The following is a 57671-nucleotide window of genomic DNA, read 5'->3' as shown; positions in this document are numbered from 1 at the left end:
ACCGGCTCGCGCTGGCTGGTCGTGATCCTGGACGCTCGAGGCGACCGCCCACGGCAGGATGACGACTGTCGCGGCGAGGGCGGTGAACAACATCGTCGGCGGACGACGGCGGGACGGCACGAAACGATGTTACGTATGTGTCCAATGGTGCAAATGGTTCGACACGCTACTTAAGTGAACAATGTGTTTCCGCCGCGATCCGCCGAGGGTGCAGTTGGCGACGCATTTCGCGAGTGGCGATGCCAGTGGCTGCACTTTCGTCGCGCACAGCACGGCACCGCAGAGTTTGACTGAACCTGGTCAGACCAGGGGGGCCACTTCTGCGGTGCCGTTTCGGGGGAAATCCGAAGCCGGGCGTGCGATCAGGGGATCGGTGCCGGCACTGGCGGCGGCGGGACCGGGGCGGCCGCGCCGTGGGCGGCGTTCTGCAACTGCGGCAGGATCATGCCCTTGAGCAGGTCAATGGCTTGACCCGCGCCCAGCTGGTTGGCCGCGCTCATCATGTCGCTGACCAGCCCGCCGCTGGGCGCCGCCGGCGCTGCGCCGACGTTCGGGTCACCGAGGATCGGGTAGGTGCCCCCCGAGGGGTCCAACCCGACCGGGTCGCTGATCGGCAATTCACTCGGACTGGCCGCGGCTGCACCGGTGCCGTCCAAGCCGGGCGTGGTCAAACCCGGAGTGCTCAAGCCCGGAGTGGTGGCGCCGGGCGTCAGCCCCGGGGTGGTGAGCCCGGGCGTGGTGGCGGGGGTCAGGCCCGGAGTGGTGAGACCCGGCGCGGCGCCAGGCGTCAAGCCCGGCGTGGTCAAGCCCGGCGTGGTCAATCCGGGCGACGCCAGACCAGGTGTAGTCAGGCCGGGAGAGGCAAGACCCGGGCTGGCGAGGTCGGGCGTGGCCCCGGGGAGCGTGCCCAGCCCCGGAGAGCCGAGGCTGCTGGGGCTGGTGGCTCCGGTCAGGCTCGGGATCGGCGGGAGGCTGACCCCAAACTGCGACAACCCCTGCGTCAGCGCGCCCATCAGCTCGCCGGGAAGATCGGTCATGGACGCGGCCCGGACGAACTCCTGGTGTTGCGGTGCGGGCTTCGCGGTCAAGTCGCAAACTGCGATGTAAGCAAAAGGACTCGCGACCGCCAGAGCGGCGAACGCGCTCGTGGCTGTCGAGAGCCTGCGTCGACGTCGGTTCGGCACGGAAGTCTCCTCAATGTGGACTGCGGTCTGTCGTGCACGCCGGGGGCGCGCACGGTGTCTGACTACTGCTTATTCGGACACATGGCCGATGTTACTTACGTGAATGTTGTTACTAGAGTGACGAGATCTAATCGTGAAGCAATCGCGACATTCGTCACCAAATCTCGCCCAACCGTTACCCGCCACGCCGGTATCCGAGCTTGCGGTCGATGTAGTCGCGTTATGACCCCCGCGCCGAACGGGCGATGGTGCGTGAGTCCGATACCCTAGGCAACCGATGACTGCTCCCTCCGGTCGCTATGACCTCTTTGTCGTCGGTTCCGGCTTTTTCGGTCTGACGATCGCCGAGCGCGTGGCTACGCAGCTCGGGAAGCGGGTCCTTGTCGTCGAACGCCGCCCGCACATCGGCGGCAACGCCTACTCCGAGGCCGAGCCGCAGACCGGCATCGAGGTGCACAAGTACGGCGCGCACCTGTTCCACACCTCCAACAAGCGGGTGTGGGACTACGTGCGCCAGTTCACCGATTTCACCGGCTACCAACACCGCGTGTTCGCGATGCATGCCGGACAGGCATATCAGTTCCCGATGGGATTGGGACTGGTGTCTCAGTTCTTCGGTCGCTACTTCACCCCGGACGAAGCGCGCGCGCTGATCGCGGAGCAGGCGGCGGAATTCGATACCGCGACGGCGACCAACTTCGAAGAGAAGGCGATCAGCCTGATCGGCCGCCCGCTGTATGAGGCGTTCATGAAGCACTACACGGCCAAGCAGTGGGAGACCGATCCCAAGAACCTTCCAGCGAGCAACATCACCCGGCTGCCGGTGCGCTACACGTTCGACAACCGCTACTTCAACGACACCTACGAGGGACTGCCGGTGGACGGCTACACCGCGTGGCTGGAGAAGATGGCCGCCGACGACCGCATCGAGGTCCGGCTGGACACCGACTGGTTCGAGGTTCGCGACGAGCTCCGCGCTCAGAGTCCGGACGCACCGGTCGTATACACCGGTCCGCTGGACCGATATTTCGACTATTCCGAGGGTCGCCTTGGTTGGCGCACACTGGATTTCGAGCTCGAGGTGCTACCGACCGGAGACTTTCAGGGCACGCCGGTGATGAACTACAACGACGAAGACGTGCCCTACACCCGGATCCACGAGTTCCGGCACTTCCACCCGGAGCGGGATTACCCCACCGACAAGACGGTGATCATGCGCGAGTACGGCCGCTTCGCCAAGGACGACGACGAGCCCTACTACCCGATCAACACCCCCGACGACCGCGCGATGGTAGAGGCGTACCGAACCCGAGCTGCGAACGAAACCGCTTCGGCCAAAGTACTTTTCGGGGGCCGGCTGGGCACCTATCAGTATCTCGACATGCACATGGCCATTGCCAGCGCGCTCAACATGTACGACAACGTCCTGCTGCCGCACCTGCGGGACGGCGCATCGTTGCAAGAAAACAGCAGAGGAAGCACCCGGGGATGAGTAAGACCACGGTTGACGAAACAGCTCAGGCCACAAGCCAGCAATCGAGCAAGGCGGTGAGCCTGCTGGCGCGGGTGATCCTGCCGCGCCCGGGTGAGCCGCTCGACGTCCGCAAGCTCTACCTCGAAGAGTCCAAGACGAACGCCCGTCGGGCGCATGCCAGCAACCGCACCTCGCTTCAGATCGGCCCCGAGTCGCAGGTGTCGTTCGCTACCTACTTCAACGCGTTCCCGGCCAGCTACTGGCGCCGATGGACGACGTGCACGTCGGTGGTGCTGCGGGTCGAGGTCACCGGCAAGGGGCGAGTCGACCTCTACCGCACCAAGGCCACCGGCGCCCGAATCTTCGTGGAGGGGCAGGACTTCGCGACGAAGGGTGACCCGGAGGTCCTCGAAATCCAGGTCAGCCTGCAACCTTTCGAAGACGGCGGGTGGATCTGGTTCGACATCACGACCGATTCCGAGGTGACGCTACGCAGCGCCGGGTGGTACTCCGACCAGCCCGCTCCCGGGGTGGGCAACATCGCGATCGGCATCCCGACCTTCAACCGGCCAAACGACTGTGTCAACGCGCTGCGCGAACTCACCGCAGATCCGTTGGTGGACCAGGTGATCGGTGCGGTCATCGTCACCGACCAAGGCACCTCGAAGGTCCGCGACCACCCCGATTTCGCGGCCGTGGCAGCCCCGCTGGGTGATCGGCTGGCCATCCATGACCAGCCCAACCTCGGTGGCTCGGGCGGATACAGCCGGGTGATGTACGAAGCGCTGAAAAACACCGACTGCCAACAGATCCTGTTCATGGACGACGACATCGAGCTGCAGTCGGACACCGTGCTGCGCATCCTGGCGATGCACCGCTTCGCCAAGGCGCCGATGCTGGTCGGTGGCCAGATGCTCAACCTCCAGGAGCCGTCGCACCTGCACATCATGGGCGAGGTGGTCGACCGGGCGAACTTCATGTGGACCGCGGCGCCGTACACCGAATACGACCACGACTTCGCCGAATATCCGTTGAGCGACAACAACCCTCGCAGCCAGCTGCTGCACCGTCGCATCGATGTCGACTACAACGGATGGTGGACGTGCATGATCCCGCGGCAGGTCGCCGAAGAACTCGGCCAGCCGCTGCCGCTGTTCATCAAATGGGACGACGCCGACTACGGCCTGCGCGCCGCCGAACACGGTTACCCCACCGCGACCCTTCCCGGCGCCGCGATCTGGCACATGGCATGGAGCGACAAGGACGACGCCATCGACTGGCAGGCCTACTTCCACCTGCGCAACCGGCTGGTGGTGGCGGCCATCCACTGGGACGGCGACGTCAAGGGCCTGGTGCGCAGCCACTTCAAGGCGACGCTGAAACACCTTTCCTGCCTTGAGTATTCGACGGTCGCCATCCAGAACAAGGCGATTGACGACTTCCTGGCCGGTCCCGAGCACATCTTCTCGATCCTGGAATCCGGCCTGCCGGAAGTGCACCGGATTCGTAAAGAGTTCCCCGACGCGGTGGTATTGCCGTCGTCGGACGCACTGCCCGCGCCGTCGCAGCGCAACGTCGAGATGAAGCCGCCGGTACACCCGCTGTCGATCGGGTACCGCCTCGTCCGCGGAATTCTGCACCAATTGAAGAAGTCCGACCCGCAGCATCACCAGCGCCCGCAACTCAACGTGCCGACCCAAGACGCCCGCTGGTTCCGGCTCTGCACCCTGGACGGCGCGACCGTCACGACGGCGGACGGCCGCGGCGCGGTCTACCGCCAACGCGACCGGGACAAGATGTTCGCGTTGCTGGCGCAGTCGCTGCGCCGCCAGCGGCAACTGCTGCGTCGGTTCGACGAGATGCGTCGCGTCTACCGCGCCGCGCTCCCCGAGCTGACAAGCAAAGAAAAGTGGGAGACGGTGCTGCTGCCGACTCAGAGCAATGCGGCTGGCAATGGCCGACATCACGGCTGAATCGGCGTCGCCGCACGGCGAAGTCGCCGCGCTGGTCGCGGTGCAGTCGGCGCTGGCGCACCGCCCTGGCGCGTTGGCGATCGCGCGGGCGATGTCCCACTTCGGTGAACACAGCCTCGGCTGGCTGGCTGTGTCGGCCCTCGGCGCAATCCTGCAGCCGGCCAAGCGGCGCAGCTGGCTGGTGGCCGGGGTTGGGGCGTTCGCCGCGCACGCCGCCGCGGTGGTGATCAAACGGATCGTGCGCCGCCCGCGGCCCCATCACCCCGCGGTCGCCGTCAACGTCGGCACCCCGAGCAGCTTGAGCTTCCCGTCGGCGCACGCGACGTCGACCACCGCGGCGGCCGTATTGCTGGGCCGCACCACCGGTCTACCGCTGCCTGTCATGCTGGTCCCGCCGATGGCGCTCTCGCGGGTGCTGCTCGGCGTGCACTATCCCAGTGATGTGGCCACCGGCGTGGCCGTCGGGGCAGCCGTCGCCGCAGCCACCGAGTGGATCGCCAACTGGGCAGACGACAGGTGGAGCGTGAGATGACCGAGCAGCTTGACGACAAGAAAGTGGCAGGGCCGTCGGCCAACCTGTTCGTCGGCGTGATCAAAGCGATGCGCCCGCGGCAATGGGTGAAGAACATCTTGGTCGCGGCGGCTCCGCTGGCGGCCTGGGGCACCTATGCCCACTACAACTACCGCGACGTGATCGTCCAGATCGCGGTCGCCTTCGTCGCGTTCAGCCTGGGCGCATCGTCGATCTACCTGATCAACGATGTCCGCGACGTCGAAGCCGACCGCCAGCATCCGACCAAGCGATTCCGTCCGATCGCCGCGGGTGTGGTTCCGGAGTGGCTGGCCTATGCGTTGGCGGTGGTGCTCGGGGTGCTGTCGCTCGGTATCGCCTGGTCTCTCAACCAGAATCTGGCTCTGGTGATGGCGGTCTACATCGGGATGCAACTGGGCTACTGCTTCGGCCTCAAACACCAAGCGGTGATCGACATCAGCATCGTCTCGTCGGCATATCTCATCCGCGCCATCGCCGGCGGTGCCGCCACCAATACCCATCTGTCGCAATGGTTTCTGCTGGTGGTGGCATTCGGTTCGCTGTTCCAGGCGGCCGGCAAGCGTTACGCCGAACTGCAGTTGGCGGAGCGCACCGGGGCCAAGATCCGTAGGTCGTTGGAGAATTACACCAGTACGTATCTCCGCTTCGTCTGGACGTTGTCGGCCACCGCGGTCGTGGTCTGCTACGGGTTGTGGGCTTTCGAGCGCGACCACGGGAAGGCCGGCTGGTTCGTGGTCTCGATGGTGCCGTTCACGATCGCGATCCTGCGGTATGCGGTGGACGTCGACGGTGGTGTCGCCGGTGAGCCCGAAGAAATCGCGTTGCGCGACCGGGTGCTGCAGGTGCTCTTCCTGGCGTGGATCGGGACCATCGGTGTCGCAGTCTTCCTCGGCTGACGCGGTCCCGGCCGACGGACCGGCTTCGCGCTGGCCGACGCTGAGGTTGGTTCGACGCGCGTCGTTTCCTTACGACATCACGGTCCGGGCCAGCCTGTGGACCAGTGTGGTCGTGGTCGCGGCGCTGTTCGGCTGGGGTGCCTGGCAGCGCCGGTGGATCGCCGACGATGGCTTGATCGTCTTACGCACCGTGCGAAACCTGTTGGCGGGCAACGGGCCGGTGTTCAACGCGGGTGAGCGGGTCGAGGCCAACACCTCGGTGGTGTGGACCTACCTGGTGTACGGCGTCAGCGCGCTCACCCGGCCCCTGCAGCTGGAATATGTCGCGCTGGCGTTGGCGCTCGGGCTGAGCCTGCTCGGGCTGGCGATGTTGATGCTGGGCACCGGACGGTTGTTCGCGCCCAGCCTGGTCGGGCGGCGCGCGATCATGCTGCCGGCGGGGGCGCTGGCCTACATCGCCGTGCCGCCGGCTCGTGACTTCGCCACCTCTGGCCTCGAAAGTGGTTTGGTGACGGCCTATCTCGGGCTGTTGTGGTGGATGATGGTCTGCTGGTCACAGGCCAGACGTTCCGGTCCGCCGGGTCGGTGGTTCACCGGCGTGCTGGCCTTCGTCGCTGGCTGCAGTGTGCTGGTGCGCCCGGAATTGGCGCTGATCGGCGGCGGTGTGCTGATCATGATGCTGATCGCCGAGCGGACCGGACGCGGCCGGCTCGAGATCGTGGCAGCCGGCGGATTGTTGCCGGTCGGCTATCAGATTTTCCGGATGGGCTACTACGGCTTGCTGTTTCCCGGCACCGCGCTGGCCAAGGACGCCGGCGGCGACAAGTGGTCGCAGGGGCTGGTCTATCTGTCGAACTTCAACGGGCCGTACGCGATATGGGTGCCGCTGCTGCTGCTCACGGGACTGGGTCTGGTGCTGTGGGCCTCGGCGCGGCGTCGCAAAGAGCAGAAGGACCCGGCCGCGACCTCGTTCGGCGGCGGTCCACTGAACAGGACGGTGCAAAGCCCCGCCGCCGTCGTGATTTTCATCGTGGTCAGTGGGTTGCTGCAGGCGGTGTACTGGATCCGCCAGGGCGGTGACTTCATGCACGGCCGGGTGCTGCTGGCTCCACTGCTGTGCCTGCTCGCCCCGGTCGCCGTGGTGCCGGTGGTGTTCCCGGAGGGCACGCGGCTCACCCGCGAGGCGGGCTACTGGCTGGCCGGCACGGTCAGCGCGTTGTGGATGTGTGTCGCGGGATGGGCGCTGTGGGCGGCCAATTCGCCCGGCCTGGGGGACGACGCCACACGCGTCACCTACACCGGGATAGTCGACGAGCGCCGGTTCTACGCGCAGGCAACGGGTCACGCGCACCCACTGACCGCCGCCGACTACCTGGACTACCCGCGGATGCGTGCGGTCCTGGTGGCGCTCAACAACACTCCGGAAGGCGCCTTGCTGCTGCCCTCCGGCAACTACGACCAGTGGGATCTGGTCCCGCCGATCCCGCCGAAGGATGGCATCCCGCCCCGAAACGGCCCGCACACAGTGTTTTTCACCAACCTGGGCATGGTCGGCATGAACGTCGCGCTGGATGTGCGGGTGATCGACCAGATCGGTCTGGCCAACCCGCTGGCCGCGCATACCGCGCGACTGCAGCACGGCCGCATCGGCCACGACAAGAACCTCTTCCCCGACTGGGTGATTGCCGACGGGCCGTGGGTGAAGTGGTATCCGGGTGTGCCGGGTTATCTCGACCAGAAATTTGTCCAACAAGCCGAGGCGGCGCTGAAGTGTGAAGGCACCCAACAGGTGCTGAACTCGGTGCGCGCTCCCATGACGTTCCACCGGTTCTTCTCCAACCTGCTGCATTCGGTGCAGTTCACCCGTTACCGCATCGATCGCGTCCCGCGCTACGAGCTGATCCGGTGTGGCCTGGCCATTCCGGAGACCGGCGCGCCCGAATACACCGGTCTCCCGGCCACCGGGCCGTAGCTCGGAAGTTATCGGCAGAAGAATTTTTGTCACCCATTTGTTTAGTGCGGTGATGCCCGATTCGATTGGCGCCCAGCTATGTCGAATATGTACGCTTACCGGCGAACAACCGCTCGTCGGCACATTCACAGCGTGGTGATCCGCAGCCGAGTCGGGCGGGTCCGGCCGCAGCTGGGGTCCCGGTTTCGGGCCTACGTCGATGAGAGTCCAGACCGCGATATGTGGTTCACTACTCCAGGCACTGCTGCGCCGTCCAGCATGGACGCGGGTCCGAATGACTCGTTGAATGCCGGACATGAAGGCCGGCGCGTCCAGCATCGATGCGGGCCAAGAAAGCGGCCCGTGCAGAAGCTGGGCAATAGGGCGATGCAGTCCGACCCACACCGTTGGGCCCGACAATGAATGAGGAAGCAAGAATGAGGCTTGTTGACAGGTTTCGCGATGCGGCAAAGAGGGTGCCGCGTCGGCTCGCGCTAGGGGCTGCCGCTGCGGCTCTGCTGCCGGGCATGATCGGCGTCGTAGGCCAGACGGCGGACGCACACGCGTTCTCCAAGCCGGGTCTGCCCGTCGAGTACCTGCAGGTGCCTTCGGCGGCCATGGGTCGCGACATCAAGGTCCAGTTCCAGAGCGGTGGCGCGAACTCGCCCGCCGTGTACCTGCTCGACGGCCTCCGTGCGCAGGACGACTTCAACGGCTGGGACATCAACACCCCCGCCTTCGAGTGGTTCCTGCAGTCCGGGCTGTCCGCAGTCATGCCGGTGGGTGGGCAGTCCAGCTGGTACACCGACTGGTACAAGCCGGCGTGCGGCAAGGCCGGTTGCCAGACCTACAAGTGGGAAACCTTCCTCACCAGTGAGCTGCCCGCGTTCTTGGCCTCCAAGGGCGTCAAGCAGAACGGCGGCGCGGCTGTCGGTCTGTCGATGGCTGGTGCCTCGGCGCTGAACCTGGCCAACTACCACCCGGCGCAGTTCGTCGAGGTCGGTGCGTTCTCCGGCCTGATGGATCCGTCGCAGGGCATGGGCCCGTCGCTGATCGGCCTGGCCATGGGTGACGCCGGTGGCTACAAGCCCGCCGACATGTGGGGTCCGAAGGAGGATCCGGCCTGGGCCCGCAACGACCCGCTGCTCAACGTCAGCAAGACCGTCGCGAACAACACCCGCGTCTGGATGTACTGCGGTAACGGCAAGCCGTCCGAGCTCGGTGGCGACAACCTGCCGGCCAAGTTCCTCGAGGGCTTCGTGCGTACCAGCAACATCAAGTGGCAGGACGCCTACAAGGCGGCCGGCGGCAACAACGCGGTGTTCAACTTCGACGCCAACGGCACGCACGACTGGCCGTACTGGGGTGCGCAGTTGCACGCGATGATTCCGGACATGCAGGCCCACCTCGGTGCCACGCCGGGTGCGGGTCCCGCGGCGGGCGCTCCGGCGGCCGCAGCGACCGGTCAGCACACCTAAGAACTGCACGGCAAACGGCGGCGACCTTTCGAGGTCGTCGCCGTTCGCCGTTTCAGGCGTCCGTCACAACGCGGTGTGATTAGCTACCTTGCGGAACGGGGGCGCTGCGCGGTTCCCCTTTTTTGGCGGTCGAGCGATAAAGCGAGGTCAGGAATGAGAAGTCGGTCAGTGCTGTCCAGGCTGCTGTGTCTCCTAGGCGCCGCCGTGTTGACGACCGGTGGTTTCCTGATGACGGAGCTGAGCCCGGCCCGCGCCGCGGGCTACGAGACGCTGATGGTTCCCTCGGGCGCGATGGGCCGCGACATCCCGGTGCAGTTCATGGCCGGCGGCCCGCACGCGGTGTACCTGCTCGACGCCTTCAACGCCGCTCCCGACGTGAGCAACTGGGCGACCGCCGGCAACGCCTTCAATACGCTCGCCGGCAAGGGCATCTCGGTGGTCGCCCCCGCGGGCGGCGCCTTCAGCATGTACACCAACTGGGAGCGCGACGGCAGCAAGCAGTGGGACACCTTCCTGTCGCAGGAGCTGCCGGACTGGTTGGCCGCCAACAAGGGTCTGGCACCTGGCGGCCACGGCGCGGCCGGCGCATCCCAAGGCGGCTACGGCGCGATGGCACTCGCCTGCTTCCACCCCGAGCGCTTCGGCTTCGCCGGCTCGCTGTCAGGCTTCCTCTACCCCTCGAACACCACGAGCAACGGCGCGATCCTCGCGGGTCTGCAGCAGTTCGGCGGCGTCGACGGCAACGGCATGTGGGGTGCCCCGCAGCTGGGCCGGTGGAAGTGGCACGACCCTGAGGTGCACGCGATGCTGTTGGCGCAGAACAACTCGCGGATCTGGGTCTGGAGCCCGACCAACATGGGCGGCGACGCCGCCGCGATGATCGGCCAGGCCGGTGAGGCGATGGCCGGAGCCCGCTTCTTCTATCAGGAATACCGCAACGTGGGTGGCCACAACGGCCACTTCGACTTCCCCGGCGGCGGTAGCAACGACTGGGGCTCGTGGAGCGGACAGCTGGGCGCGATGTCCGGCGATATCGTCGGCGCGATCCGCTAGGCGGCTCGCTGCCCGGTTCGCGCGCCGCGCTCCGCTGTGAGCAGCATCACCATGATCTCTGGCGTGCTGCGCAGATAATCTATGCGTAAAGCGATAGATCTGTCGGGCGGTCAGCACTTCACGTCCGCTCGCGCAGCCGTGCCGGTGACGGGGTCACCTGGCGGAAGAAAGGGGGCTCTCCGGTCATGAGACACGTCAACCACTGCACTTGCCCGGCGAAGCCCCCGGCGACTGCGCCACGGGTAAGCGCCTCACCCTAGGCACACCAGGCGTCGCCACTGTCCACTCTGCCGACGCCCGCTGCCCACATTTCGCGCACGCGATCCGCCTCGCCCCGTTGTCTCGGTCAGCACTGCCGCGAGCGCGGCACCGGATCGCGTCGCTAGTCCCACATCTGCTATCGACGGAGAAACCGCTATGTCCAAGGTGGATTTTGCCGCCCTGCTCGCCTTGAGTTCCGCGCTGTGCGTGGCAGTCGGCGACGTCCTTCAACAGCGCGCCGCGCGCGCCATCACCGACCCGTCAGTCGATCACGTCGGCTTGCTCGCCAGGTTGCTGCGTGATACCGCCTGGCGCCGGGGAGCGGTGGTCCTGGTGGCGAGCATCGCGTTGCAAGTGGCGGCGCTTGATCTCGCCTCGGTACTTCTGGTCCAGCCGCTGCTGATGCTCTCGCTGCTGTTCGCGATGCCGATCAGCGCGAGAATGTCGCAGCGCGCCGTCACCGCCCGAGAGTGGACCTGGGCCGGGCTGCTGACCGTCGCGGTGATCGCGATCGTCACGATAGGCAACCCGCAGCCCGGTCATTCCACCGCATCGCTGGAGACGTGGTTCGCGGTCGGCGCCGTCATGGGCCCGGTGCTGTTGGGTTGCGTCGTCGCTGCCGAGGTTTGGGGTGGCGCGACCGCCGCGGTGCTACTGGCCTTTGTGTCCGGCTCGCTGTGGGGTGTTTTCGCTGCTCTCACCGAGCAGGTCGTCCGTCGCCTGACGTCAGCCGGATGGGCGATAGCCGCAGCGCCGGAACTCTGCGCCGCTGCACTGCTGGCGATAGCGGCAATCGTGGTCGGCCAAGCGGCTTTTCGGGCCGGCCCGCTGACGGCGTCCATGCCGACTTTGGAGGTGACGCAGCCGGTTGTCGCCGCCGGGCTGGGGGTAACCGTCCTCGGTGAAACCCTGAGCGCGAGTCCGCTGGGGACAACCGCCCTCGTCGTCGCAGCGGCGGTGGTCCCCGTAGCCATCTGGCAGCTGGCGCGCGCCGAGGACGCCGGAAACGACAGCCGCCCAGAAAGCGTTGCGGCCGCCGGGATCCCGAACATGATCACCGAAGCCGGCTTAGTCACTGTCGAATGATCGTCGGCCGATCGGCGCCATCGCGCCGGTTCGGCTGTCTCACAGGAGTTGGATAACCGATGACCTTTCCGAACGACGACGTCAACATTCGGTTCGCCACCGAGGACGACCTGCAAGCCGTCTACGAAAATCAGGCCGACGTCTACGGGATCACAGCCGACCAATCGGACGTCGAAGCATGGAAACAGCGCGTGGAGTTAGACGACATCCTGGTTGCCGAGGATGTCTCGGACCCGCGGCATCCGTTCGTGGTCGGCACCTCCCTCTACTACAAACAGCAGCTCACCGTCCCGGGCGGCGCCACGCTGGACGCGGCATGGCTGGCGATGATCGCTGTGGCACCCACCCATCAGGGACAGCGGATCTGGCAACAGCTCAGCGCCCGTGGATTCGAAATCCTGATGGAACGCCGGTGTCCCATCCTGTGCGGTGTCCCGACCCAACCCACCGTCTACGAGATTCTCGGGGCAGGGGTCGCCAGCTATTCCCGCACGTTCACCATTGAGCCGCGGTTCACCGCGCTGCGGGACAAGCCGAGCCGCAACCGGGCACGCAAGGTCGACGCGTCCGAGGCGCAAGTCGACGTGCCGGAGCTGTACGACCGCTGGCGCGCCGCCACACCGGGAGCGCTCAGCCGTACCGACGGCTGGTGGGCCGACTACCTCGAGGACCGCGTCACCCAGCGCGAGGACGGGTCGGCGCTGAACTTCATCGTCCATCCGGACGGGTTCCTCAGCTACCGCACGGTGGGCGCCAACCCGCACGCTTTTCGACGCCCGTTCGGAAACCTGCGCGTCCAGGACTTCTGCCCGATCACGCCGGAAGCGCACACCGATCTGCTGGGCGCGCTGGTGAGCATGAATATGTTCGACAACATCGTCATCGATGTCGCGGTTGACGATCCGCTCCCGCTCAAGCTCAAAGATCCGCTCGCCGCCCGGCAGACCGGTGGCTGCGATTTCTTGTGGCTGCGGATCATGGACGTGCCGACAGTGCTGTCCGCGCGGCAGTATTCGGCCGACGCCGACCTGGTGCTCGACATCACCGATCCGCTGACCGTCGCCGCGGGGCGATTCCGGCTGCAGATCCGCAACGGCACCGCTACGTGCACACCCCATGAGGGGCCCGCGGACGTGACAATGGCCCTGGGCGATCTCGGAACGCTGTTCATGGGTGCCCATCGGGCATGGGAACTGCACAGCGCGAACCGGATCACCGAACTGGAAAGCGGCGCGCTGAAGAGGCTGGACGCCGCCTTCACCACGACGAGGGCGCCGTTTTCCGGCACGCTGTACTGACGCGGACGCACTCCCGGTCACGGTCGCGCAACCGTCGGCGCGAGCACCGACGCGGCAAACGCGCCGGACGGTAGGCTGTCGTGGGCACATGGACAGGTGGTGCCGCGATATGTGGCCAGCAGCCAAGCCGCAGCGCCACCGCAAGCCGGCTGCGCCTTCGATCGACTCTTCAAGCGGGAGACCATGGCTGTGAACTCACGGCGGAAACGCCGTCGTCGAATTCTGGCGTTGACCGCCGCCGCCGCTGTGGCGTTGGTGGTGGGACTGGTCATCCTGGCCGTGGTCGGCGTGCTGCGTCAGCGCGAGGGCGTGCCGAGCGCGGTGCCGCCCAGCATCGTGCCGCCCACCAGCAGCGGTGTCCCATCGCGCCCACACAAACCGCGGCCAGCCTCACAGGACTCCAGCTGCCCCGACGTGCAGCTCCTCTCGATCCCCGGCACCTGGGAGTCGTCGCTGCAGGACGACCCGCTGAACCCGGTCCAGTTCCCGAAGGCGTTGTTGCTCAACGTCACTCGGCCCATCCGCGAACAGTTCAACACGAGCCGGGTGGAGACCTACACCGTTCCCTACACCGCGCAGTTCCATAACCCGCTGAGCGGCGACCCGCAGATCTCCTACAACGACAGCCGGGCCGAGGGCACCCGCGCGGCGGTCAAGGCGATGTCTGACATGAACGCCAAATGTCCGCTGACCAGCTACGTGCTGGTGGGCTTCTCGCAGGGCGCGGTGATCGCCGGAGATATTGCCAGCGACGTCGGGAACGGCCGCGGTCCTGTCGACGACGACCTGGTGCTCGGCGTGACCTTGATCGCCGACGGCCGTCGCCAACAAGGGGTCGGGCAGATGATCGGCCCCAATCCGCCGGGTGAGGGTGCCGAGATCATCCTGCACGAGGTGCCGGTGCTTTCCACTCTCGGTCTGACGATGACCGGCGCGCGACCAGGCGGCTTCGGCGCACTCAACAACAGAACCAACGAAATCTGCGGACCCGGGGACCTCATCTGCGCCGCCCCACCCGAAGCGTTCAGCCTGGCGAATCTGCCGCGGACGCTGGACATCCTCGCCGGCGGGGCCGGTGCGCCGGTGCACGCGCTGTACGCCACCACTCAGTTCTGGAGCTTGGACGGCCAGCCCTCGACCGAGTGGACGCTGAATTGGGCGCACACCACCATCGAGAACGCCCCCCATCCGAAACACAGCTAGCCGCGCATCGTTCGGCCCGGCGTCACAGGTCACAGTTCTGCTAAGCGGTACCGTCAGATTTGGTCGGCGGCGGACCGCCCACTAACATTAAGAGAAATTTAAGAGCAGCAATGGTCAACCAGGCGCGCGTTCAGTGCCTTGGGGAACGCTCAGCGTACTTCGGTAGCCTCTGGGAGGCTTGCCGCCCGCGACGGCCCGGTGAGGGCGAGAGCGCGGTGTTCCCGCAGGCCGGAGCGATTGCGAAGAGACTGTTGACGAGGCTTACCCAGACTTAGCCCGAGCAGCGTGGTGAAGGAGAGAAAGCGGCATGGCGTACCACAATCCGTTCGTGGTGAACGGCAGGATCACGTTCCCCGACAACACCAACCTGGTTCGTCACGTCGAGAAATGGGCGAAGGTTCGCGGCGACAAGTTGGCCTACCGCTTCCTCGACTACTCGACCGAGCGCGACGGCGTCACCCGCGACATCGGCTGGTCGGATTTCGCCGCCCGCAACCGGGCCGTCGCCGCCCGGCTTCAGCAGGTCACCAAGCCGGGTGATCGGGTTGCCATCCTGTGCCCGCAAAACCTCGACTACGTGGTGGGCTTCTTCGGCATCCTCTACGCCGGCCGGATCGGCGTCCCGCTGTTCGACCCGTCGGAGCCCGGTCACGTCGGCCGCCTGCACGCCGTGCTCGACGACTGCGAGCCGACCGCGATCCTGACCACCAGCGACTCCGCCGAGGGCGTCCGCAAGTTCTTCCGCAGTCGTCCGGCCAAGGAGCGGCCGCGTGTGATCGCCGTCGACGCGGTGCCCAAGGAGGTCGAATCCACCTGGGACGTCGACCAGGTCGACGCCAATGCGATCGCGTACCTGCAATACACCTCGGGTTCGACGCGCACCCCGACCGGGGTCGAGGTCACCCAAGCCAACCTGGCCACCAACTGCGTCCAGGTGCTCGAGGCGCTGCAAGGTAACGAAGGCGACCGCGGTGTCACCTGGCTGCCGTTCTTTCACGACATGGGCCTGATCACGATCATGCTCGGCCCGATGCTCGGCCAGCACAACACCTTCATGACGCCGGCCGCGTTCGTGCGGCGCCCCAGCCGCTGGCTGCGCGCGCTGGCAGGGGTCGCCGGCGACGACGGCCCCACCTATTCCCTGGCGCCGAACTTCGCGTTCGAGCATGCCGCGCTGCGCGGCATGCCTCGCGACGACGAGCCGCCCCTGGACCTGTCGAACGTCAAGGCCCTGCTGAACGGGAGCGAGCCGATCTCGGTCGCGTCGATGCGTAAGTTCACCGACGCGTTCGCGCCCTACGGGATGGACCGGAACGTCATCAAGCCCTGCTACGGCTTGGCCGAGGCGACGTTGTTCGTCTCGATCACCCCGATGGAGGAGGGCCCGACCGTCACCTACGTCGACCGGGACGCGCTGAACAACCATCGCTTCGTCGAGGTCGAGCCCGACGCGCCGAGCGCGGTTACCCAGGTGTCGGCCGGCAAGGTCGGTGTCGACGAGTGGGCGGTGATTGTGGACGCCGAGACGGCCACCGAACTGCCGGACGGTCAGATCGGCGAGATCTGGTTGCACGGCCCGAACATGGGCCAGGGCTACTGGCGCCGCGAGGCCGAGTCGACCGAGGTGTTCCGCAACATCCTCAAGTCGCGCATTCCTGAGTCGCACGCCGAGGGCGCCGCCGACGACGGCACCTGGGTCCAAACCGGTGACTACGGAACGTATTACAAGGGCAATCTGTACATCACCGGACGCGTCAAGGACCTGGTGATCATCGACGGGCGCAACCACTACCCGCAGGACCTGGAGTACTCCGCGCAAGAGGCCAGCCGCGCGCTGCGAACCGGGTTCGTGGCCGCCTTCTCGGTGCCGGCCAATCAGCTGCCGGCCAGCGTGTTCGACAACCCGCACGCCGGTCTCAAATACGACAAGGACGACACCTCCGAGCAACTGGTGATCGTCGCCGAGCGTGCCCCGGGCGCGCACAAGCTGGACTATCAGCCCATCGCCGACGACATCCGGGCGGCCATCGCTGTCCGGCACGGGGTGACCGTGCGAGACCTGCTGCTGGTCCAATCCGGTTCGGTGCCAAGGACTTCCAGCGGCAAGATCGGCCGCCGCGCGTGCCGGGCCGCCTACATCGACGGCAGCCTGCGTGGCGGCACCACCGGACCGAACGCCTATCCCGACCAAACCGACCCAGACCAAAACTAACCCAGACCACAACTAACTGAGTGCGAACATGACTGACCTAGACCTCGAACCGGTACCTGCAACCGAGGCCGCGAAGCCGGCCCGCACCGACATGTCCATCGCCGAGGTCCGGCAGTGGCTGCGCAACTGGGTTGCCAAGGCCACCGGCCAATCACCCGACGCGGTGGACGAGGCCACCCCCATGGTGGAGCTGGGCCTGTCCTCGCGTGACGCGGTGGCGATGGCCGCCGACATCGAGGACGCCACCGGCGTCACCGTCTCGATCGCGGCCGCCTTCGAGCACCCGACAATCGAGTCGCTGGCCACCTGGATCGTCGAGGGCGACCCCGCGCTCGACACCGACGACACCGACGAGGCCGATTGGACCCGCACCGGTCCGGTCGACCGGGTCGATATCGCCGTCGTGGGCTTGGCGACCCGCCTGCCCGGCGACATGAACTCACCCGACGAGACGTGGGCCGCGCTGTTGGAGGGACGCGACGCGATCACCGACCTGCCCGAGGACCGCTGGTCGGAGTTCAAGGAAGAGCCGCGGCTGGCCGAGATGATCGCGAAGGCCCGCACCCGCGGTGGATACGTCTCCGACATCAAGGGTTTCGACTCGGAGTTCTTCGCGCTGTCCAAGACCGAGGCCGACAACATCGACCCGCAGCAGCGGATGACGCTCGAGCTCACCTGGGAAGCTCTGGAGCACGCCCGCATCCCGGCATCCAGCCTGCGCGGCGAGTCCGTCGGCGTTTTCGTCGGCACCTCGGTGATGGACTACAGCTACCTGGCGATGTCGGACCCGACCGTCGCCCACCCCTACGCGATCACCGGTACGGCGAGCTCGATTGTGGCAAACCGGGTTTCGTACTTCTTCGATTTCCACGGCCCGTCGGTCGCGGTGGACACCGCGTGTTCGAGCTCGCTGGTCGCCACTCACCAGGCCGTGCAGGCGCTGCGCAGCGGCGAGTGCGACGTGGCGATGGCCGGCGGTGTCAACGCGCTGATCACCCCCGCGGTCACGCTCGGTTTCGACGAGATTGGTCAGGTGCTTTCGCCGGACGGCCGGATCAAGTCGTTCTCGGCCGACGCCGACGGTTACACCCGCTCCGAGGGCGGGGCGATGTTGGTGCTCAAGCGCGTCGACGACGCCCGCCGCGACGGTGATCAGATCCTCGCGGTGATCGCGGGCAGCGCGGTCAACCATGACGGCCGGTCCAACGGCCTCATCGCGCCCAATCCCGACGCCCAGGCCGACGTGCTGCGCCGGGCCTACAAGGACGCCGGCATCAACCCGCGCACGATCGACTACGTCGAGGCGCACGGCACCGGCACCGTGCTGGGTGACCCGATCGAAGCCCAGGCACTGGGCCGGGTGGTCGGCCGTGGCCGGCCCGCTGACAAGCCGTTGCTGCTCGGCGCGATCAAAACCAATGTCGGACACATGGAATCGGCCGCCGGTGCGGCGAGCCTGTCCAAGATGGTGCTGGCCTTGCAGCATGACAAGCTGCCGCCGTCGATCAACTACGCCGGGCCCAATCCGTACATCGACTTCGAGGCGTCGCGCCTGAAAGTGCTTGACACGGTGAGTGACTGGCCCCGCTACGGCGGTTACGCCGTCGCCGGTGTGTCCAGCTTCGGCTTCGGTGGCGCCAACGCGCACGTGGTGCTCCGGGAGGTGCTGCCGCGTGATGTGGTCGAGCGGGAATCCGAGGCGGAACCCGAAAAGCAGACGGACGCAGCGGCATCCGACGAGCACGTCGAACTCGTCGGAGGCATGCGGTTCGACGAGTACGGCGAGTTCATCGAGGACAGCCCGAAGGCGGCCGACGACGAGTACGAACTGCCCGGCATCACGGACGAAGCGCGGCGCCTCAAAGCAATCGCGCTCGAAGAGTTGGCTGCCGAGGAGACGCCGTTGCCGGTGGTGCCCCTGGCAGTGTCGGCCTTCCTGACGTCACGCAAGCGGGCCGCCGCGGCCGAACTGGCCGATTGGATGGAATCGCCGGAGGGGCAAGCGTCTTCGCTGGAATCGATCGGCCGCGCGCTGTCGCGCCGCAACCATGGCCGCTCCCGTGCGGTGGTGTTGGCGCACGATCACGAGGAAGCGATCAAGGGTCTGCGGGCCCTGGCCGAAGGCAAGCAGAAGCCCTACGTGTTCAGCACGGACGGCCCGGCCACCAACGGCCCGGTGTGGGCGATGGCGGGCTTCGGTGCGCAGCACCGCAAGATGGGCAAGAATCTTTACCTGCGCAACGAGATCTTTGCCGAGTGGATCGATAAGGTCGACTCGCTGATCCAGGACGAGCGCGGCTACTCGATTCTCGAGTTGATCCTCGACGACTCGGTCGACTACGGCATCGAGACCAGTAACGTCGTCATTTTCGCCATCCAGATCGGGCTGGGCGAGCTGCTCAAACATCACGGCGCGAAACCCGCTGCGGTGATTGGCCAATCGCTGGGCGAGCCGGCGTCGGCGTACTTCGCCGGTGGCCTGTCGCTGGCCGACGCTACCCGGGTGATCTGCTCGCGCTCGCACCTGATGGGTGAGGGCGAGGCGATGCTCTTCGGTGAGTACATCCGGTTCATGGCGCTGGTCGAGTACTCCGCCGACGAACTCAAGACGGTGTTCGGTGACTTCCCCGGCCTGGAGGTGTGCGTCTACGCCGCGCCCAGCCAGACCGTGATCGGTGGCCCGCCGGACCAGATCGACGCGATCGTCGCCCGCGCCGAGGCGGAAGGCCGCTTCGCGCGCAAACTCCAGACCAAGGGCGCCGGCCACACCTCGCAGATGGACCCGCTGCTCGGCGAGTTCTCCGCTGAGCTGCAAGGTATTTCGCCGCACACCCCGCAGGTCGGGATCTTCTCGACGGTGCACGAGGGCACCTTCATCCGGCCTGGCGGCGAGCCGATCCACGACGTGGCCTACTGGCTCAAGGGCATGCGGCACTCGGTGTACTTCACCCACGGCGTCCGCAATGCCGTCGACAACGGGTACACCACCTTCCTGGAGCTCGCACCTAACCCGGTTGCGTTGATGCAGATCGGCCTGACCACCGCGGCCGCGGGATTGCCTGATGCGCAGTTGATTCCGACGTTGGCGCGCAAGCAGGACGACGTCGAGTCGATGATCTCGGCGATGGCGCAGCTGTTCGTTCACGGCCACGATCTCGACATCCGCACGCTGTTCAGTCGCGCCTCTGGCCCGGGTGACTACGCGAACATCCCGCCGACACGGTTCAAGCGCAAGGAGCACTGGCTCAACGCGCACTTCTCCGGTGACGGCTCGGTGCTGATGCCGGGCACGCACGTCGCGCTGCCGGACGGCCGGCATGTGTGGGAGTACGCGCCACGCGGTGAGATCGACCTGGCCGCGCTGGTGAAAGCCGCTGCCACACAAGTGCTTCCCGACGCGGTGTTGACCGCATCCGAGCAACGCGCGGTGGCTGCCGAGAACGCCCGGCTGGTGACCACGCTGACCCGCCACCCCGGTGGCGCGTCGGTACAGGTCCACGCCCGCATCGACGAGTCTTTCACGCTGGTCTACGACGCCTTGGTGTCGCGGGCCGGGCAGTCCTCGGTCTTGCCGACGGCCGTTGGTGCGGGATCAGCGATCGCGGGGGCGGTCACTGCGGCGCCGGAACCGGTCGCCGACGAGCCCGAAGCCGAGATCGTGACCGACAGCCTGACCGCCCGTCAGGTGGGTGCGTTGGCGCGCTGGTCGCCGGATTCCGGTGAGTCCGTACGCGATCGGCTCGCCGCGATCGTGTCGATGGCGATGGGGTACGAGCCCGAGGACCTCCCCTGGGAGGTGCCGCTGGTCGAGCTGGGGCTGGACTCGATGATGGCCGTCCGGATCAAGAACCGCGTCGAATACGACTTCGACCTGCCGCCGATCCAGCTGCAGGCCGTCCGCGACGCCAACCTGTACAACATCGAGCAGCTGATTCAGTACGCGGTCGACCACCGCGACGAAGTGCAGGAGTTGCACGAGCACCAGAAGACCCAGACTCCCGAGGAGATCGCCGCGGAGCAGGCCGCTCTGCTGTCGGGTGCGACGGTGTCGTCGGTGGCCGCGCCGGCGGCGGACCCGCAAGCCGAGCCGGAGACGCAAGCCCAGCCCGAGCCGCAACCCGAGGCGGCCGCGCCGATTCCGCCTCCTCCGACTGACCCCTCGGGCCCGGGTGCGGCCGGTAACGGCGTGAGCAAGGCGACTGCCGCCGCGGCCGCCGCCAAGGTTCTGACCTCCGAAGCGGTGACCGAGGCGCTTGGCGCCGACGTCCCACCGCGAGACGCCGCTGAGCGGGTCACGTTCGCGACGTGGGCGATTGTCACCGGCAAATCGCCGGGCGGCATCTTCAATCCGTTGCCCAAGCTCGACGATTCGGCCGCTACCAAGCTGGCCGAGCGGCTCTCTGAGCGCGCCGAAGGCACCATCACCGTCGACGACGTGAAGTCGGCAACGACCATCGAAGGCCTCGCGAGCATCGTGCGCGACCAGCTCGAGGAAGGCGTGGTCGACGGTTTCGTCCGCACCCTGCGGGCGCCGCAGGACGGCAGCACGAAGGATCCGCTGTTCGTGTTCCATCCGGCCGGCGGGTCCACCGTCGTGTACGAGCCGCTGATGAAGCGACTGCCGGCCGACGTCCCGGTGTACGGCTTCGAGCGGGTGGAGGGCTCCATCGAGGAGCGCGCCGCCGAGTACGTGCCGAAGCTGTTGGAAATGCACGACGGCCCGTTCCAGCTGGCCGGCTGGTCGCTGGGCGGCGCGCTGGCCTACGCCTGCGCGATCGGACTCAAACGAGCTGGCGCGGACGTCCGTTTTGTCGGCCTGATCGACTTGGTCCTGCCCGGCGAGCCGATCGACCAGAGTCAAGCCGGCATGCGCGCGCGGTGGGACCGCTACGCCCGCTTCGCCGAACGCACGTTCAACGTCGAGATTCCGGAGATCCCCTACGAGGAGCTGGAAAAGCTCGACGACGAGGGCCAGGTGAAGTTCGTGCTGGACGTCGTCGCGCAGAGCGGCGTGCAGATCCCGGGCGGCATCATCGAACACCAGCGCACGTCGTACCTGGACAATCGGGCCCTGGACACTATCGAGATCCAGCCCTACGACGGCCATGTCGTGTTGTACATGGCCGACCGCTACCACGACGACGCCATCGTGTTCGAGCCCGCCTACGCCACCCGCAAGCCGGACGGTGGGTGGGGCGAGTATGTCTCCGACTTGGAGATCGTGCACATTGGTGGCGAGCACATCCAAGCCATCGACGAGCCGATCATCGCCAAGGTCGGTGCGCATATGACCCAGGCGCTCAACAAGCTTCACGCCGAGCAGAAAGAGGGCTAAGTGACCACCAAGACCACCGCCGAGCTGCTGACCGAACTACGCGAGAAGCTGGAGCTGGCGAAGGAGCCTGGTGATCCGAAAGCCATAGCGCGGCGCGACAAGAAGGGCATTCCGAGCGCCCGCGCCCGAATCCATGCCTTGCTCGACCCGGGCAGCTTCCTGGAGATCGGCGCGCTGGCTCGCACGCCGGGCGACCCGAACGCGCTTTACGGCGACGGCGTCGTTACCGGCCACGGCCGGATCAACGGCCGGCCGGTCGCGGTGTTCAGCCACGACCAGACCGTGTTCCAGGGCTCGGTCGGTGAGATGTTCGGCCGCAAGGTGGCCAAGCTGATGGATTGGGTGGCCATGGTCGGCTGCCCGATCATCGGCATCAACGACTCGGCCGGCGCGCGGATCCAGGACGCGGTGACCTCGCTAGCCTGGTACGCCGAGCTGGGCCGCCGCCACGAGATGCTGCGCGGCCTGGTCCCGGAGATCTCCATCATCCTCGGCAAATGTGCTGGGGGAGCGGTCTATTCGCCGATCCAGACCGACCTGCTGGTGGCGGTCCGCGACCAGGGCTACATGTTCATCACCGGCCCGGATGTCATCAAGGACGTCACCGGCGAGGACGTGACCTTCGACGAGTTGGGCGGCGCCGACGTGCAGGCCCAGCGCGGCAACATCCACAAGGTGGTCGAGGACGAGGCCGCGGCTTTCCAGTACGTGCGGGATTACCTGTCGTTCCTGCCGGACAACACGTTTGGCGACGGGCCGATCGTCAACCCGGGCCTCGAGCCGGAGATCACACCGACCGACCTCGAGCTCGACACGATCGTGCCCGACGCCGACAACACGGCGTACGACATGCACGAGATCCTGCTGCGGATCTTCGACGACGGCGACGTCTTCGAGATCGCCGACCAGCGCGGCCCGGCCATCATCACCGCGTTCGCCCGCGTCGACGGGCGATCGGTCGGCGTGATCGCCAACCAGCCGATGGTGATGTCCGGGGCGGTCGACAGCGAGGCATCGGACAAGGCATCCAGCTTCATCCGGTTCTGCGACTCCTACAACCTGCCGCTGGTTTTCGTGGTGGACACCCCGGGCGCGATGCCCGGTGTCGCGGAGGAGAAGAACGGGATCATCAAGCGCGGCGGCCGGTTCTTCAACGCGGTCGTGGAAGCCGACGTGCCGAAGGTGACGATCGTCGTCCGCAAGGCGTACGGCGGTGGGTACGCGGTGATGGGTTCCAAGCAGCTGTCCGCCGATTTGAACTTCGCCTGGCCCACCGCGCGGATCGCGGTGATCGGGGCTGATGGTGCCGCGCAGCTTTTGGTGAAGCGGTTCCCGGACCCCAACGCCCCTGAGGTGCAACAGATCAAGAAGGACTTCATCGAGGGCTACAACCTCAATATGGCGATCCCGTGGATCGCGGCTGAACGTGGCTACATCGACGGCGTCATCGAGCCGCACGAAACTCGGCTGCTGCTGCGCAAGTCGCTACATCTGTTGCGGGAGAAGCAGATTCACTGGCGTACCCAGCGCAAGCACGGCCTGACGCCGATTTAGACGCTCGCCGTCAGACCCCCGGATCTCGCCGGCGCTGACTGTGTAGCTAGTAAGGGTCGAAATCGCGAAATCACGGCTATAACCTGCACAGTCGGTGCACTGCGGACATATAGGGCCGTCAGACGCTCGCCTTGAAGTCGGAGGTGTAGAACTCCTGCGGGCTCTGCGAGTACGGATTCGCTTGCCGAATGAACAGCCACACGCCGGTCGTGCCCGAACGCAGGCCGTCGCTGACCGTGGTGTTGGCGATGCCGGCACCGTCGGTGTTCAGCGAGCCGACGGCGACCCCGGGGCCGGGACCGTCGCATGGCGCATTTGAAGCCCGAGGCGCCTGGATGAGAGCGACGTCGTAGTGCGTGTTCGGCGCGCCAGGCTCGGCGAAGTGCACGTCGGCCGATACTGAGCCGCCGTTGTTGTGGATGACTGCGGTTGCCGACGCGCGGTCGGTCGACGCCCGATCGGGGATCGGGGTGAAGTCGCAGGCGCGCAGGATGCTGCGCATCGGGACCACCGTGCCGCCGTCCGCCCAGGACGGCCCGGTTGGGCCAGGAACCACTGTCCCGGCCAGCGCGACCGCGACGGGCGCCGCGCAGCGGGCCAGGATGTTAAAAGACATGTGTCAAGTATCGCGGTCGTCGGCTCCAGGACACCATGGCGGCCAGCGGAGATATGCGTTACACACAGCGCGCTAATGTGACACGCGTCTCACTCGTCCTGCTTTTGAACCTTCTCGCCGGACTCGGTCGACTCCCGGAGTTCCTTTTTTGCCTTCGCGGCTTCGTCCGCGTAGTCCTTGACGGATTCGTCGCCTTCTTCAGCTCGCATCATCGCCTCCTCCTGTGCGTCAGCAACGCCTACCCGCGATCCTCGGCGCCGAATCATCGGCCCGTGGTGGTTCGCGCTGCACCCAGACGTGCAAAAGGGCGGCAGGGCCGAAGCCCTTGCCGCCCAATCGCTTAGGTTACTGTGCAGACTTCTCGCGAGCCTCAGCCGCCTTCTCTGCGCCTCGCGCGGACGCGGCTTCTGCTTCCTTCTTCGCGACGTCGCGAGCGGCGCGCGCCTTGTCCTGCTGGGCGCGACCCTCCTCGCGGAGGCCATCACGGTTCAAGACGATTCCGAGGATTTCTTTAGCCTTGCCGAGGACGTCTTCGACGATGCCTCGGACGAGTTCTTCAGGTCCACTTGCCACGTTCGTTCCTCTCTTCTCAGGGGCGGGATGTGTAGCTCATACCCGCCACCGCCGGAGAACCCACGCGTTGTGACCTGTCCCGAGTGTGATGCCGCTCACCGCTACGGCTTGATACGGATCTTTCCGGGTGACCACCAGCCAAAATGCGTTGCCGTACCGAGGTCCAGCCGCGCCGGGGGCGCGTCGACCAAGGTGTCGAATTTTCGCAGTGAGCCCCAGTCGCGGGCCCAGTCGTGGGACAGATACGTGGCCATCACGTGGGCGCGCAGCAGCAGGTCGGTGATGCCCAGCAGGCCACCGTTGACGCCGTCTTCCCAGGTGTCGGTGTCCATCTTCTTAGCGGTGTAGTCGGGCGTGATGCGGAACTTCGGAATGTCGGTGACGCCGTTGGCGTGCAGCATCGGTTGCTGGCACGGGAACGCCAATCCGACCGCCCAGTCCAGCAGCACCGGCTGCGTCGACCCGACGTACTCCTGCACCGAGCGCAGTTCGGGCACCCGCGGCGGCGTCACGGCTATCCAGTCTTCTGGCGTCAGTGACAGGTCTTCGGCGATCACCCGGACCGCGACGGCGTCCGAAGGGATCCAGGATCGGGGGTAGCGCAGGTTGCGCCACGCCTTCGGCTGCTCGCCGTAGAGGTCGTCGGGCACCAGCCGGCCTGCCGGCACCACGTCGCCGTTCGGTCCGGGCTTGCCGTACTCGAGGACCACGGTCTGGCCGTCGGTGTGGTGATGCAGCACGCTGTTGCCCGCGATCTTGCCAGCGGCGGTCACCACCACCAGGGGATGAGCGCTGTCGGCGGGCGGCAGCTGATACCACGCCGAGGCCAGTTTGCTCTGCTGCTGCGCGTCGGTGGTGTAACTGCCCAGCACCGGAACCCGTTGCGGGTCAAGGCCATACGGCAGCGGCACCGTCGAGCCATTGATACCCGCCGCCGGCGTTTTCACCGGAGCGTCCCAGTCGTAGTCGGTGCCCGGCTGGTTCGGATGCATCACCACGGCCTCGGCGACGGTGTGGTCCGGCACGCCGTTCGGTGTGAAGCCGACCGGGTTGGTCCCGCCCAACGGGCCCAGTTCCCCGTAATTGCCGGGTCCCGGCGTCATGAAGCCGACGTTCGGGTCGGGTTCCACGAGGACGTCGTCGGCCAGCCCGCATCCGCCGGCGAATGCCCGGATGTTCGACGATCCGTTGGAGAACGTCGGGTACTGCCGGACGATGCCGATCGTCATCGAGGCGACGAACACCAGCGCCATGAAACCGGCGGCGAGCGGGATGGGCGCGGCGGTCAGCGCCCGGGCGACCGTGCCTTCGCCGCGATCACGAGGCGCGAAGTGCAACCAGGCCGCGTAGAGCGCCACCACCACGAACAGCGCGAAAAACATTGTGCTGATGCTGATTCCGGCGATCTTCGGCATCGCCGCGTTGAACGGGACGCCGTAACTCGACACGTACCACCAGCCGTTGGTGGTGGCGAAGCACAGCGCCAGCAGGAACAGCAGCGCGGCCAGGAATGCCATTCGGTTACGCGACCAGCGCAGCACGGCCGGCGACACCAGCGTCGTGGTCAATGCGGCCATCGCCGCGCCCACCGCGGCGAACAGCCCGAAGTGGTGCACCCACTTGGTCGGGGTGAACATCAGGAAGAACATGGTGCCGAAGATGACGCCCATCAGCCGCCAGGCCGGGCCGCGCGCCACGCCGCGAACCCGCTTGCGCCGCAACATGATGAACACCGCAGTAAACAGGCACAGTGCGGTGATCAGGAAACCGAACCGGCGCGACAGCGAACCGTCGACGGTGGGCAGAATCAGATAGTAGTAGCGCAGGTTCTCGGTGTACCAGGCCTGGCTGGGCCCAATCGCGGTGCGAATTCTGGTGGCTTCCAACACCGTCGACAGCGTCTGGTCGGCGAACACCACCGTGAGGATCACCGTGCCGGCCGCCAGCATCGGGGCGACCAGCGGCCAGGTGCCGACCACCCGATGGCGGCGGACCAGGATTCGCAGGATCGGACGACCACCGGCGACCAACGCGGCCACCGCGATCAGACCGGTCGGCTGCACGCCGAGGGTGAACGCCGCGGTGATCACCGCCAGCGCCGCCGGCGTCAGTCGGCTGTACCGCATGGACCGCTCGATCAGCACATAGGTGATCAGCGAGCCGACGGCGATGATCGGCTCGGGTCGCAAGCCGTTGTCGAACGGCATCCACGCGGTCAGCAGGACCAGGCCGGCCGCCCAGTTCGCGGCTTTGCTGTGCGTGACGGCGGGTCCCAACCGGGGCAGCACCTCACGGGACAGCAGCAGCCAACAGACCAGACCAGCGACCAAGTCGGGCAACCGCATCCACAGGCTCGAGTCGCTGACATGGGTCATGTAGGCCAGCAGGTTGTAGTACCAACCGAACGGGTCCTCCGGGCTGCCGAACCAGCGGAAGTAGTTGGACATGTAGCCGGCCCGGTCGGCGACCCGGGCCATGCCCAAGATGTATCCGTCGTCGGAGGAGTTCGCCCCGATCACCCACCACAACAGGAACCCGAAGATGATCGTGGCGTCGGCGAGGGTGAACGTCCGCCAATTCGCCGGTATCCACCGGCGCATGCGGTGACCGTCCAACTGGTCCAGGCGCCACAGCGCGATCAGCGCGACGATCGTTGCCAGGACTGCCCCGATCATCGCGACGAGCTTCAGCGTGGTCGGCGTGGTGGAGAACCGGGTGTCGATGGTCGCCGACATCGTCAGCCCCGGCGGCGCGGGCCCAACCAGATCGGTGAACACCCCGACGATCTGCGGACGCAGATTGGGGTCGGGGTAGCCGCTGCGCAACTCCTTGCCGCTGGCGTCTTTCAGCCCGACGAAGGTGGCGTAGGTGCCGGCCGTCGTCGAGGTGACGTCGATGTGCTGGCATTGCGCGGATTCCACCTGGTCGCGCGGCACCGACAGGATCACCACGTTGCGGTCGGTGACGTCGACCCGCTGTTTGTTGACGACGATGAACAGCGCTTGAAGGTTGGCGTCCTTGCCTTTTCGCGGCGCGGTACCGAGCACCACCCCGCCGTCGGCCGGCAGGCGGCGGACGATCTCACACGGCGCCGTGGCGTGGAAGTCGACGGGCGTCAGCGAAATCAGCGGCGCCGTCACGCTTTTCAGCTGACCATCCTGCGGCCAGTTCAAGTCAGCGGTGGTCTGCACGACCGGCAGCAACGGGGTGGCCACCGACAGCAGGAAGCCGATCAGGCCGGCGATGGTGGCGACCCAACGCGTCGCCTTGACGTTGTCTGTCTGTGCGGTCACGGAAGTGCTCGAATCGGTCCTTGTCGGCTCCAGCCGTACACGGTGCTGACGCCCTGTTCGACGGCGGCCAGCGGGGCAACGTCATTCGGCAGCCAGCGGTGGTACTGCTCGACCTGACCCCAGTCGCGGTACCAATCGCCGTTCAAATAGGTGGGCACGGTCGACGTCCACATCAGTGCCTGGGTGAACAGGAACGGGCCGCCCGACTTGGACGCCTGCCACAGGTTCGACGACGCCGAGGTCTGCTTGTGGTCGGGCTGGATGCGGTACTCGGGCAACTCGGCGATGCCGAGGTGCTCCGAAAAAGGGCGCTGGCACGGGAAATTCGCGGCCGTCGCGATGTCCATCAGCACCGGCTTCTGCGGCCCGATCAGCTGCTGCAGGGTCTTCATCACCGGCACCCGCGGCGGGGTGAACGCGAACCACTGGTCCTCGCTGAGGTTCGGGTCGTAGGCGACGATCCGGGCGACGTTGGCCTCCGGCGGCGCCCAGCTCGTCGGGAAGCGCAGGTTGCGCCAGGCCGGCTGCGGGCCGATGTCGATGGGGAACATCAGGCCGAGCGGTTGGACACTACCGTCGGGTTTGGTTGCGCCCCACTGCAATCGGAGCGACTGGCCGTACATGAAGTCGCCGTCCTCTTTGTACGACCAGATGGCCCCCGAGGCGGCGACGACGACCAGCGGCCGGTCCGGTGTGCGGGGCGGCAGCTGGTACCACGCCGAGGTGGCGGTGGCGGCGCGGGCGTTCTCGCCGTAGCTGCCCATCACCGGCGTGCGGGCCGGGTCGAGGCCGAACGGCAGCGCGGCCTGCGAGCCGTTGACGCCCTTGGGTCCCTTGCCGCCGGCGGTGCCGGCCGAGTCGGTGATCGAGGCGTTCGGCTTGTTGGGCGACGCGTCGGAGTTCACCACGCCGGGTTTGGTCACTACCGGGTCGGACTGCAGGTTGTCGCCGACGCCCTGCGGCGTGAAACCGACCGGGTTGTCGCCGCCCAGCGGCCCGTCCGGGCCGAACTTCTGACCCGGAACCGGTTGCAGCATGCCCTCATTCGGGTCGGGCTCGGCCAGCAGGTCGTCGGCCATCGCGCAACTGGACGATGAGAGCCCAGAGGCGATGGCGGCAAAGTTGGCCTTACCGGTGGTGTACATCGGGTAGCGCAGCACAGCACCTTTGCCCAGCGACGCGACCTCGCCGAAGACCATGATCGCCGCGACCACCAGCAGCGGCGTCGAGGCCAGCACGCGGTTGCGGCGGGTGTCGGCCACTTCGGTGTGCCCGGCGTAGTCCATCCGGAAGTGCTGCCAGGCGGCGAGCAGCCCAGTGGCGATCGACAGCGCCAGGAACATCGACGTCACCGGGTGGCTCGCGATCACCGGCTGAATGTCGTACCAGGGGACGCCGTAGTTGTTGACGTAGAACCAGCCGTTGATGCCCGACGTCGCCCACGCCAGCATGAACAGCAGCGCGGTCACATACAGCGTCAGGTTCCGTCGGTTGTGCAGGCCGATCCGGGCCAGCGCGTACGCCGTGACGGCGCCGAGGGCGCCGGCAAGCCCGGCGAATGCGCCGAACTGAATCGCCCACTTGGTGGGTGTGAAGTGCAGCAGCAGCAGGCCGATCGCGGTTGTGCCGATCAGCCGCCAGGCCGGCCCGCCGGCCACGCCTGGCACCTTGCCGCGGCGAAGCAGAATGACCAGCACACCGAACAGGCAGAGCAGCATGATCAGCACCGCGAAGCGGCGCGTCATCGAGCCTTCTGCATTGCTCTCCACCGTGAGGAAGTAGTAGCGCAGGAATTCCTGATACCAGGCAATGGTCGGGCCGACCTTGTACTTGATCCGCGCCGCCTCGGCGACGGTGGCCAGCGTCTGCGACCGGAAAACGACGACGATGATCAGCGACAACGAAGCGGCCAGCACCGCCAAGGGGGCGAGTAAGCCGTCAGTGGCTTTGCGCCGCATGATGATTCGTGCGATCGGTCGGGCAGCGGCCAACAACGCCGCGACGGCAATCAGGCCCTGCGGCGCCAGCGTCGCGGACAACATCGCCACGATGATCGCCAGTGCGGCCGGCACCAGCCGACGGGTGGCGATCGCAGTCTCGGCCAGCACCCAGGTGGCGACCACGCCTAGCGCGATCAGCGGTTCGGGCCGTAGTCCGTTGTTGAACGGCAGCCACGCCGCCAGGAACACCGCGGCCGCCGTCCACACCGCAATACGGTTGCTGCCCAGACTGCCTCGGCCAGGCCCCAGCCGCCGCAGCATGTACCGGCTGATGATCAGCCAGGTGCCGATCGCAGCCAGCGTCGCGGGCAGTCGCATCCACACGCCGGCCGTGCTTACCGCCGCCAGCCGGGCGAGCACCGACTGATACCAGTCGAACGGCGCCTCGGCGGCGCCGAAGTAGCGGTAGTAATTGGCCACATAGCCGGCCTGCCCGGAGACCCGGGCCATGGTCAGGTTGTAACCGTCGTCCGACGACGTCGCGCCGATCACGTGCCAGAGCAGCAGCGTGCCGATCACTCCGGCGTCCGCCAGCCATGTGGTGAGGCCGCCAGAAAAGAGGTGCCGCCAGTTACGCGGCGTCCGGTGTCCCGACCGCCGATCGAGGACGCCGAGCGCGACGATCGACGCCAGCACCGCGAGCACGCCCAGCGCCATCACCGCCGTCTTCAGCAGCGTGGGAGCCACGATGAAGCGGGTGTCGACGTCGATGCGCGCCGACAACCCGGGTTGAGCGGGCACCGTCAGATCGGTGAAGATCCCGCCGACCGCAGGCTTCTTCTCCGGGGTCAACGTGCCGGCCGCGCCGGGAATCCCGGCGAAGTCCGCGTGGGCGCCGGCCGCGTCTGCCCAGATGTGCAAGGCGCTGCACGCGCCCGCGGCGATCGCGGACCTGGGCGCGGCAGCGGCGACCGAATCGCGGAACGCGACGGTGACGGAGTCCTTGTTGGCCCGGACGAACAGGCCGTTCTTCCCGGTCTCGAATCCGGCCACCGGGAGCGTCGACACCACCAGGCCGCCGTCGGCGGGCAGCGTGGCGATCGCGGAGCACGGAATCGAGATGTCCAGTGCGCGGGGGGCGCCGGACACCAACGGCGCGGTGATGTCGGTGATGTGCCCGTCTTTGAGGCCCTGCGGCCACAGCACGGTCGCCGTCGTCTGCTTGACGGGAAGTAGTGGAACCAGCGCGCAGAGCAGCGCGCCGGCGATTCCCGCGACGATGGCGACCAGTCGGGCGAGCCGAATCGAGGATCGCTGACTGTCGTCATGGGGCACGAGGGACGATGGTAGGCGACTCTCCTGGGGTAGCTGCGGAGGTAACCGGATTGCGCGGCGCTCCCGTCAGGAACGAATGACCGCGGCCCTGCGCTTCGCTCGGTCGGGCAACAATCCGTTAACGCGAGCCGCGGCGTCTCGCCGTCGAGTCGGATCCAGCGTTATCTCCCGGTTTGCAACCCGGCGGACCGGGGCATCAAAATGTGTCCAAAGATCCATATCGAATTCATAACAAGCGGGCCCGGCGATTGCGCACCTCAGCGCGCCAAACGGCCGGCTTTCTGCCGGTTCCCACGCTGCGCGCGGCGTCGGTGGGCGTTCGACTACCCGCACGAAAGATGGTTTAGTGAGTCAGCGGTGGTGAATTTAACGCAGGAGAAACAATCCACCACCGGCCATTGGCGTGAGTTGTGGAGCTCCCCCTATTCACGAACTACCGCTGTGGTCGCCGGGGGCGTGGTGCTGTATTCCACCAACGAGTTCCTGACGATCAGCATGCTGCCGAGCACGATCGACGAAATCGGCGGCGAGCGCATGTACGTGTGGGTGACAACGCTGTACCTCGTCGGGTCGGTGGTCGCCGCAGCATCGGTCAATGCGCTGCTGCACCGCATCGGTGCGTGCATCTCGTACTTGCTGGGCTTCGCGGTGCTGGCCGCCGGCAGCTTCGTCTGCGCGGCCGCCCCCAACATGGAAGTTTTGCTGGTCGGCCGGTTCTTCCAGGGGCTCTCGGGAGGCCTGCTCTGCGGCCTGAGTTTCGCGGTGATCAACGCGGTCCTGCCGCGAAGATTGTGGAGCCGGGGTAGCGCCCTGGCCGCCTCGACCTGGGGCATCGGTGCGCTACTGGGCCCGGCGCTGGGTGGATTGTTCGCCCAAATCGGGGCGTGGCGCTGGGCATTCGGCCTGCTGGCGATGCTGAGCGTGGCGATGTGCCTGTTGGCACCCGGCCTGCTCAGCGTGGACGGCTCCGAACAGCCCGACCGCGACTCGGCGCGCATCCCCGTCCCGTCCGTCGTACTGCTTGGCGCTGCCGCGCTGACGGTCAGCGTGGCGTCGGTGCCGCACAACAGACTGGCTACCGCGGGGCTGCTGATCGTCAGCGCGCTGCTGCTCGGCGCGTTCCTGGTGGTCGATCGCCGGATGGACACCGCGGTCCTGCCCGCCAGCGTCTATGGCTTCGGCCCGCTGAAATGGGTCTACCTGACGCTGGGTCTGCTGGTCGCCGCGACGAAAGTCGACTTGTACGTGCCGTTGTTCGGTCAGCGGCTGGCACACCTCGGACCGATCCTGGCCGGGCTGCTGGGCGCGGCGCTGTCGCTGGGCTGGACGATCAGCGGGCTGATCAGCGGATCGCTTAACAGGACCCGCACGATCGTCGCTGTCGTTGTCGGAGCACCGCTCCTGATGGGCGGTGGCTTGGCGGTGGCCGGCGTCACCCACGTGCAGAATGCGACCGCGGGCATCGTCATCCTGTGCGCGGTGGCGCTGCTCGCCGTCGGGGTCGGCATCGGCGCCGCGTGGCCGCATCTGTCCGCGTGGGCGATGAGTGACGTCGACGATCCCGCGGAAGGCGGCGCCGCCGCTACCGCGATCAACTCGGTCCAGCTGATCTTCGGCGCGTTCGGCGCCGGACTGGCTGGCGTCGTGGTCAATCTGGTCGACGGTGGTGGGGCCTCAGCGGCCCGTTGGGCCTTCGCCGTGTTCGCGCTTCTCGCGCTGACGGCGACCCTCACGGCGGTCCGCGCAGGTCGCCATCAGGTCGCATACTAGGCCGCTCAGCGACCCGGCGAGCGGGTGGCGTACGGAGGCAAACGCGCTTCAAACCGTTCACAGGCCACACACTCGGCACGGCCTTTGCGACGAACGGTTGGCTTGGTCCCTAACCTCGCAGCGGGGCCGGGCTCCACAGGCCGCTGCGGGTCGCCGACCCGAGGTCGAGGTGAGCGGGTCCGGCGTGCGGGTAGTAGGGCGTGAGTTGTTGCAGCGCCCCCCAGTCCCGAGACCAGTCATCCTTCAGGTACGTCGACACCGTCGCCGCGCGCACCAGCAATTCCGTCACGCCGAGCGGGCCGCCACCGTTCTTGTCCATCACCGGTGAGTTGGCTTCGGCACCGAACCGGTCCGGCAGGATGCGCCACTTGGGCACCTCGTCGACACCGTTCTGGTGGCCGAACGGCCGCTGGCACGGGAACGCCAGGCCGACAAGCCAGTCCAGCAGCACTGGGTCCGACGAGCCGACCACCTGTTGCAGAGTGCGCAGATGCGGGATCCGCGGCGGGGTGACGGCGATCCAGTGCATGGGGGCGAGGTCCTCGTCGGTGACGACGACGCGCACCTGGGTGGCGTCGGGCGGCAACTCGGAGAGCGGCGCGCGCAGGTTACGCCAGGCCGGCGCCGCGCCGACGTCGGCAAGACCGGCCGAGCCGCCGGGCTTGTTCTCGGCGGCCTGCTGGTCGTTGGCCCACTGGATCCGGACTTCGCCGTAGTTGAACCGGCCGGCGGCCGAGACCACCAACAGCGGACCGGACTGGTCGCGCGGTGGCAGCTTGTACCAGGCCGACCGCAGTCGCGCGGGCATCTGCACGCCGGCCCGCCAGCTGCCCATCACCGGGGTGTGGGCCGGGTCGAGGCCGTAGGGCAGCCGGGCGCGCGAGCCGTTGATCCCGCCCGCCGGCGTGGTGCCGCCCTCGTTGCCGGCCTCGCCGCTGGTGGTTTCGCCGTCGTCGCTGACGAAGCTGCGATCGCCAGGGCGCTCCATCACCGGGTCGGCGGACACCGAGGACGGAATGCCGTTGGCGTCGAAGCCCTCGGCGTAACCGTCCGCCAAAGCGCCCTTCTCGTCCCCGGAGACCGGCTTGAGCATGCCGGCGTTCGGGTCCTGCTCGACGAGCACGTCGGTCGCCAGGCCACACGTCTTACCGAGCAGCGCCTGCAGGTTGGACCGACCGACCGACCAGGCCGGGTACTGATCGGTCATTCCCAGCGTCAGCGAGAGCACTTGGAAGAACACCAGCGCCCAGGCGGCAATCCCCAACGGCGAGCGCATGATTGATCCCAGCCGTGACTCGGCGGGCGGATTGGCGTCGCTGTCGCTTTTGACGAAGTGCAACCAAGCGGCCAGCAGTGCAACCAGAATCGTCAATCCCAGGAAGCCGGTGGTGAACCCGAAGTGCCACTGCGGGAACGCATTTGACCACGGCACACCGAAGTTCGAGACATACCACCAACCGTTGACGCTGGCGAACGACAGCGCCACGACGAACAACACCACCGAGGCGAACAACGTCCGGTTGCGTCGCGAGCGCATCGCCGTCGCGGTCACCGCCACCGCGGCCAGTGCGCCCAGTGAACCGGCCAGCCCGGCGAAGACGCCGAAGTGGTGTGTCCACTTGGTGGGGGTGAACATCATCGCGATGAACGAGATCACCGTGATGCCGATGATGCGACGGCTGGGACCGGCCGCGGTGCCCGGGATTCGGCCCTTGCGCAACGTCATTGCGATCGCCACGCCAAGAGCGACCAGCAACACGAGCAGCGCGAAGCGCCGGGCGATCGACCCGTCGGGGCTGGCCATGAACAGCCGCTCGTAGCGGATGTGTTCGTCGAACCAGCTCAGGCTCGGACCCAGCGCCCGCTTGAGCGAGGTTGCCTGCATTTCGCCGGCGAGAGTCTGGTCGCGGAAAATCAAAATCGCGTTCACACTGACCGCGGCGAGGATCGGCGCCAGCAGCGGCAGCACACCGAACCGCCGCGAGCGGCGGTGGATGATCGTGCGCAGCGGGCCGACCGCCACCAGCAGCGCGCCGATCGAGGCGATGCCCGTCGGTCCGGAGAACAACGTCAGCGCGCCGATGATGCACGCCGCCGCCACCGGCAGCAGCCGGCTGGTGGCCACTGCACGCTCGACCGAGCACCAGGTCAACAAGATGCCCACCGCGATGATCGGCTCTGGTCGCAGGCCGTTGTCCAGCGGCAGCCATACCGCCAGGAACGTCCCGGCCGCCGTCCACGCCGCCGCGCGTGAGGTCTTGACCGCGTGACCCAGTCGCGGGATCACTTCCCGGCTGATCACCCACCAACAGGCCAGCGCCATGAGCAAGGTGGGCAGCCGCATCCAGATGCTCGCGGTGGTGACGTGCGCCCACAGCGCGAGCAGGTCGTAGTACCAGCCGAACGGCGCCTCCGGAGTGCCCAGCCAGCGGTAGTAATTGGCCATGTAGCCTGCGTGCTCGGAGACCCGGGCCATGGTCAGGATGTAGCCGTCGTCGGCGGTGTTGGCCCCGACAAAATGCCACCACACCAGGGTCAGGGTGACCAGCCCGTCCAGTCCGCTCAGCGACCACCAGCGCGGCGGCAGGAAGCGCCGGTGCCGGGTGCCGTCGGAGGTGTCCAGGATGTGCAGCGCCACCAGAGCCGCCAGGGTCAGCACGACGCCCAGCACCATCGCCGCCATCTTCAGCGGCGTCGGCGAACTGCTGTAGCGGGTGTCGATGGTGGCCGAGAACGTCAGCCCCGGCGGAGCCGGCCCAGTCAGGTCGGTGAAGACGCCGACGATCTGCGGCCGAAAGTCGTAGCCGCTGCGCTCACCGCGCAGTGGCGCGCCCGGGTGCTCGGCGTTGGGGCCCTGGGTGAGCCCGACGAACTCGCCGATCACCCGGTCGGCGTGGGCGGTGAACACCAGCCTCTGGCAGGCGGGGCTCAACACCTGGCTCAGCGGCGCGACCACCAGCGGCACATTGCGGACGACCAGCACCAGGTCGTCGTTGGCCCGCTCGATCAGCAGGCCGCGGTCAACCGCCTTGGGCGCCTGCTTGGGCACGGTCGACAGCAGCACGGTTTTGTTGGGGCCACCGAGGTCGGCGGCGGCCTGGCACGGGATGCTGATGTTGAGGTCGGTGGCGACGTAGCCGATCAGCGGGGCCTCGACGCTGCCGAGTACGCCGTTTTGGGGCCAGTTCAGTTGCGCGGTGGTCTGTTTGACCGGCAGCAGCGGCGTTGCGATGGCCAGCAGCGTGCCCAGTAGACCGGCGATGACGGCGACGTATCGGGCAGCCCGATAGCTCTTGTCCGGCGTGTCGTGGCTCGAGCGCGGCCCCTTCTGACCCTCCCGGATCGCACTGCTCTGCTTATCGTCGACGGCGCGGTCCACGGTGCGCCGCTCCTCCTCATCGCTTCGCTCTGCGTCGTCGACGGCGGGCACATGGCGCCGCTCCTCCTCATCGCTTCGCTCTGCGTCGTCGACGGCGGGCACATGGCGCCGCTCCTCCTCATCGCTTCGCTCTGCATCGTCGACGGCGGGCACATGGCGCCGCTCCTCCTCATCGCTTCGCTCTGCATCGTCGACGGCGCGGTCCACGGTGCTAGATGCTAGTTGCCCGGCATCGGTCCCCTCGGTAGCCATCAGGGTTTGCGAACGGCCAGAACGAAGGGCCCGACCTTGGTCACGCTGAACCGCGGATCGTCGAAAATCGCGGCGTTCAGCTCGACGGTGTAACGGCGCACGTTGGGCTGGTTCGGGTAGACGTCCTCGGCCAGTCGCAGGGTGTAGGTGCTGGCCGCGCCGGCCGCGCCGCCGTGGCGCATCAGGAACACGGTGGGCGGTGCCCACGGCAGGGTGTCCAGCGCGTGGACGAACGGATCGGCCGACTTGAGCTTCGCCCACTCCTTGATTGCGGCAGCCCGCTTGTCGAACTGCGCCAGCGGGTTGGCGTAGTGCGACGTCAGACTCTGGAAGCCGTAGTAGGGGTAGTAGGACAGGAAGCTGTAGTCGGCGGTCAACACCACCGTCTGGTCGCGGGGCCGACCGGTCGCCTGTGTGATCGCGGCGTCGATCTGCGAGTAGAACTTCTCCGAGCTGGGCGGGCGGCGGTCACCGCGCTGACCGTGGCCGTCGGTGTCGGTGTAGGCGATGGTCAGGTCGGGCCGCAGCACGTCGGGGATGTCCTGGCTGAACGCGATCGCTGCGGCCAGCCCGGTTGCCGCCGCGACCGGCAACCAAGCCCGATTCCGCTCGGCAAGCGCTCGAGTGACTTCGACAAAGCCGAAGACGCCAGCCGTGGCGAGCAACACCGTGAGGGTCGGCTGCAGCCGGAACGACAGCAACGTGGTGCGGGCCAGGGTGGCCAGCATCGACAGCAGCGACCACAGGTAGACGGCCAGCACGGCGATGGTCAGCCCGCCCGCGCGCACCGAGTCGTGCGCGCGGACTACTAGCCACAACGTCCCGAGCAGGCACAGCGCCCCCACCAATGTGAACGTCAGCATCGGAAAGGTCAGCGCTGCGCCGTCGGCCGGCAGGTAGTGAAAGGCGCTGCCGCTGTTGCTCACCGGGTCGTGGGCGGCGCGCAGCAGGAACGGCAACCAGGTGATGGACGCGCCCGCCGCCGCGATGGCGCCGATGAGGGCGAGCCGGACGAGTGGATCCAGCGCCGCTTTGAGGCCGTCGCGCCGGCGGGCCGCCGACAACGTCAGCGCCATCAACAGCACGGTGAATGCGCAGTAGGCCGGCAGCAGCGTGTAGCAGGTGGCGGCGGCGCCCAGGAACAGCCCGACGCCGACCACCGCGGCCCACCCGCCCGAGCGGACGCCGCCTCGCAGGCCCGACCACGCCAGGACCATCACTGGGGGTAGCAGCACGGTGATCATCGCCGAGTACGGCTCGGGGGAGCTGTAGGCCAGCGTCATCGCCGCTGTCGCGGCCGTGACGATCAGCGCGTACTCGAAGCGGATCATTCGTGACCACAGCACCATCGCGACCGCGATCGCGATGGTGATCGACGTGATCGCCCACGGCTTGAACGTCTCCCAGCCAGACGTGCCGGTCAGCGCGGCGACCCGGCCTCCGACCCAGAACCAGCCGGGCGGGTAAAAGGCCGGCAGGCCGAAATACGTCATGTCGTGCAGCGCGGGGCTGTCGGTGAGCCGCGTCAGGTATTCGGTGCGAAATTGCTGGTCGACCGAGATGCCGAACAGGTACAGCTTGGTCGCGCCCAGCGGCATGCCGAGCGTCACCACCGAAAACGCGGAGACGAACACCAGTGCCAAAGGCTGGGCCAGCCACCGCCATGTGCCGCGCCGCCACCACCAACCCACGCACAACAATCCGGCGATGCAGCCGACCTGGCCCACTGTGGTGAGCGCATGCAGCTGGTTCGACGACGGGAAGGCCGGCCACTGCACCCGGGCGATCGCGGTCAGCGACACCACCGAGACCGCCGCTGCGATCGCGACCGCGATCACCATGTGGCCGACGGTGGCCAGCGCATTGCGCATCTAGAGGGGCAACTTGCGGAAGATCGGCCGCGGAATGTGACGCAGCACGGTCATCAGGTAGCGAACCGGGCCCGGCGCCCAGACGAGTTCCTTGCCCTTTGCGGCCGAGGTCACCGCGAGCTCCGCGACGAATTCCTTGTCGACGGTGAACGGCGCCTCCTTGGCTCCGGTCGACTTCCAGTGCTCGAGGGTGGTGGAGGTGCGGACCTGACCCGGCCGGATGACCAGGACACGAACCCCGTAGTCGCGCAACGCTTCTCCGAGCCCGAGGTAGAAGCCGTCGAGCCCGGCCTTGGTGGAGCCGTAGACGAAGTTCGACCGGCGGACCCGCTCGCCGGCGACCGAGCTCATCGCGATGATGCGACCGAAGCCCTGCGCGCGCATCTTCTCGCCCAGCAGTACGCCGACGGAAACCGCTGCGGTGTAATTGACTTGGGCAATCTGGACCGCCTTGCGCTGGTCTTGCCAGAGCTCCTCGGCGTTGCCGAGCAATCCGAACGCGACGATCGCCACGTCGATATCCCCGCCGGCGAAGGCGGCGTCGATCACACTCGGGTGGGTCGCGGTGTCCACGCCGTCGAACTCGATCCACTCGACCGACTTGGCACCCGCGGCCTTCATCTGTGCGACGGCTTTGTCCTTGCCCGGATGGTTGGGCAGGTCGGCCAGCACGATTCGCGCGTGCGCGTTACGGAGGTAGCGCTCACAGATCGCCAGGCCGATCTCGGATGTGCCGCCCAGCAGCAGAATGGCCTGGGGGTTCCCCACGGCGTCAAGCACCATCTAAAGCAGCTCCAAACGTCGGGCCATGTCGGAGACGAACACTCCGGTCGGATCGACCTTGCGGCGCACCGCAATCCACTCGTCGATTCGGGGATACATGGCATGGAAATTGTCCGCGGTGGTCCGGGAATCCTTGGCCGTGTAGACCCGGCCGCCGAATTCCATGACACGGCTGTCGAGTTCGTTGAGGAATTCGTTGACACCCGGCTTGTTGGGGAAGTCCATCGCGACGTTCCAGCCCGCCATCGGGAAGCTCAGCGGAGCGCGGTTGCCCGGGCCGAAGAGCTTGAAGACGTTGAGGGCCGAGTAGTGGCCGCGAGTCTGGATCCAGCGGATGATCGCTTTGAACTCCTCGAGCGCATCCGGGGGCACGAGGAACTGGTGCTGCGCGAAACCCGTTGGCCCATAAGCATAATTCCAGCCGCTGACGAGATCCAGCATGTGGTAGAACTGCGACAAGTTCTGGACCTTGCCGGTGTAGGTGCCGCCGAGCCGGTAGTAGACCTCGCCGATCGCCGTGAACGACAATTTGTTCATTGCGCTGACCGGGAAGATATTTGGAACCGAAAGTAGTTGCGGCGCATCAAATTTCAACGGGTTTTTGGCCAGCTTCGGCGGTAGCTGATCCAGCTTGGCCAGGCTGCCGCGGCTGATCGCGGCGCGGCCGAGCTTGGGCGGCGGGCTGATCAGGTCGAACCAGGCGCTGGAGTACGTGTAGTTGTCCTCGGTGCCGTCGAGGTGGACCGCGACCGTCTCGTCGAGGTCATGTGTCGCGATGCCGTCGGCGATGAAGTAGGCGGTCTCGGTCGGTGTCATCTCGATCACCGCTCGCAGCACAATGCCGGTCAGCCCGTTGCCTCCGACGGTGGCCCAGAACAGCTCGGCGTCTTCCCCGTCCGGCGTGAGGTGGCGGATCTGGCCGTCGGCCGTGAGCAACTCCATCGAGACCACGTGGTTGCCGAAGCTGCCCGCGCTGTGGTGGTTCTTGCCGTGGATGTCGCAGGCGATCGCGCCGCCGACGGTGACTTGCCGGGTGCCGGGCAGCACCGGAACCCACAGCCCGAACGGCAGCGCCGCCTTCATCAACTGATCCAGGCTGACGCCGGCGTCGACGTCGGCCAGCCGGGTGTCGGATGCGATCGAGTGGATCCTGTTCAGCGGCGTCATGTCGATCACCAGACCACCGCCGTTTTGGGCGTTGTCACCGTAGGAGCGGCCCAGCCCGCGCGCGATCACACCCCGGCCTCCCGCGTCGGCGACCTGGCCGACCGCCTTGGCGATCAGCTCGGTGTCCCGCGTCGACAGCACCTCCGCGACCGACGGCGCGGTTCGGCCGAAGCCCGTCAGCCTGGTTCGTGTGGTGGGAATGTCGCTGCTCAACATCGTCAAAGAGGGTACCCGCCCGTGGGGTGCGGACCTTGCAGTCGTGGCGGTAGACAGTGCTTTCGTGACCTGACCGGCACCTACACTCGGGCGATGCGCTGCCGGGCCGTTAGCGCAGCCGGAAGATCACCGATCGCTGCACGACGAAGTTGATGACCGTCGCGGTGCCCTGCGCGATCACGAATGCGGCCGGCACCGCCCACGCGCTGTAGTGAAATAGCGCCAGGAAGCCGTGGTTCATGCCGACCTGTACGCAATAGGTGAGCCCGTACAGGGCCCAGACCGCGATCAGCCGCGAACGACTCGGCGGCGCTTGAAATGTCCAGCGCCGGTTGATCAGGTATGCCGTCGTCGTGCCCGCGATGAAACTGAGGGATTTAGCCAGGTCGACTTGCACGCCGAAGGCCTTGTACAGCAAGACGTACAGGCCGAAGTCGACGATCGCCGAAAACCCGCCGGTGACGATGAATCGCCACGCCTGTGTCTTCAGCGGCAATGGGGTGCTCGCCGCGATCTCAGCCATCGGCGCAGAGTCTACGGCGGCCTCGGTCCGCGAAACAGCAGCCATGGTCGTGGTTTTGCGCAGATCACAGCCCCGGTTTTCGTCTCGCGGCCAGAAGCACGGCCAGAAGCTGGCCAGCTACACCCAGTAAGCGACCCGGGCCCGGTACTGGCGCATCGCGAAGGCCGCCACCAGCCAACCCAGCACCGTCAGCCCGATCACGACGACCCAGTGCCGCAATTCCTGGTGAGCGCCCAGCAGCGGTGCCCGCACCAGATCCAGGTAATGCAGCAGCGGGTTGAGCTCGACGATCTTCGACCATTGCCCGGCCCCCTGCGCGCGCAGGGTGTCGTCGTTCCAAATGATCGGGGTCATGAAGAACAGCAGCTGCACGATCGAGAACAGCAGCGGCCCAATGTCGCGGAAACGCGTGGCCAGGATGCCGAAGCAGAGCGACACCCAGACACAGTTCAATACGATCAGCCCCAACGCCGGGATCACCGCGAGATCGGCCCACGACCACGGCTTGGGATAGATGATCGCGATGACCACGTAGATGACGATGTTGTGCGCGAACAGGATCATCTGTCGCCACACCAACCGGTAGACGTGCACGCTCAGCGGCGTCGGCAGCTGCTTGATCAGCCCCTCGTTGGCGACGAACACCTCCGCGCCCTCAAGGATCGAGGCGTTGATCAGATTCCAGATGATCAGCCCGAGCGTGACGTAGGGCAGATGCACCGACAGCTGTAGATGAAACAGCTTGGAATACAGGCCGCCCATCGCCACCGCGGTGGTGCCGGTCGCGATCGTGATCCAGAACGGCCCCAGCACCGACCGGCGGTAGCGCTGCTTGATGTCCTGCCAGCCCAGATGCAGCCACAGCTCGCGGCGGCGGTAGCCGTCGACCAGGTCACCCCAGGCCCGGGTCATCGTCTTCGACTGGGCCGCGACATCAGCGATGGTCATGGCGCCACTCCTCCTGGCCTATCCGGATCGCACTGCCCTGTTTACCGTCGTCGGCGCGGGTCATTGAGAGGGCCTTTCGAACTGTTCCCGGCGGCCCAGCCGGCGCAGCCGCAGCCATTCCAGCAGACCTTTGGGGTCACGACGGGAGATCAGGAAGAACCAGCCGAACCGGATCCACTCCTGGAGGAGCAATTTACGCAGACCCGGCTGCGCCATCAGGTAGCCGCGGTTGCGATAGGTGAAGTAGCGCTTGGTCTCGTCGTCGGGATATTGCGTGTGCATCCGGCCGCCCAGGATCGGCTTGAATTCCGCCGAGCCGCACGGGTGCAGATACGCTGTGTCCAGACAGGTCCCGAACGCCAGTCCGGAGCGGACCAGTCGACGATGCATCTCGACTTCGTCGCCGCGGACGAACAGCCGCAGGTCCGGAACCCCGACGGCCTCGAACGCCGACGCCCGGAACAGCGCGCCGTTGAACAACGACGCGATGCCCGGCAGCAGATCCTGGCCGGGCTCACTGCGCAGTTCGCTGACCCGTCGACGCCAGACCAAGCCGCGCCGCAACGGAAATGCCAGCTTCTCCGGCTCGTCAGCGTTGCACACCATCGGTGACACCTCGGCCAGCCGATGTTTGTCGGCACAGGCCAGCAGCGTGGCCAGCACCTCGCCGTCCTGCGGGTGGCCGTCGTCGTCGGCCAACCACACCCAGTCGGCGCCTAACGCCAGCGCGTGCAGGATGCCGAGCGCGAAACCGCCGGCGCCGCCGAGGTTTCGGCGCGAGGGCAGGTAGGTCGTCGGGACGGGTTGTCCGGCAACCAGATCGCGCACGCGTTCCTCGGCGGCGTTGTCGACCACGATCAGCTGGTCCAGCGGGCGACTCTGGCTGCTCAGCACGTCCAGCGACTTCGCGAGCAGGTCGGCGCGCCGGTGAGTCACCACGACGGCAACCACCATCGGGCTTATGCGCCGCTCCTCAGCATTGGCGTCGCTCATGCGGCGCGCCGGTTCGTGTCGCCGGCGGAACTCATACGCTGTCGCGTTCCGTTTCGGCCAGCACCTCGCGGACGTGACGGGCCGCGTCCTCACCCTCGTAGGCCCGCACGACGTCTTCGATGCTGCCGGTCTGCCGGATCACGCCGTGGTCGATCCACATTGCGGTCTTGCACAGCCGGGCCAGGAACTCGTTCGAATGGCTTGCGAACACCAGGATTCCGGAGCGCTCGACCAGGCTCTGCAATCGCGTCTGCGCCTTCTTCAAGAAGTCGGCGTCGACGGCGCCGATCCCCTCATCGAGCAGCAGGATCTCGGGGTCGATGCTGGTGACGACGCCCATCGCCAACCGCACCCGCATGCCGGTGGAGTATGTGCGCAGCGGCATCGACAGGTAGTCACCGAGCTCGGTGAAGTCCGCGATCTCGTCGACCTTCGCCAGCATCTGTTTGCGGGTTTGCCCCAGGAACAGGCCCCGGATGATGATGTTCTCGTAGCCCGAGATCTCGGGGTCCATCCCGACGCCGAGGTCGAATACCGGTGCCACCCGGCCCCGGACGATCGCCGAACCACGGGTGGGCTCGTAAATGCCCGAAAGCAGCCGCAGCAGCGTCGATTTTCCGGCCCCGTTGTGGCCGACCAGTCCGACCCGATCACCGAGTTCCAGCGACATCGTGATGTCCCGCAGCGCCTCGATGACCACCACGTTGGACGCGTTGCGGCCGATCGAGCCGCCTAAGAAGGTCTTCTTCAGCGAGCGCGACTTGGCGTCGAAGATCGGAAACTCGACCCACGCGTCGTGGGTTTCGATGTGCGGACCCGTCGATGTCACCGGTTGCCTACAGATATTGCCCGGTGCCGGAGCCGGGTCGCGCGTGACCGCCGCTGCCGGGTGGCAGGCCACGTTGCTCGCGCATCTGCTCGAGCTGCGCGCGGGCTGCCATCTGCTGGGCGAACAGCGCCGTCTGGATGCCGTGGAACAGCCCCTCCAACCAGCCGACCAGCTGGGCCTGGGCAATACGCAGCTCGGCATCCGAGGGGACGCTGCCCTCGGTGAACGGCAGGGTGAGCCGTTCGAGCTCCTCGCGCAGTTCCGGGGCCAGCCCGTCTTCAAGTTCACGGATGCTGGTGGCGTGGATCTCGCGCAGCCGGTTACGGCTGGCGTCGTCCAGCGGTGCCGCGCGCACCTCCTCGAGCAACTGCTTGATCATGGTGCCGATCCGCATCACCTTGGCGGGCTGCTCGACCAGGTCTGTGATCGAGCGGTCATTGTCGTCGTCCTGCGCTGCTGCCATGAGACGGGGGTCGACGCCGCCGATGACCTCGATGTCGTCGTTGTTACTCAATGCTTCTCACCTTTGGGAGTAGTAGGAGCGCGCTGAGGCCCGCGCCATTCGTAGATCCAGGCCGCACCGTTGTCGTAGATCTTGGTCCACCACTTCGATCGGTCTATTGACACTAGTCCGTCGGGGACCTTGAACCCCCGAACCGTGGGCGCGCTGGTCAGGATGTAGCGGATGTTGAGTGCCCCGACTGCTTCAGGCACCAGCGCCCGCTTGTCGGGGGGTACCCCTGGCAGCGCGTCTGCATCGGCATAGGCCCAGAAGATGTAGCGGTAGTAGCCCGGGCCGGTTTGCTGTGGGAAGTCGTAGTGCGTCCACAGCGGATGCAGGTCGGCGACCGCGTACATCCATGCGGTGCCGTCGACATTCGAGTTGCCGATCAGCGTGTCCCTGGCGCCTGGCAGCGAGGCCAGGTGGGCCATCGCGTCGAGGTCTTGCTGGTTGATCATCACCTGGTCGTATTTGTCGCCGAACAACACCAGGTGCCGGTAGAGGTAGTGTCTGCCGCTCAGCACTGTGGTCAATACCAGTAGCCCGACAGTCGTCGACACCCATACGGCCTCGGGAGCAGTGACGACCTTGCGGGCCAGCGCAACCGCCCCGACCACCAATGCGAACACCGCGATCGCTGCCATCGGCGTCACCAGCATCGTCACCACGGCCGAGAGGCGGCGCGGATCGTTGTAGAAGAACTGACTGAACTGCTCGATCGCGGTGCCCAGTGGATTGTGGAACGGCGCGCCCGAGTAGATCGTCGCGACGGTCAGCATCAGCCAGACCACCGGTGGCCACCACACCTTCTTGTACAGCAGGATCAGCATGCCGAGACCGCTCAGCGCGACCAGCGCGTACTGCGTCGGGAAATCGTTGAGGTGGCGGGTGTGCAGCAACAGCGCATCGATCACGCCCTGCTTGACGGTCTTGAAGCTGGGAAACGCGTGACCGGCGATGATGTCGGCCTGTTTGGCCACGCCGTAGAACTGCGGCGCCAGGATCAGCAATGCCGGCGCCGCCGACGCCGACAGCGTCAGCAGGTCCGCGAGCCGGCCGCGTACCGGATGCCACCACGCATCCATCAGCCACCACGCCGCCGCGAACAGGATCACCACGAAGCCGCCGGTGAGATGTACCGAGAAGACGCCGACGAGGGCCAGCACCGCCGCCGGGATACGGTCGCGGTGTCCCAACGTCGAGACCACCAGGACGAACGTCGGGATCGCAACGCCATACGCCGCCAGGTTCGGCATCGCCGCCGTCCCGAACTCGACATAGGGCACCGATGTAAACGACGCCGACAGCGCCGCCGCGGTCGCGGCCACACCGGCGGCGTAGGGCGTCCGGGCGCGAAGCAGATGCCAGGTGAGCATCGCGGCGCTGGTCGGGAACAGCCAGACCGCCGCGGCGACCGAGCTGAGGGTGTAACCGGTCGTCGGTGCCGCGCCGGTGAGTTGGCAGTAGACCGCTGTCAACGCATGGAACACCGAGGGGTAGTACAGCGGCTGGTGTGTCTCGACATTGCGCAGCTCTCCCATCTGCGTCGACGAGGCCTGGCCGGTGTCGAGGATGAAGCGGACCGTGTTGGCGTGCCAGACCGCGTCCCAGGTGCTGGGAATCGACTGCCAGTGCACCAGGCCGCGATAGGCCGCCCACATGATCAGCAGCGCGCCCAGCAACACCCCGGCCGCGACGGTCAACGCCTGGCGGCGGTCGATACCCAAGGCCTCCGCGGCGGCGTCACGGTAGCGGGACAGCAACGGCTGCAGACCGATCATCACGACGCACACTGCGGCGAGGGCGGCCAGGGCTGTCCAACCGTTCCACGGGATTCCGAGCGCCCCGAACGGGATGATCGCCAGCGCCACAACGCCATACGTCAGCGCCGGGCCTACCGCGATGGCGATCGGCCACGTGAGCTGGGTGATTCTTCCGACGATGGCCCCGGGGACGATGAGCAAAAACAATGCGATCAGCGTTCCGAAGCACAGCCCCACGCGACTAGTATGGCTGCCCGGGTGACCTGGCTATGGACGGCGGGGACGCAATCGGGCGCCCGCTACCGTCACGGTTTCTCTTATTGTGCAGGGCTCTAAGGTGGCTGGTATGGCATACGACGTCGCCCGAGTGCGTGGGTTACACCCGTCACTCGGGGACGGTTGGGTGCACTTCGACGCCCCGTCCGGGATGCTGATCCCCGACTCGGTGGCTACCACTGTGTCGACGGCCTTCCGCGGATCGTTCCCCAGCACCGCCGGCCCCCATCCGTCGGCCAAGCGCAGCGCGGCCGTGCTCGAAGCGGCCCGTCAGGCGGCCGCGGACCTGGTCAACGCGGATCCGCGGGGCGTGGTGCTGGGCTCCGATCGCGCGGTGTTGCTGGCATCGCTGGCCGACGCTTCGTCGACTCGCGCCGGGCTCGGTTATGAAATGGTCGTCACCCGGCTCGACGACGAGGCCAACATCGCGCCCTGGCTGCGCGCCGCCAATCGGTTCGGCGCCAAGGTCAAATGGGCCGAGGTCGACATCGAAACCGGCGACCTGCCGTCCTGGCAGTGGGAAGGGCTGATCAGTCAGGCGACGCGTCTGGTCGCGGTGAGTTCGGCGTCAGGGACGCTGGGCACCGTCACCGATCTGCGGCCCGTGACAAAGCTGGTCCACGACGTCGGCGGGTTCGTGGTCGTCGACCACTCCGCTGCCGCGCCGTACCGGTTGATCGACATCGACGAGATTGACGCCGACGTGGTGGCGATCAACGCGGTCAGCTGGGGCGGTCCGCCAGTCGGCGCGCTGGTGTTCCGCGATGCAGCGATGATCAACACCTTCACTTCGGTGTCGACCAACCCGTATGCCACCGGACCTGCACGCCTCGAGGTCGGCGTGCATCAGTACGGGTTACTCGGCGGGTTCGTCGCCAGCATCGAGTACCTCGCCTCGCTCGACGAGTCGGCTCGCGGGACTCGGCGCGAACGCCTGTCCACCTCGATTCAGTCCGCGACGACGTACATGGACGGGATCTTCGAGTACCTGATGGGCTCGCTGCGGTCGTTGTCTCGGGTGGTCGTGATTGCGCGGCCCGAGTCGCCGATCCCGGTGGTCAGTTTTGCCGTGCACGACGTGCCGGCCGAGCGGGTGGTGCAGCGGCTGGCCGACAACGGGATTCTGGCCATCGCCAATGCGAATTCTCGGGTGCTGGACGTGATCGGCGTGAACGACGTCGGTGGCGCGGTGACCGTTGGCCTCGCGCATTATTCGACGATGGCCGAGGTCGACCAGTTGGTGCGTGCGCTCGCCTCGCTCGGCTGAGACGTTCGCCGAACGCCCGGCTGGCCGGGCGTTTGCAACCCCACGCCCGGCAGGCCGGGCGGTCAGACCGTCAGCACGATCTTTCCGGTCACCTCGCCTGCGGACAGCATGCGATGCGCCTCGCCGGCGTCCTGGATCGGTACGCGCGCACCGATGATCGGGCGGACACGGCCGTCGGCGATCATCGGCCATACCGACTCGGTCACCGCTGCGACGATCTCGCTCTTGCTGTTCGGGCCGGTGGTCGGCCGCGCCCGCAGGGTGGTGCCGATGACGTGCGCCCGCTTGCCCAGCAGCTTGCCGATGTTCAGTTCGCCCTTGACGCCGCCCTGCATGCCGATGATGACCAGCCGCCCTTCGGTGGCCAGCGCGTCGATGTTCCGGTCGAGGTAGGACGCGCCCATGATGTCGAAGATGACGTCGGCGCCGTGGCCGTCGGTGGCCTCTTTCAACGCTGCGACGAAATCCTCGTCGCGGTAGTTGATCAGGATTTCGGCGCCGAGTTCGCGGCACGCCTCGAGCTTGGCCGCCGAGCCTGCGGTGACGGCTACCCGTGCGCCCAGCGCGTGAGCGACCTGAATGGCGTGGCTGCCCACTCCGCTCGCGCCGCCGTGCATGAGCAGCAGCTGGCCCTCGTCGAGGTGGGCCGTCATCACCAGGTTCGACCAAACCGTGCACGCCACTTCCGGCACACCGGCGGAATCGACCAGGTCGAGGCCGGCGGGATGAGGCAGCAACTGCCCGGCCGGGACCGCTACGTATTCGGCGTAGCCGCCGCCGGAGAGCAAAGCGCAGACCTCTTGGCCGGGCGACCAGTCGGCCACCTCGTCGCCGACGCTCTCAACGACGCCGGAGACCTCCATGCCGAGCAGCTCGCTGGCGCCGGGCGGCGGTGGGTACAGCCCGGCCGCTTGCAGCAGGTCGGCCCGGTTGACTCCCGCGGCGGTGACCTTGACCAGCACCTCGTCGGGGCCTGCGGTGACGTCGGGGACTTCCTGCCAGCGAAGTGTGTCGGCGGATTCGGCGACGATGGCGTGCATGCCCGTCACGCTACTAGCCCCTATTCCAAAGGCGATGTCTCGCATAGCATGACGTGATGGCCGCCCTCATTGCCGGCCGGACAGCCAGCGAGATGCCCGGGCTGGATATCGCTGAGCAGAAGTCGTGGCAGAACTTCCTGGATTCGACGCTGCGGTTGTACGCGGTGCTCAACCGTCGGCTCACGGAGGTCCATCAGCTGTCGCTGTTCGACGTAAGGGTGCTCGACATGCTCGTTCATTCGCCGACGGGATGCGCGCGGATGGGCGACCTCGCCGAGGCGCTGGCATCGCTGCCCAGTCGGCTCACCCGCCAGGTTCGCCGTCTCGAGGCGCAGGGGTTGGTACGCCGCGAGACCACCCCTGACGACCGGCGTGGGGTCGTCGCGGCGATCACCGACAAGGGTCGTGCGGTAGCTCGCGAGGCGATGACGACGTACGCCGAAAGCATCCGGATGCACTTCCTTGATCCGCTGTCACGGTCGCAGGTCGTCGCGCTCGGCGAGAATTGTCGGCGGATCAGTGCCGCGCTGAAGAGTGCCGACTAGGTCCGGCCCGAAGCCCTGGGCGGACTCATCAAGCCAGCCGCTACCCTTGTCCGCGGTGGCGTGGCAGAGCGGCCTAATGCACTCGCCTTGAAAGCGAGAGACGGCTAAAACCGTCCGGGGGTTCAAATCCCTCCGCCACCGCCATGTGATGAGTCGAGTCATAGGTGACAGATGAGTCGCGTCATGGGTTACAGATTCCCCGGCCATCGGCCGGGGTTTTTGTTTTGGTTGCGCCAGTAGTTTGTGTCGGCGTTGATGTGGTGGCTGCTTAGGACGTGGTGGCTGGTTTTGCTGATGACGGTGACGGTGGTGGTGGTCACCAGGATCAGGACTGAGGTGCCGGCGTGGATGCGGCCGACGCCGAGGTGGTGCAGGCGGCTGCCGTGGCGCAGGGTGAGTTTGCCGAATTGGTCGACGGTGTCGCGGCGGATGCGGAAGTGTCGGCCGCTGGTGTGGGTGGGGCCGGCTTTGGGGCGGGCGGTGTAGGCCTGGGCTGGGGTGGTGGCTGGTGGTAGGGCTCGGTGGGTGCGTTCGGTGTTGTAGATCGTGGTGAAGTCGTTGAGCAGGATTTGGGCGGCGGCGATGGTGGCGGGTCGGGGCCGGGCGGACAGCCAGCGTTTGAGGGTTTGGTGGAAGCGTTCGATTTTGCCTTGGGTTTGGGGGTGTCCGGGGTGACCGTTTTTCTGGGTGATGCCCAGGCTGTTGAGAAGGCGCTCGAAGTCGTTGTGGCCGTGGGTGAATCGGGAGGTGTAGACCGAGCCGTTGTCGGTCAGTGTGGAGGCCGGTAGTCCGTGGGTGGCGGCGGTGGCGGTGAAGCTGGCGACGATATCGGGACCGGCGACGCGGCGATAGGCGGTGCAGTACAGCAGGTATCGGGAGTGGTCGTCGAGCCAGTTGAGGATCTCGATGTCGCTGCCGTCGGCCAACCTCCAGTGGGTGAAATCGGATTGCCAGCATTCGTTGGGTTGCTCGGCGGCGAAACGGCGATAGGAGCTTTTCGGGCGTTTACGGGGTGCCGGGACGATCAAGCCGTGATGGCCCAAGATGCGCCGGATCGTGGAGACCGCCGGCACCGGCAACCCTTGCTGGGCCAGATGGTGCTGCAACGTGACCGGACCGGCGTCGAGGCCCTCGGCGACGAGCTTTTCCCGTAGCAGCACGATCGCGGCGATGACCTCATCCGAGACCGCCCGGGGGTTGCTGGCAGGGCGTCGCGACCGCGGCTCAACCGCTTCCAAACCGCCGAGCTGATAACGCTTGAGCAGCCGATAGATATGTTGCCGCGACAGCCCGTAAGCCGAAGCAGCCGCGGTGACGGTGAGGTTTCCGCTGACGACTTCCAACACGACCACACTCGCTTTCGACATGAGCCATGACTGTCACCTATGACGCGACTCATCACCGGACATCGCAGGTGTAACCCATGACGCGACTCATCTGTCACCTATGTCGTGAACTCACACACCTCCGCCACCGCCATTGTGAGGGAGAGCGTTAGCGCAGCTCATGAGGCGTCACGCTGGCTCCGGCGGGGTTCGCCGTGACCGGTGCGGCCCAGAGATTTCAGCGGCCTAGTAGCTGCGCCAAGGGGATCAGCGGCTGCACTCCGCCGCTGCGATTGAGAACTGGTTCCAGCAAACGCATCTGCCGCATGATGCGGCGATGGAAGAGCCGAATCAGATCGGCGTCCATGTCTTCGGGCGCGCCCAGCACGAATGCCTCGAGGGCCTCATCGCCCGTGCGCCAGTCGGCGCATCGGCAACCGAGCAGACGCTCGAGATCGTCGAGGTCTTCGGCTTCGATCGCGGGACCGTGCCGGCAGACCTCGGCGACGTAGCGCGCGGTCTGTGCCGTCTGACGCCGACGGAATCGGTCAATGTCGGTCTCGGCCGCCAGCTCCTCGATGACAGGTGCCAACGCGTCGAGTAGGCCCCCCTGGCGGACATCTGCGGTTGGCGGGAGTCGGTAGTCGTCGAGGGTGACGCCCTCGACCGCGGCCATTGCTTCGACTGCGTTGAGCGAGCATTGCTGGAACCACTCGAAATACTGCAGCAAGTCGCTCATCGGAAAAGGGTTGTGCAGGATCATGACCAACGAAAGAGGCGTCGTAAGCGAGAACTGCGCGGTGTGAAACTCGACCACCGGCAAGTCCAGTGGTACGCCGCAGACCTCCTCATAGCGCCGAAACGCGCGCTCCAAGTCGCCGAACGGCTCAGAGATGTTACGCAGGCGCAGTCCTGCCAGATCGTGAGAGATGTCGCCGAGGTAGGCCAGCTCGACGTCGAGCAGCCCAGTCACGCGACCATCGGCGAACATGAACTGTCCGGGATCGCCCAGTAGGAAACGAGGGTCGAACCGATGCGCGGGAACATGGCGGCGAACCCACCCGATGCCGAACTCCAGAAAAGGCTCCGGTCGGCTTTTAGCGGACCGGTACCGCGACACGGACTCTTCGAAGCTCGACAACGCATGCTGCTGAGGATCTTTCGGCCGTTTGAGCCCGACAGCCAAGAATTCATTCGGATCCAGCTGATGGATCCGCGCCAGTATTTCCATGTATTCATCGAGGACCGAGCTACGCTCCGTTGCACTCTTCGAGTTCGACAGATTGGTGGCGCCGGGCAGTCGATCCATCACGATGGCCGGTGGTGCGTCGATCCGACCGTAGATGTGTGGAACTGGGATTCCTTGTTTCTCCAGGGCCTCGAGGACATCTGCTTCGCGAAAGGTGGACAACGCGAACTCCATGCCTTCGCGGTCTCCACGCACATAAAGCCGCACGGTTGTGTTGTCGCGTTCGACGTCGGCGAACCAGGCTGGGCGCCAACGTGGTTGGCGTTCGAAGGTCTGGACGGGTCCGATGTGGCTCTCCAGCCAGCCTCGCACCGCCTCATCGGGTTCCATGGTCATCGGGGGCGTTAATCCCCATTTTCGGCGGCACCGCTGTCGATGACCATTTGCAGTCCAGTGACGCAATGCGATTCATCGGAGGCGAGGCGGACCGTGGCGTGCGAGATGTCCTTCGGCTGCGCCCAGGGCACCGGCATCACCTGGAGCAAGGGGTAGACCACAAAGGCATCGTAGTGTGTCGGAGCCTCCAGGATCTGGGACTTCACTTGCTCGACGGCAAGTGGGTGCGCTGAGCCGTCCCGACGCCCCACACTCGGTTACGTATTTGCCCGCTTCGGGGCGTCGGAGCAATCTCCGGCGTTATCGAGTGTCTCCTACGGCGCGAGACACCGTGAACTGGACGGCCTGGGCCACTCGATTGCCCACGGTGGGGTTCCACCTTTGTAGCAACAGGGCCGCCGTGCGAACGCTTGCGGGAGCGGACTGCCTGGACTACGCATAGCGTCATGCGAGTTCCGTCGATCCTGCGCCAGGATCTCTCACGCTTGGTGCACATCGGAATAGCCGCGGGGACAGGACTTGCCGCCGGAGCTGCCGTCGGGTCGACCGCGGGCTGGCGGTTTTCCTTCGCAGCGGGCTGGATCGCCACAGCGGCGGTATATCTCATCTGGGTATGGCTGAGTATCGCCAAGATGAGTGCTGCGGCCATCGAAGTCATTGTGCAGCAACGGCATCCGGGTCGAGGTCCCGCCGACCTGCTGGTGGTTATCGCGAGCATCGCGAGCCTCGGCGGCGTCGCCCGACTGCTGGCCGCCGGAAGCGGCAAAGGCCCGGACGCCACCATCGCGGCAGCCATTGGCTTTTCCAGCGTCATCGCGTCGTGGTTGGTAGTGCACGCTGTCTACACGTTGCGCTACGCCATTCTTTACTACGCCGAACCGGTCGGTGGCATCGACTTCAACGACGACGAGAAGCCGACTTTCGCGGATTTTTCTTACATCGCTTTCACGGTTGCCGTCAGCTATGGAGTGACGGACACACCGCTGCAGAAGCGCACCATCCGGGTCGCGGTCTTGCAGCACGCGCTGGTGTCGTACCTGTTCGGCACCGTGATCCTTGCGGTGGCAATCCAAGTAATCTTCACGCTCAACGGCCTGTGACCACCTAGTTACCGTGCATGGTCAGGTCGGCCAGATGTACACCGATGCCGACGGAGACGCCGATGAGCAGCAATGAGATGGCCGGCCAGATCCACATCAAGTGATTGCGGACCGCCGCCGCGATGATTCCTACCGCCCCGACCAGGATGGCGACGCCGATTCCACCCCACGTCACGATGTAGGCGGCGTTGAGCGCGTCGTAGTTGCAGGCGTGAGACCCGCACGAGTCGGTGGCCATCACGAACAAGAACGAAAACGACACCCCGCCCAACGCGCCCAAACCGGCGAGTATGCCGAGGACCACCGTCAGGGTGACGTCCACGACGGAATGTCGCCTCGGTGGGCCCGGTGGCGGGTACCCCGGGTAGTACGGGTTCGGTGGATACTGCGGCTGCACCGCTCAACTATGACGCAGGTTTACCCAACGCGCGGTATCTCAGCGGCAATGCGATCCATCAACGCGGTGTAGCGCTTGACTTCCGGGTCGCGGCCGGGCTTACCGCTACTCACGACTCCGGCGGCCAGCCCGCGTTCGGGATCGTTCCAGATCGCGCAGTTGACCAAACCTAGATGGCCGAACGCGTGCGGTGCGTTGCGGCCGAACGGCCCGAATCTCTTTGTGCCGAGCTGGAAACCAGTACCCCAGCGCGCCGGGAGCAGACCCGTAGCGACGTCCGGTCGCAGTCGGCGGGCTTGCTTCGCCGCTTGGCGCAGCGTTTCCGGGCTCATCACGCGGACACCGTCGAGTTCCCCTCCGCGACGCCATATCTCGGCGAATCGCGACATCTCGTCGGCGTTGGAGATGGTGTTCGACGACGGGACGACGGTCTTGAGAAACAGCGGTGTGTTAGTGATCGGGATGGTCTCGTAAAGCGTGCCGCCGATAGCCTTGCGAAACGCCGTCGCCAGCGGCGCCGGTAGCTGTGGGCCGGTCGGCACGCTCGGCGCGACCAAGGGGATATCTCGTTCCGCCACACCGAAATTGGTCCACCGAAAGCCCAGCGGATCCAAGATTTCAGTGCCCAGCACTTCGCGGATGTCCTTGCCGGCCGCAGCGTAGACAATCTCGCGCATCAGGGGGCCCCAAGTCAGAGCGTGATAGATGTGCACCAGGCCGGGACGGTAGAGCGGCCGTAGCTTGCCGAGTTGTTCCTGCGCGTATTCGTGGTCGTCGGCCCGCTTGAGGTCCGGCTTGGGTCCGGTCGGAAACGGCACCCCGGCGCTGTGCGTCATCACGTGGCGGACGGTGGTCCGGTCCTTGCCGTGGCTGGTGTAGGTCGGGATGTACTGGCAGACAGGGGCATCGAGGGAGAGTTGGCCGCGCTCGACGAGCATGTGCACGACGGTTGCGGTGATCGCCTTGGCTGACGAATAGACGCAGAACGGCGTATCGGTCCTGACCGGAATCTTCTCGGCGTCCGGTGGGTCGGTGGGGGCGTTGCCCCAGCCGTGTCCGATTGCTCTATTGAGCACGACCTTGCCGTTGTGCCGCAGGCAGACCTGGATCGCGGGGTGCATGCCGGCCTGGTACCAGTAACGGGCAGCCTGCCAAATGCGCTCGACGGCGCGCGGGTCGATGTCGGAATGGTCCTCGGCACCCACTGCGGTGACGGCGTCGAGGTCGTCCGGGACCTGGATTCGGCCCTGTGAGTCGTTCATGCCGCGAGGGTACGTGGCGACATTCGGTCGGAGTTATCCACAGTTGGACGGTTATCCACAATTGCCATCTTGCGAGGTGTTCTAGTCGCCCCCCGTCGTTACAATTCGAACATGCGTGCGAGTAGTCGTGAGGATGTCGTCGAGGGTCTCGACGCGCTGCGCGCTGTCATGAAACGCACCTTGGACCTCGGGTTCGACGCGTTGACCACCCCGGAGCGGCTCAACGTCCTGGAAAGCTTCGAAGTGTTCCGCCGCCAGCTGCCCGCGGTCGAACACGAGCTGATCAACGAGCTGGGCCACGAAGACCAGGCGGTGCTGGGTGGGAAACTACCCGCGGTGCTGGCCGACCGGCTCCGGATCAGCCGTTCAGAGGCCTCCCGCCGTATCCACGAAGCCGCCGACCTCGGCCAGCGACGGGCCTTGAACGGTGAGGTGTTGGCGCCGGTGTTGCCCGCGACCGCTGCCGCCCAACGCGCCGGGGAGCTGGGCGCCGGGCATGTCGCGGTGATCCGCTCGTTTTGGCAACGCATCCCCGACTTCGTCGATGTCGGCACCCGCGCACGCGCCGAACAAGAACTCGCCCAGCGCGCCACCGAACACCGCCCCGACGAACTGGCCAAACTCGCCGACCGGCTGATGGACTGCCTCAACCCCGACGGCGACTTCACCGACATCGACCGCGCCACACGCCGCGGCATCACCATCGGCCGCCAAGACATCGACGGCATGAGCAAGATCAGCGGCTATTTGACGCCCCAGGCGCGGGCCACCTGGGATGCGGTGTTCGCCAAACTCGCCGCACCCGGCATGTGCAACCCCGCCGACGCTGAGCCCTGCGCATCGGGCACCCCGTCGCAGGACGCGATCCAAGGCGACACCCGCGGCGCGTCGCAGCGCACCCACGACGCCCTGCTCACCGCCGGGCGCGCCCTGCTGGCCTCCGGCGACCTGGGCCAACACAACGGGCTACCCACCAGCATCATCGTCACCACCACACTGCAGGAGTTGGAGAAAGGCGCCGGGCGGGGTTTGACCGCCGGGGGCACCCTGCTGCCGATGTCCGATGTCATCCGCCTGGCCCAACACGCGCATCACTACCTGGCCATCTTCGACAAAGGCAAAGCCCTGGCGCTCTATCACACGAAACGCCTGGCCACACCGGCCCAACGACTCGTCCTGATCGCCCGCGACCGGGGCTGCACCTTCCCCAGCTGCGACGTCTCGGGCTACCACTGCGAAGTCCACCACGACGACCCCTACCGCACCAACCCCGTCAGCGACGTCAACCACATGACCCTGACCTGTCCGCCCAACCACGGCCTCACCGAACAAGGCTGGACCACCCGAAAAAACCACCGCGGCGACACCGAATGGATCCCACCACCCCACCTCGACCGGGGCCAGCCCCGCACGAATACGTTCCACCACCCCGAGAAGCTCCTGCTCCGGGACGACGACGAAATCCCGTAATGCGTTGTGTCAGTGCAGGGTTGGTGCGTATCGCAACACTGCGCCGACACCGTCGGCGGGCGCTATCCGCTCGTCGGTGCGAATCAGCGCGGCGCCGACCGACACGGCGAACATCGGCAACGCTTCGTCGGCGCGCAACGTTCGCGCCGGGGCTGCGCCCTGCTCTGACAACACATCCGCGTCGGGAGCGACAGTGGTGAGCTCTTCATCGGACACTACTGTCTCTTCGCCGATGTCGCCGATGATCAAAGTGTCCACGGCGCCCTGGCGCAGCCCCGAGCACACCGGTCCGAGGCCCTCGGCCGCGAGGCCAGACGGCCTGCCGACCTCGGCGCTAAACCGTTGCGCCGCATCGTCGATTGCCGCGAGTCGGCGCTTGAGCAACGCGGCCTGGATAGCTTGTGCGACCGTCTCGGCATCCTGGCCGCCATGCCGGGCGCCGACCTCCAACTCGTCGATCAAGGACTGAACTTGGTAGGGCACCAGGCCGACAAAGTCTGAGCGCGAACGAACCTCACCCATGACGAACACCGCCTCGGGACCTACCTCGCCAAGCAATTGCTCGACCCGCGTTGCCACCGCCCGTAAGTTCTTGCGCGCGGCTTCCTCGGTGCGGAGCTGAGGGTCCCCGTATCCCGAGGTCTCGGCACCCGACGCCTTGTGGACCGGGTACCCGCCACCGTCTACCGTCTCGGTGCGCTCAGTTCCGTTGATATGAGTCGTGATGTCGGCGCCGGTGTGGTCAACGGCAACCAGCAAGTGGTTCATGTCCTGGAAGCCGTGTTCTACCAACGGCACAACATAAGGCAGCTCGGACAGCCGGACGACCGGCGCTGCGGTCGGCCGGATCAGGTGCTCGTTGAGCATGACTCCGTCGGCGCTCGCTATCACACCGCGCCCGCTGCGGCCGACCGGCGGACGGGCGTCCAGCACCGCACGTTCCATCTCGGCGGTCACCGCCTGGTCGGCGCCCAGCTCCTCCAGTTGCTCGCGAATCGCGCGCCACCGCAGCTCGAGCTGAGCCTCGGCGTCGGGCGTGTCGTGGGAATCCTCGAAATAGACCGATGCGAACGGTCCGCGGGCGGTCAACAATGGGCGAAGGCGTTGAGAGTCCATGTCGAGTCGTGTTGCCCACCCGCT

The 57671-nt window shown here is 66.6% G+C and carries 42 protein-coding genes and 1 tRNA gene (1 of these 43 only partly in view); 19 read left to right on the top strand and 24 right to left on the bottom strand.

All coding sequences use genetic code 11. The features are described 5' to 3' along the window. Both MKK62_RS07865 and MKK62_RS07860 read right to left on the bottom strand, forming a co-directional pair. A protein-coding gene (locus tag MKK62_RS07865) for an N-acetylmuramoyl-L-alanine amidase (RefSeq protein WP_240261602.1) crosses the window boundary here: on the bottom strand, positions 1-120 show its beginning. 1488 nt of this gene lie to the left of the window's left edge; the window shows 120 of its 1608 coding nt (coding positions 1-120); it begins with the start codon at positions 118-120; the stop codon falls past the left edge of the window. Between the two features lie 242 nt (positions 121-362). Next, the gene (locus tag MKK62_RS07860; protein WP_240261603.1) at positions 363-1184 is read right to left on the bottom strand and encodes a hypothetical protein; all 822 of its coding nucleotides are present in this window, start codon (positions 1182-1184) and stop codon (positions 363-365) included. Positions 1185-1461: 277 nt separating this feature from the next. Here MKK62_RS07860 and glf point away from each other — a divergent pair, with 277 nt between their 5' ends. The 13 genes from glf (at position 1462) to MKK62_RS07795 (ending at position 23511) form a co-directional block, all read left to right on the top strand. Then, a complete protein-coding gene (gene glf, locus MKK62_RS07855) occupies positions 1462-2676 on the top strand; it encodes a UDP-galactopyranose mutase (RefSeq protein WP_240261604.1) in 1215 nt (404 codons plus the stop codon). Continuing rightward, entirely contained in the window at positions 2673-4631 is a 1959-nt protein-coding gene (locus tag MKK62_RS07850; RefSeq protein WP_240261605.1) for a glycosyltransferase, read from the top strand. The genes glf and MKK62_RS07850 overlap by 4 nt, the downstream gene beginning before the upstream one ends. Beyond that, on the top strand, positions 4612-5163 hold the full coding sequence (locus MKK62_RS07845; RefSeq protein WP_240261606.1) for a phosphatase PAP2 family protein: 552 nt from the start codon (positions 4612-4614) through the stop codon (positions 5161-5163). Before MKK62_RS07850 ends, MKK62_RS07845 begins: the two co-directional genes overlap by 20 nt. Further along, complete coding sequence (locus MKK62_RS07840) at positions 5160-6080, top strand: decaprenyl-phosphate phosphoribosyltransferase (protein ID WP_240261607.1); 921 nt, start codon at positions 5160-5162, stop codon at positions 6078-6080. Before MKK62_RS07845 ends, MKK62_RS07840 begins: the two co-directional genes overlap by 4 nt. Next, positions 6058-8052, top strand: a complete 1995-nt coding sequence (gene aftB / locus MKK62_RS07835) for a terminal beta-(1->2)-arabinofuranosyltransferase (RefSeq protein WP_434085036.1) — start codon at positions 6058-6060, stop codon at positions 8050-8052. Before MKK62_RS07840 ends, aftB begins: the two co-directional genes overlap by 23 nt. Positions 8053-8468: 416 nt before the next feature. Beyond that, the gene (locus MKK62_RS07830; protein WP_240261608.1) at positions 8469-9509 is read left to right on the top strand and encodes an esterase family protein; all 1041 of its coding nucleotides are present in this window, start codon (positions 8469-8471) and stop codon (positions 9507-9509) included. Positions 9510-9662: 153 nt separating this feature from the next. Then, positions 9663-10562, top strand: a complete 900-nt coding sequence (locus tag MKK62_RS07825) for an alpha/beta hydrolase-fold protein (protein WP_240261609.1) — start codon at positions 9663-9665, stop codon at positions 10560-10562. Positions 10563-10979: 417 nt separating this feature from the next. Next, a complete protein-coding gene (locus MKK62_RS07820) occupies positions 10980-11909 on the top strand; it encodes a DMT family transporter (protein ID WP_240261610.1) in 930 nt (309 codons plus the stop codon). A 59-nt stretch (positions 11910-11968) separates the two neighbouring features. Then, complete coding sequence (locus MKK62_RS07815) at positions 11969-13207, top strand: GNAT family N-acetyltransferase (protein WP_240261611.1); 1239 nt, start codon at positions 11969-11971, stop codon at positions 13205-13207. 183 nt (positions 13208-13390) lie between these two features. Beyond that, positions 13391-14410 (top strand): carboxylesterase Culp6, encoded by a 1020-nt coding sequence (gene culp6, locus MKK62_RS07810; protein ID WP_240261612.1) that lies wholly within the window; start codon positions 13391-13393, stop codon positions 14408-14410. Between the two features lie 307 nt (positions 14411-14717). Beyond that, a complete protein-coding gene (fadD32, locus tag MKK62_RS07805; RefSeq protein WP_240261613.1) occupies positions 14718-16622 on the top strand; it encodes a long-chain-fatty-acid--AMP ligase FadD32 in 1905 nt (634 codons plus the stop codon). Between the two features lie 91 nt (positions 16623-16713). Further along, on the top strand, positions 16714-21957 hold the full coding sequence (gene pks13, locus MKK62_RS07800; protein ID WP_434085078.1) for a polyketide synthase Pks13: 5244 nt from the start codon (positions 16714-16716) through the stop codon (positions 21955-21957). Beyond that, complete coding sequence (locus MKK62_RS07795) at positions 21958-23511, top strand: acyl-CoA carboxylase subunit beta (protein ID WP_240261615.1); 1554 nt, start codon at positions 21958-21960, stop codon at positions 23509-23511. A 118-nt stretch (positions 23512-23629) separates the two neighbouring features. On the opposite strand, the gene MKK62_RS07790 is transcribed toward MKK62_RS07795, so the two are convergent. From MKK62_RS07790 to MKK62_RS07770, 5 genes are all read right to left on the bottom strand, one after another. Then, complete coding sequence (locus MKK62_RS07790) at positions 23630-24127, bottom strand: hypothetical protein (protein WP_240261616.1); 498 nt, start codon at positions 24125-24127, stop codon at positions 23630-23632. An 89-nt stretch (positions 24128-24216) separates the two neighbouring features. Further along, complete coding sequence (locus MKK62_RS07785; protein ID WP_260060473.1) at positions 24217-24339, bottom strand: hypothetical protein; 123 nt, start codon at positions 24337-24339, stop codon at positions 24217-24219. A 133-nt stretch (positions 24340-24472) separates the two neighbouring features. Beyond that, positions 24473-24700: a microaggregate-binding protein 1 gene (mbp1, locus tag MKK62_RS07780; RefSeq protein WP_240261617.1), complete on the bottom strand. Its 228-nt coding sequence runs from the start codon at positions 24698-24700 to the stop codon at positions 24473-24475. A gap of 101 nt (positions 24701-24801) precedes the next feature. Then, positions 24802-27993, bottom strand: coding sequence for an arabinosyltransferase domain-containing protein (locus MKK62_RS07775; protein ID WP_240261618.1), 3192 nt, complete (start codon positions 27991-27993; stop codon positions 24802-24804). Further along, positions 27990-31268 carry an arabinosyltransferase domain-containing protein gene (locus MKK62_RS07770; RefSeq protein ID WP_240261619.1) on the bottom strand — a complete coding sequence of 1093 codons (3279 nt, stop codon included), beginning with the start codon at positions 31266-31268 and terminating at the stop codon, positions 27990-27992. The genes MKK62_RS07775 and MKK62_RS07770 overlap by 4 nt, the downstream gene beginning before the upstream one ends. 357 nt (positions 31269-31625) lie before the next feature. Here MKK62_RS07770 and MKK62_RS07765 point away from each other — a divergent pair, with 357 nt between their 5' ends. Further along, entirely contained in the window at positions 31626-33038 is a 1413-nt protein-coding gene (locus MKK62_RS07765; protein ID WP_240261620.1) for an MFS transporter, read from the top strand. 109 nt (positions 33039-33147) lie between these two features. Here the strand turns inward: MKK62_RS07765 and MKK62_RS07760 are convergent, their stop codons facing one another. The 10 genes from MKK62_RS07760 to MKK62_RS07715 all read right to left on the bottom strand — a co-directional run bounded on the left by MKK62_RS07760 (position 33148) and on the right by MKK62_RS07715 (position 46501). Next, positions 33148-36381: an arabinosyltransferase domain-containing protein gene (locus tag MKK62_RS07760; RefSeq protein WP_240264249.1), complete on the bottom strand. Its 3234-nt coding sequence runs from the start codon at positions 36379-36381 to the stop codon at positions 33148-33150. Positions 36382-36668: 287 nt separating this feature from the next. After that, a complete protein-coding gene (locus MKK62_RS07755) occupies positions 36669-38540 on the bottom strand; it encodes a galactan 5-O-arabinofuranosyltransferase (protein WP_240261621.1) in 1872 nt (623 codons plus the stop codon). Further along, positions 38541-39323, bottom strand: a complete 783-nt coding sequence (gene dprE2 / locus MKK62_RS07750) for a decaprenylphospho-beta-D-erythro-pentofuranosid-2-ulose 2-reductase (protein WP_240261622.1) — start codon at positions 39321-39323, stop codon at positions 38541-38543. Continuing rightward, positions 39324-40706: a decaprenylphosphoryl-beta-D-ribose oxidase gene (dprE1, locus tag MKK62_RS07745; RefSeq protein WP_240261623.1), complete on the bottom strand. Its 1383-nt coding sequence runs from the start codon at positions 40704-40706 to the stop codon at positions 39324-39326. A gap of 109 nt (positions 40707-40815) precedes the next feature. Continuing rightward, a complete protein-coding gene (locus tag MKK62_RS07740; protein WP_240261624.1) occupies positions 40816-41229 on the bottom strand; it encodes a GtrA family protein in 414 nt (137 codons plus the stop codon). Positions 41230-41346: 117 nt separating this feature from the next. After that, positions 41347-42177, bottom strand: a complete 831-nt coding sequence (gene wzm, locus MKK62_RS07735) for a galactan export ABC transporter permease subunit Wzm/RfbD (RefSeq protein ID WP_240261625.1) — start codon at positions 42175-42177, stop codon at positions 41347-41349. Positions 42178-42237: 60 nt separating this feature from the next. Further along, positions 42238-43131 carry a galactofuranosyltransferase GlfT1 gene (gene glfT1 / locus MKK62_RS07730; protein WP_434085077.1) on the bottom strand — a complete coding sequence of 298 codons (894 nt, stop codon included), beginning with the start codon at positions 43129-43131 and terminating at the stop codon, positions 42238-42240. Between the two features lie 70 nt (positions 43132-43201). Beyond that, complete coding sequence (gene wzt / locus MKK62_RS07725; RefSeq protein WP_240261626.1) at positions 43202-43999, bottom strand: galactan export ABC transporter ATP-binding subunit Wzt/RfbE; 798 nt, start codon at positions 43997-43999, stop codon at positions 43202-43204. A gap of 7 nt (positions 44000-44006) precedes the next feature. Continuing rightward, the gene (locus MKK62_RS07720; RefSeq protein WP_240264251.1) at positions 44007-44462 is read right to left on the bottom strand and encodes a bacterial proteasome activator family protein; all 456 of its coding nucleotides are present in this window, start codon (positions 44460-44462) and stop codon (positions 44007-44009) included. Between the two features lie 47 nt (positions 44463-44509). Next, positions 44510-46501: a DUF6541 family protein gene (locus MKK62_RS07715; RefSeq protein ID WP_240261627.1), complete on the bottom strand. Its 1992-nt coding sequence runs from the start codon at positions 46499-46501 to the stop codon at positions 44510-44512. A gap of 109 nt (positions 46502-46610) precedes the next feature. On the opposite strand from MKK62_RS07715, the gene MKK62_RS07710 reads away from it, so the two are divergent. Continuing rightward, the gene (locus tag MKK62_RS07710) at positions 46611-47807 is read left to right on the top strand and encodes a cysteine desulfurase-like protein (RefSeq protein WP_240261628.1); all 1197 of its coding nucleotides are present in this window, start codon (positions 46611-46613) and stop codon (positions 47805-47807) included. Positions 47808-47869: 62 nt separating this feature from the next. Here MKK62_RS07710 and MKK62_RS07705 read toward each other — a convergent pair whose 3' ends face one another. Further along, entirely contained in the window at positions 47870-48847 is a 978-nt protein-coding gene (locus MKK62_RS07705) for an NAD(P)H-quinone oxidoreductase (RefSeq protein ID WP_240261629.1), read from the bottom strand. Positions 48848-48903: 56 nt separating this feature from the next. On the opposite strand from MKK62_RS07705, the gene MKK62_RS07700 reads away from it, so the two are divergent. Both MKK62_RS07700 and MKK62_RS07695 read left to right on the top strand, forming a co-directional pair. Next, entirely contained in the window at positions 48904-49392 is a 489-nt protein-coding gene (locus MKK62_RS07700; protein WP_240261630.1) for a MarR family winged helix-turn-helix transcriptional regulator, read from the top strand. Positions 49393-49446: 54 nt separating this feature from the next. After that, positions 49447-49536: transfer RNA gene (locus MKK62_RS07695), tRNA-Ser, on the top strand. A 44-nt stretch (positions 49537-49580) separates the two neighbouring features. Here MKK62_RS07695 and MKK62_RS07690 read toward each other — a convergent pair. The 3 genes from MKK62_RS07690 to MKK62_RS07680 form a co-directional block, all read right to left on the bottom strand. Then, on the bottom strand, positions 49581-50759 hold the full coding sequence (locus MKK62_RS07690) for an IS481 family transposase (protein WP_240261631.1): 1179 nt from the start codon (positions 50757-50759) through the stop codon (positions 49581-49583). Positions 50760-50955: 196 nt separating this feature from the next. After that, positions 50956-52302 carry a phosphotransferase gene (locus MKK62_RS07685; RefSeq protein ID WP_240261632.1) on the bottom strand — a complete coding sequence of 449 codons (1347 nt, stop codon included), beginning with the start codon at positions 52300-52302 and terminating at the stop codon, positions 50956-50958. 8 nt (positions 52303-52310) lie between these two features. Beyond that, the gene (locus tag MKK62_RS07680; protein ID WP_240261633.1) at positions 52311-52508 is read right to left on the bottom strand and encodes a hypothetical protein; all 198 of its coding nucleotides are present in this window, start codon (positions 52506-52508) and stop codon (positions 52311-52313) included. Positions 52509-52748: 240 nt separating this feature from the next. On the opposite strand from MKK62_RS07680, the gene MKK62_RS07675 reads away from it, so the two are divergent. Then, on the top strand, positions 52749-53402 hold the full coding sequence (locus tag MKK62_RS07675; RefSeq protein ID WP_240261634.1) for a DUF1345 domain-containing protein: 654 nt from the start codon (positions 52749-52751) through the stop codon (positions 53400-53402). Positions 53403-53406: 4 nt separating this feature from the next. Here MKK62_RS07675 and MKK62_RS07670 read toward each other — a convergent pair whose 3' ends face one another. Both MKK62_RS07670 and lipE read right to left on the bottom strand, forming a co-directional pair. After that, entirely contained in the window at positions 53407-53724 is a 318-nt protein-coding gene (locus MKK62_RS07670) for a hypothetical protein (RefSeq protein WP_240261635.1), read from the bottom strand. 95 nt (positions 53725-53819) lie between these two features. Next, positions 53820-55061: a lipase LipE gene (lipE, locus tag MKK62_RS07665; RefSeq protein ID WP_240261636.1), complete on the bottom strand. Its 1242-nt coding sequence runs from the start codon at positions 55059-55061 to the stop codon at positions 53820-53822. 111 nt (positions 55062-55172) lie between these two features. Here lipE and MKK62_RS07660 point away from each other — a divergent pair, with 111 nt between their 5' ends. Next, on the top strand, positions 55173-56531 hold the full coding sequence (locus MKK62_RS07660) for an HNH endonuclease signature motif containing protein (RefSeq protein ID WP_240261637.1): 1359 nt from the start codon (positions 55173-55175) through the stop codon (positions 56529-56531). A 9-nt stretch (positions 56532-56540) separates the two neighbouring features. Here MKK62_RS07660 and MKK62_RS07655 read toward each other — a convergent pair whose 3' ends face one another. After that, on the bottom strand, positions 56541-57647 hold the full coding sequence (locus tag MKK62_RS07655; RefSeq protein ID WP_240261638.1) for an Rv2629 family ribosome hibernation factor: 1107 nt from the start codon (positions 57645-57647) through the stop codon (positions 56541-56543). Positions 57648-57671: the final 24 nt, after the last annotated feature.

This window comes from Mycobacterium paraterrae, assembly GCF_022430545.2.
Taxonomy (GTDB): Bacteria; Actinomycetota; Actinomycetes; order Mycobacteriales; family Mycobacteriaceae; genus Mycobacterium; species Mycobacterium paraterrae.
Note: the sequence above shows the minus strand (reverse complement) of the source record. Positions and strands in the feature narration are given on the sequence as shown.

Bases quoted from the DNA above. Each gene is read 5' to 3' on its own strand.
- MKK62_RS07710 (WP_240261628.1), top strand. From the start codon at position 46,611: ATGGCATACGACGTCGCCCGAGTGCGTGGGTTACACCCGTCACTCGGG.
- MKK62_RS07705 (WP_240261629.1), bottom strand. From the start codon at position 48,847: ATGCACGCCATCGTCGCCGAATCCGCCGACACACTTCGCTGGCAGGAA.
- MKK62_RS07720 (WP_240264251.1), bottom strand. From the start codon at position 44,462: ATGGCAGCAGCGCAGGACGACGACAATGACCGCTCGATCACAGACCTG.
- MKK62_RS07690 (WP_240261631.1), bottom strand. From the start codon at position 50,759: ATGTCGAAAGCGAGTGTGGTCGTGTTGGAAGTCGTCAGCGGAAACCTC.
- MKK62_RS07850 (WP_240261605.1), top strand. From the start codon at position 2,673: ATGAGTAAGACCACGGTTGACGAAACAGCTCAGGCCACAAGCCAGCAA.
- culp6 (WP_240261612.1), top strand. From the start codon at position 13,391: ATGGCTGTGAACTCACGGCGGAAACGCCGTCGTCGAATTCTGGCGTTG.
- MKK62_RS07740 (WP_240261624.1), bottom strand. From the start codon at position 41,229: ATGGCTGAGATCGCGGCGAGCACCCCATTGCCGCTGAAGACACAGGCG.
- MKK62_RS07675 (WP_240261634.1), top strand. From the start codon at position 52,749: ATGCGAGTTCCGTCGATCCTGCGCCAGGATCTCTCACGCTTGGTGCAC.
- wzm (WP_240261625.1), bottom strand. From the start codon at position 42,177: ATGACCATCGCTGATGTCGCGGCCCAGTCGAAGACGATGACCCGGGCC.
- lipE (WP_240261636.1), bottom strand. From the start codon at position 55,061: ATGAACGACTCACAGGGCCGAATCCAGGTCCCGGACGACCTCGACGCC.
- MKK62_RS07845 (WP_240261606.1), top strand. From the start codon at position 4,612: ATGGCCGACATCACGGCTGAATCGGCGTCGCCGCACGGCGAAGTCGCC.
- MKK62_RS07820 (WP_240261610.1), top strand. From the start codon at position 10,980: ATGTCCAAGGTGGATTTTGCCGCCCTGCTCGCCTTGAGTTCCGCGCTG.
- MKK62_RS07815 (WP_240261611.1), top strand. From the start codon at position 11,969: ATGACCTTTCCGAACGACGACGTCAACATTCGGTTCGCCACCGAGGAC.
- MKK62_RS07700 (WP_240261630.1), top strand. From the start codon at position 48,904: ATGGCCGCCCTCATTGCCGGCCGGACAGCCAGCGAGATGCCCGGGCTG.
- dprE2 (WP_240261622.1), bottom strand. From the start codon at position 39,323: ATGGTGCTTGACGCCGTGGGGAACCCCCAGGCCATTCTGCTGCTGGGC.
- MKK62_RS07685 (WP_240261632.1), bottom strand. From the start codon at position 52,302: ATGACCATGGAACCCGATGAGGCGGTGCGAGGCTGGCTGGAGAGCCAC.
- MKK62_RS07655 (WP_240261638.1), bottom strand. From the start codon at position 57,647: ATGGACTCTCAACGCCTTCGCCCATTGTTGACCGCCCGCGGACCGTTC.
- MKK62_RS07660 (WP_240261637.1), top strand. From the start codon at position 55,173: ATGCGTGCGAGTAGTCGTGAGGATGTCGTCGAGGGTCTCGACGCGCTG.
- glf (WP_240261604.1), top strand. From the start codon at position 1,462: ATGACTGCTCCCTCCGGTCGCTATGACCTCTTTGTCGTCGGTTCCGGC.
- glfT1 (WP_434085077.1), bottom strand. From the start codon at position 43,131: ATGGTGGTTGCCGTCGTGGTGACTCACCGGCGCGCCGACCTGCTCGCG.
- fadD32 (WP_240261613.1), top strand. From the start codon at position 14,718: ATGGCGTACCACAATCCGTTCGTGGTGAACGGCAGGATCACGTTCCCC.
- MKK62_RS07785 (WP_260060473.1), bottom strand. From the start codon at position 24,339: ATGATGCGAGCTGAAGAAGGCGACGAATCCGTCAAGGACTACGCGGAC.
- MKK62_RS07830 (WP_240261608.1), top strand. From the start codon at position 8,469: ATGAGGCTTGTTGACAGGTTTCGCGATGCGGCAAAGAGGGTGCCGCGT.
- pks13 (WP_434085078.1), top strand. From the start codon at position 16,714: ATGTCCATCGCCGAGGTCCGGCAGTGGCTGCGCAACTGGGTTGCCAAG.
- MKK62_RS07840 (WP_240261607.1), top strand. From the start codon at position 5,160: ATGACCGAGCAGCTTGACGACAAGAAAGTGGCAGGGCCGTCGGCCAAC.
- dprE1 (WP_240261623.1), bottom strand. From the start codon at position 40,706: ATGTTGAGCAGCGACATTCCCACCACACGAACCAGGCTGACGGGCTTC.
- MKK62_RS07825 (WP_240261609.1), top strand. From the start codon at position 9,663: ATGAGAAGTCGGTCAGTGCTGTCCAGGCTGCTGTGTCTCCTAGGCGCC.
- MKK62_RS07790 (WP_240261616.1), bottom strand. From the start codon at position 24,127: ATGTCTTTTAACATCCTGGCCCGCTGCGCGGCGCCCGTCGCGGTCGCG.
- MKK62_RS07755 (WP_240261621.1), bottom strand. From the start codon at position 38,540: ATGCGCAATGCGCTGGCCACCGTCGGCCACATGGTGATCGCGGTCGCG.